Genomic DNA, 57,671 nt, shown 5'->3' with positions numbered 1-57,671 from the left:
AGGCGATGCTTACGTGATCAGCATCGGCACGACGTTCGAAAAGGACAGAGTGGCGGCCCCCCACCTGGAAGTGGCACTGGCCACGATGTTCGGCTTGGCGCCCGAGCAGATCACGATTGACATTGTCGTCGTCAGTCAGGCCGAGGTGGATGTGCATTTTGGCGTATATGAGCGGATGCTGGCAGAGAAGCTCGGCACCGTGCCGGCCATTCAGTGAAGCGCCAGGATCGGTTCCGCGCCAATAATGCTTGTGGCTTGAATCCGGACGCCGGCGTTGACACGTGAATGCCCTGAACGGCGGCCCGGACACGACCCGATCGGCCGGACACGCTCATGATCACAGTGATGGGACGAGGAGCAAGGCTATGAACATCCGTCCACTACACGATCGCGTCATCGTCAAACGCTTGGACGCAGAGCACAAGACGGCCAGCGGTATTGTCATCCCCGATGCCGCCGCCGAAAAGCCGGACCAGGGCGAAGTCCTGGCTGTCGGCCCCGGCAAGCGCCTGGGCGATGGCCATGTCAGCGCGCCGAGCGTGAAGATCGGCGAGCGCGTGCTATTTGGCAAGTATGCGGGCACCACCGTCAAGCTTGAAGGCGAGGAGGTGCTGGTGATGCGTGACGAGGACATTCTGTGCGTCGTTGAATAGAGGAAGGAACCGAAGACTAGCGTCTCGCGAGGAGTCTCATCATGGCAGCCAAGGAGATCCAATTTCAGGAGTCCGCGCGCCGCCGCATCGTGGCGGGAGTCAACCTGCTGGCCAACGCGGTCAAGGTCACGCTCGGCCCCAAGGGGCGCAATGTGGTCCTCGAGCGATCGTTCGGGCCCCCGCTGATCACCAAGGATGGGGTGTCGGTCGCCAAGGAAATCGAGCTGCGCGACAAGTTCGAGAACATGGGGGCCCAGTTGGTCAAGCAGGTTGCGGCCAAGACATCCGACGTGGCCGGCGACGGCACCACGACCGCCACCGTGCTGGCCCAGGCGATGGTTCAGGAGGGCATGAAGGACGTGGTGGCGGGCCTGAATCCGATTGATCTGAAGCGCGGCATGGACCTGGCCGTGAGCGCGGTCGTCGAGGCGCTGCGCAAGCTGAGCCGGCCCTGCACTACGAGCAAGGAGATCGGCCAGATCGGCGCGATCTCCGCCAACGCTGATGCGGCGATCGGCAAGATCATCGCTGACGCGATGGCCAAGGTCGGCAAGGACGGGGCCATCACGATTGAAGACGGCAAGTCGCTGGAGAGCGAGCTGGAGGTGGTCGAAGGCATGCAGTTCGATCGCGGTTATCTGGCCTCTTACTTCATCAACCAGCCCGAGAAGCAATCCGTCATGCTCGAAGAGCCGTATATCCTGCTGCATGACAAGAAGATCTCGGCCATTCACGATCTGCTGCCGGTGCTCGAGGCCGTGGCCAAGACCGGCAAGCCGTTGCTCGTCGTGGCCGAAGACGTGGAAGGCGAGGCACTTGCGACCCTGGTCGTCAACTCGCTGCGCGGCACCTTCAAGGCCGCCGCGGTGAAGGCACCGGGCTTCGGCGACCGGCGCAAGGCCATGCTGGAAGACATTGCCATCCTGACCGGTGGCACGCTGATCGAGCAACAGACAGGCAAGCAGCTCAAGAATGTCGTGCTGGAGGATCTGGGGCATGCCAAACGCGTCGAAATTGAGAAGGAGAACACGACCCTCGTCGGCGGCGCGGGCGAACCCTCAGCAATCGAGGCCCGCATCAAGGCCATACGGCGGCAGATCGACGAGGCCACCAGCGACTACGACAAGGAGAAGTTGCAGGAGCGGGTCGCCAAGCTGGCCGGTGGCGTAGCGGTGATCCGGGTTGGCGCCGCCACTGAGGTGGAAATGAAGGAAAAGAAGGCGCGCGTCGAAGACGCTCTGCACGCCACGCGGGCCGCGATCGAGGAAGGCATCGTTGCGGGCGGCGGCGTCGCGCTGCTGCGCGCCCGCGCCCAGCTTGCGCCGCTTCAGGGCGCCAACGCCGATCAGGAAGCCGGCATCCGAATCGTGCTGCGTGCCCTGGAGGAGCCGCTGCGGCAGATCGCAGCCAATGCCGGCGAGGAAGCGTCGGTGGTGCTTAGCCGGGTACTCGGACATGACGGCAACTTCGGCTGGAATGCGGCCAACGGTGAATACGGCGATCTGTTCGAGATGGGCGTGATTGACCCAACCAAGGTGACCCGTACCGCACTACAGAACGCGGCATCAGTCGCCGGACTGATTCTGACCACGGACGCGACCGTGGCAGAGATGCCGAAAGACCACGGCAAAGCCGCCGCGGTGTCATCGGAGCTGGAGTATTGACGAGACCCGCAAGGCGTGCGGCGAGTCCCATACGGCCGTGGATTGACAGGGAATTTCCTACCAGGAAGCGCCAGGCGCTTGGACATCATGAGCAAGATCATCGGGATTGACCTCGGCACCACGAATTCGTGTGTGGCGCTGATGGAAGGCAACCAGGTCAAAGTGATTGAGAACTCCGAAGGCTCGCGCACGACCCCGTCGATCGTCGCCTATGTGAACGGCGGCGAAATCCTCGTCGGCGCACCCGGCAAGCGGCAGGCCGTCACGAATCCAAAGAACACGCTGTTTGCCATAAAGCGGCTGATCGGCCGCCGCTATGAGGAAAAGGAAGTGCAGAAGGACATCGACCTGATGCCGTTCACAATCTTGAAGGCTGACAACGGCGACGCATGGGTCGAAGCGCAAGGCCAGAAGCTCGCCCCGCCGCAAGTCTCGGCTGAGGTGCTGCGCAAGATGAAGAAGACCGCCGAAGACTATCTTGGCGAGCCTGTCACCGAAGCCGTCATCACGGTGCCCGCCTACTTCAACGACAGCCAGCGCCAGGCGACCAAGGATGCCGGGCGCATCGCCGGGCTGGACGTCAAGCGCATCATCAACGAGCCGACCGCGGCGGCGCTCGCGTTCGGGCTGGACAAAAAGGAAAGCCGCGACCGCAAGATTGCCGTGTTCGACCTCGGCGGCGGCACCTTCGACATCTCCATCATCGAGATCGCTGACTTGCAAGGCGAGAAGCAATTCGAAGTGCTGTCGACCAACGGTGATACCTTCCTGGGCGGAGAAGACTTCGACCAGCGCATCATCGACTACCTCATCGGCGAATTCAAGAAGGATCAGGGGGTCGACTTGTCGCGGGACGTGCTGGCGCTGCAACGCCTGAAGGAAGCCGCGGAGAAGGCCAAGATCGAGCTCTCGTCAAGCCTGCAGACGGAAATCAGCCTGCCGTACATTACGGCCGACGCCAGCGGGCCGCGCCATTTGAACCTGAAGCTCACGCGTGCCAAGCTCGAAGCCCTGGTCGAAGACCTGGTCGAGCGCACGTTGGAGCCGTGCCGGACCGCGATCAAGGACGCCGGTGTCTCGGTGGAAAAGATCGACGACGTCATTCTGGTGGGTGGCATGACCCGTATGCCCAGAGTGCAGGAGAAGGTCAGAGCGTTCTTCGGCCGCGAGCCGCGCAAGGACGTCAACCCCGACGAAGCAGTGGCGGTGGGGGCGGCGATCCAAGGCGCGGTGCTCGCCGGTGATCGCAAGGACGTACTGTTGCTTGACGTCACCCCGCTTTCGCTGGGGATCGAGACCCTAGGTGGCGTGATGAGCAAGATGATCACCAAGAACACCACCATCCCGACCAAGTTTTCTCAGATCTTTTCTACGGCCGACGACAACCAGGCGGCGGTGACCATCAAGGTCTACCAAGGCGAACGCGAGATTGTTACGGGCAACAAGATGCTGGGCGAGTTCAACCTGGAGGGCATTGCACCGGCGCCGCGCGGCATGCCGCAGATCGAGGTGACGTTTGACATCGACGCTAATGGCATCCTGCACGTGTCGGCGCAGGACAAGGCTACTGGCAAGGAGAACCGGATCACCATCAAAGCCAACTCCGGCCTGTCTGAAGGCGAGATCCAGCACATGGTGAAGGACGCCGAGGCTCATGCTGACGAAGACCGTCGACAGCGGGAGTTGGTCGATGCGCGCAACCACGGCGACGCGCTGGCACACAGTTCGCGCAAGGCGCTGACCGAATACGGCGAGAAGCTGGACGCGGACGAGAAGGGGAAGATCGAATCCGCAATCAAGGAGCTTGAGGCGGCAGTGAAGACCTCCGACAAAGCCGAGATCGACGCCAAGGCGCAGGCCCTGGCCACGGCCTCGCTGAAACTCGGCGAAAAGGTCTATGCGGACGTTCAGGTTCAGCCGGACACTGGCTCCGGTCGCGCAGCAGACGCGAAAGAGGCGAGCGCCGAGAAGAGTGACAAGGACGTGGAGGATGTTGAGTTCAAAGAAGCGGGCGCCAAGCAGTAAGCCGGCCGACGCCGCGGTCAAATTTGGGGTGCCCGCAAGAAAACGCCCCCATACCGATCCTGCTGTGGCTGCCATCTGTGAGATGTCTTCATGGAGTTTTCCCCGGTTGCGCTATTGGTGTACCGTCAGGAAACCGCACATCAGTGGGATCCTATGGCCAACAGATCATCGACGATGCGGCTGACACCGACTGGAGTCCGGTTCTCCCGCCAGACCCTTAGTGGAGGATACGATGAACACCGATCCGAAGAAGTGGAATCTCTTCAAGTTCCTTCGTGAAGCGGCCCGCAAGTCCAATCCGGACAGCCTGGAAGGCCCGCCGGGGAGCGAGCAGTGGCGTGCCTCCTGGCCTGACATTCCGCGACTGTTCTCACGCGAACCGTGGCGCGCAGTGGAGGAGTTCTTTCATGACCCGTTTGCCGGCCGGAGTGCGCTCGAGCGATGGTTTGGCGACTTCAGTTCTTCGCGCTTCCAGCCGCGCATCGACGTGGTCGACGAAGGGCAGGTGCTGCGCGTGACCGCCGAATTGCCAGGGATGGAGCGCGAAGACCTGAACGTGAGCGTCGAGGACGGGGCGATCGTGCTGCGCGGCGAGAAAAAGCAGGACGTGCGCAGCGAGGAAGATGGCTGCTACCGGCTAGAGCGCGCCTATGGAAGCTTCGTGCGCACGATTCCCATGCCGGAGAACGCCGACCCCGATCACGCCCTGGCAAAGTTTGACAATGGTGTGCTCACGTTGACCGTGCCGAAATCGGAGCCAGCTCGCTCCGCGAGCCGCACGATCGACATTGGCTAGAGCAAGCAGGTAAGAAAAGTTTTGGTGGCGAGCGGATATCGTGCGAGCCGGGCCATTAGCTCATCTGGTAGAGCAGTGGACGTTCGATCCGTTGGTCGCTGGGTCGGGTCCAGTACAGCCTACCGGACAAGGGCGCTGGCGCCGCGGCCGGTCCCAAGACGCCGTTTGGCGTGGTCGAGATTCCTGAGCCACTGCTCACGATGTTCGAGACGATAGTGGCCGGCCGCGAAGATTATAACAATCGCCAGCGCAAACGAACGCACCACCATTGCCACCCATCAGTAGAACAGTAACGCACTCGCGCCCTTTTCATCAATCTCACCGACAGGTGATCACCGGCCGCATTCAGCCCCCGCCTGTTGCCTCCGGCTCCCTGAGCCTCACCGGAAAATGGATCTCGAAGCTTGTGCCGTGCCCTTTACGCGATTTGAAATGGATGACGCCCTCAAGCGTCCGGCAAAGCTCCTTCACGATTGCCAGTCCCAGTCCGGCGCCTGGGATGTCCTCGTCTGCCGCCCGCTCGAATTCGTTGAACACGCGGGCCTGGTCAGATGGCGCGATGCCCACGCCCGTATCCGACACCCGCAGATACCAGTGATCCGCGTCCACCCCGCCCACCGTCAGGTGAACCTCTCCCTCGGGCGTGTATTTCAGGACGTTCGACAGCATATTCGTCGCCACCTGCTTCAGCCGGAGCCGGTGCGAGCGAACGGAACTCAACCCGGGGTCACGCTCGGCTTCAAGCCGCAAGCCTTTGGCTTCAAACAGCGGACGTGAAGTCGCCACCAGTTCGTCAAATAGCTCGCCCAGGTCAACAGTCTCGGGGAGGACGTGTGAAACGTCTCCGAGGACGACTGAATACTCCACCATCTGGTCGACCAGCTGCTTCATGTCAGCAGCCTGCCGGCTCGCCAATGCAACGCCGGCTTCCGTTTTCGCCGGCGCACGGGAGATCAGTTGCAGCGCAATCGAAAACGCGTTCAGGAAATTGCGCAGGTCGTGGACGACGCTGCGCGTAATCTGCATGCGCGAATCATGCAGCTCGCTTAGCAGCCGCTGCCTGAGTTCGAGCTCATCATTGGCGCGCTCGAGGCGAGCGGTATATTGGTCGATCATGCGCTCGCGCTCGGACACGACCTCCCGGATCGATGTCAGCGTCACGAAACTGCGCGCCTCATCGATCAGGCGACGCGCGCGGGCTTCGTATTGCCGGCTGAAGCTCGGGACCGACTGCGCATATTCGTCGAGCGCGTCATCCAGCACCTGACCCAACAGGTCCAGCTCACGCACCAGTTCCACGATCTGGTAACCCTGGCGCCAGCGCACATTGCCGTGCTGACGCGCACCCCGTCCGATTGCCGGCTCGGCCTGGTCGAGATCTTCCGCCTCGAGCGCCACGCAGATGCTGTCGATAATCTGGGGCAGATGGTCTGCGAGCTGTTCGTACGTCAGCCGGTCAGCCTCCGTCAGGATTTCATCCGCAGATACAGCGCCCATCCACCTCTCAGTCAGCGCGGTTCGGCGCTGCTGGAGAAAGGCGGCAAGGCCGCGAAGCGGCTCCGGTTGCAGGTCGGGCATGATCAGGTTGGGTCGGCAAATGGGAAACGAGGGTTGGCCTGGACGGGTTGGCGGGTGCAGCGAGGAGGTGGCATGGCTTGATTATCCGTCAGACCGGCCCTCTCCCTCTGGAACGGGATTTGCGTGATGCACAGGTAATCTACACAGTATCAAGCTCAGACTCGCCTTGGAACCTACATGTGGGACGCCGATCAATCGCGCCCCTGCCACTATCTGACCCGGCGTGCCCATCCAATCCTGACATGTGCTCAGGTGTCAGCCAGTTGGCCCCCTGTCTCGGTACCGCCACTTGCTCGCCCGTGTCGTTTCTGGCCAGTCCCACTCACGGGTTGCAGCCCGTCCTCTTCGAGCTTGGCCTTGAGAAAGGCATCGGCGTGATCCAGCCAGCTACGTACCTCGCCTTCCGGTGTGTTCAGCAAGCGCGCAATGTTGCGCACTGGCACGTCGTCCACGCGTGCTAGCAGCACAGTTCGACGCCACTGGTTAGGCAGCTGCGACAGCAATTTGCCGACGATCTCGTGCAATTCGTTCTGGGCGGCTACCACGTCCGGGCTAATGGCAGCGTCAGGCACCACATCTTCCATGCGCAGCAACTCATCCGGTTGCCAGTACTCGAATACCGCGTCATCAATGTCATCATGAGAGCGTGCCGGCACAACCGTGGCCTTGGCCTCGAGCGAAACCCAGCGGCCTTCTTCGCTGCGCCGCCGCGCAACCTCAGCTTCCAGCACGGCCAGCGCGAGCCCTTGCAGTTCATCTTCGCTCAGTACCACCTGCGGGGCCTGGTTCAGTCGCTCGAGGGCGCGAGTCAGTACCTCGTCGACCACATCGTCCAGCGCCGGATCCGTTTCTGCCAAGTCGCCGCGCGCCCGCAGATAGGAAAGTTCGCGCTGCGCAAAGCGTTGCAGCGGCGACAGCAGTGCCCGAACCTGTTCGTCGAAACGTGCCGATTCCGCCGGGGTCGCCGCCGCGGTGGCGGCCTTCAGTCGTCGCAGCCCCTCACGGCGCTGTTTGCGCCGCCAAGTATCCTCCCTGCGCAGGCGTGCGAGGTGGCGCTCGATCTGGCGCTCAAGGTCGACGAACGACGCCCTCAGCGCGCTTCGGATCGACTTCCCGTCTTCTGTGCTGACTAACGTGCCCCGCGGCACCGCCAGGCGCAGCCTGACATGATAGGAGAGGTGGGCGGCGTCCATCGCGAGATCGGCGCGCAGCAGCACCCGTTCCGCCAAAAACCGTTTGAGATGACGCTTGAGATAGTGCGCGGCAGACTCGGTGAGCATTTGCTCGCACCGCGCGTGCGAGGCCTCGGCGATGTTTTGGTATCTTACCAGCAGTTTCACGACATCCCCGCAATGTGGGAGCCAAGTGGTCGTGTGTCGGGTGCCCTGGCCGGGCCGGTTCAAGCGCGCCCAACCAATCCGATCCCCAATGCATGGCCGTTACAGGGCGAAACGGAAATGCCCACTGTGCAGCACGATGTTGCGTGATCCAGTCAAGTCGAATAGGGTGCGTGCGACGCTTTCAATATCATCGCGGTGTCCCTGTAGGGCCTGTACCAGATCCTCTGGCCGATGCGAGCACGCCCCAAAGTGATCCTCAAGCGCCTCCGCGGTAATGGCATAGCATGCGGGCGTTCCGTCCACGCGAGCGGCGCATTCGAGGCTCAAGTCGGCGGCACGAAAGCGCGGTTCGGTGCGGGGAAAGTCAATCTGTTGCATTGCGATAACCAGGAGAGAAACCGAGGTTGCCAGCGAACACCGTCGCTGTGCCGATTTGTTGCCAGTGTAGGCAGATTTCGATGGACTACAAAGTCGCGAAGCACGCGATTCGCGGCGCGGCTATCCGGTTCATCCGCGTTGCCGGCTATGCGGCCGGCGTCAGGCGCCACACTCGGCCTATCGTTTGCGTTGATGGCCCCATGAGCTCGGACCGTGGAGCGAGCGTCGGGCGCGCCATGCCCGGACCGGCGGCTACCCTGGGCGGCCCGACGAATCGAAATCCGGCGACTCGTCGTCCAGAATTTCGAACACCTCTTCCGCCTTGCGTCCCGAGATGAACTCAGGGTTGCGCAATTGAGGCTCGTCGGCACGCAACCATTCGCAGGCCCGCCGCACATCCTCAACGGTCGGCTCGATGTCCAGGATCCGTGCGATCACTTCATCGTCAACGGGGCCCACAATCTCGCGGATCTCACTCGCGCTCGCCAATCGCGAATCGCTCTTGGTCGTGTGCATGGCGATGTCTCCTATGCAGTGGAGGCGGCGTCTTGCCGAATCCGACCCCCGTACGGAATGCAGGCGCTGCAGCCTGAAGCGACGTGCCTCTGATCCAATTTAAATGGTTCACGAGGGCGGCGCCAAAGGCTTGTCCTCTTCGCACCGGCCGGGATAGGTGGTGGTCGCCGCCTTCACCAGCCGTTCTTGCGTGTAGGCGCCGGCGAACTGACCATCCACCAGCAGGTAGAATTTCCATGGCTGGTCACTCTCGCGCGTGGCGTTCTGGTCGAGCAGGATCGCGGTGCGGCGCACCACCTCTTGCCAGTCTCGGCTGACGACAATGTCGTGTGCGCTCTGATTGGCGCCATCGGGACGGTAGGTGACCAGTGTGTAGGTCAGCGTGTTCATGCTCCCTCCTCTTTGGTGCCATTGTGGTCCTGCCTCCGCGAGCGTGCGGTGTGAACACAAAGCCTACCGATCCGAGGCCCCGCCGGGCTTCGCCCCTAATAGCTTAGCGCACTTGGATGGCGACGCCGGCGCACACCCTTATCGCGCCGCCACAGGTGCCCGCCCGGCATACGGTGGGGGATCAGCCCGCGCTCAGCCCGGCCCATCGCGGCTGGTAGCGTGGCGCGCGGCCACGCGCTTGCAGCGCGCCTGCGCTTTGCAATATTAATAAGATAGGCGGTGCGCGCGAAGGCAGCCCGCCTCGCTTGCGCTTGGAGCCGGCATGTTCCCCGTGCCGACGGGCGCCGGTAGCATTTCGGATAGCCAAGAAGTGTCGCGCGCAGGCGTGGCGGTCGCCCTGTGCGGGGGTGGCTATGTCGCCTACGGCCTTGTTGCAAACGAAGTGCGCAATTCGCAATGGCAGGCGCACTATCTTGGAGAAGAGCCAGGCAGGCCTGGCGCTGCGCGACTGCAACGGCCTGACGCTGGTGTTTGAGCGCTATCCGCAGCGGCAGTATGACAACTTCGCGGCAGTGCCGCCGGTACTGGTCGGCGCGCTGCTGTTCGTGGAAAACCAGGGGCTGCTGAATCCGGAGTACCCGGACCTGAACCCGGCGCTCGACTGGAAACGCCTGTCACGGGCGGTGATGGACCAGGTGATCCGCCTGGCCGACAAGTCGCACGAATCGCCTGGCGGCAGCACGCTGGCCACGCAGACCGAGAAGTATCGGCATTCGCCGGAAGGTCGCACGCAGTCGATCGCGGAGAAGTTCCGGCAGATGGCCTCGGCCTCGCTGCGCGCCTACCTGGACGGGCGGGACACGCGTCGCGCGCGCGAACGCATCGTGGTCAACTATCTCAACACGGTGCCGCTGTTGGCACGGGTGGGCTTTGGCGAGGTCAACGGCATTGGCGATGCGCTGTGGGTCTGGTATGGCGAGGATTTCGCCGAGGCCAACCGACTGATGACGCAGATGGACCCGAACGCGCCCACCGGCCACAAGGCGCAGGCGTTCAAGCGCGCGCTGTCGCTGATCATCGCGCAGCGCCGGCCTTCCTACCACCTGCGCCGCGACGACACCAACCTCGAGGCGCTGACTGGCAGCTACCTGCGCCTGCTGGCGACCAACCGCATCATCACGCCCGCGTTGCGCGACGCCGCGCTGCGGCAGCCGCTGGCCAAGGCGGCGCCGCCACCCAAGCCTGAGCCGGAGCCCTTCGTCACGCGCAAGGCTGTCAACCGCGTGCGCGCGGACATCGGCTGGGTGACAGGCGTTGATAGCCGCTATGACATGGACCGGCTGGACCTGACCGCGGACAGCACCATCAACCGCGAGGCCCAGCGCAATTGTCACCGATACCCTGCTGCGCTTGCGCGACAAGGACGAGGCCTGGACCTGTACGGCCACAACCTGCTGCGCGATCAGGATGACCCGTCCAAGCTGACGGCCAGCTTCACGCTGTTCGAGCGCGTGGGCAATGCCAGTGTGGTGCGGGTGCAGGCCGACAACGTGGACCAGCCGTTCGACGTCAACAGCGGGGCGCGCTTCAACCTGGGATCCACCGCCAAGCTGCGCACGCCCGCCGGCGGAGCGCGAACTGACGCCGATGCTGGAAGCGGCCCTGGAACGCAAGTATTCCGGCAACCCGGGCGAAGCCTTCTTTACCGGCGGGGGACGGCAGAGCTTCAGCAATTTCGAGCGCTGGGAAGGCGAGCGCATCATGACCGTGCGCGAAGGTTTCCAGCATTCGGTTAACCTGGTCTTCATCCGCCTGATGCGCGACATCGTGCGCCATGAGATGTTCCACGCCAGGCCCGACATGAGCGACATCTTCGAAGACCGGAACTCGTCCGAGCGCCGCGCGTACCTGGAGCGCTTTCCCGACCAGGAGGGCAGCGCTTACATGACCGGCTTCTACCAGCACTACCGCGGCAAGAATTCGGACCAACGCCTGGCAACCCTGCTTGGCCGCGTGCGCATGAGCACGCCGCACTATTCCGCGGTGCGCCTGTCGGTGACGCTGCTGAGCGCGCGGCCGGACCTGGATGAAGGGAGCTTTATCCGCATCATGCGCTCGCGGTTGACGGACAAGCAACTCGCTGGCGAAGACCTGCCGGCGCTCTACCGCAAGTATGGCCACGACAAGTTCAACCTCAATGACCGCGGCTACCTGTCACGCATCCATCCGTTGGAGCTGTGGATGGTGGAATACCTGGGCAACCATCCGGATGCGACGCTGGCGCAGATCCTGCGCGACAGCACCGTCGTGCGCCAGGAGGTGTACCGCTGGCTGTTCCGTTCGCGCAGCAAGTCAGGCCAGGACAACCGCATCCGCACCCTGCTGGAACAGGTCGCCTTCCAGCGCATTACGAAACGCTGGCAGCGCCTGGGCTACCCCTTCGATTCGCTGACCCCGTCGTATGCCACCGCCATCGGCGCCTCGGGCGACCGACCCGCCGCGCTGGCGAAGTTGGCCGGCATCCTCCTCAACGGCGGGGTGGCCACTCGGACGGCCACGGTGCGCAGCCTGGATTTTGCCGTCAACACTCCCTATGCCACGCGCTTTGTCCTGCAGCCGGCGCCGGGCAAGCGACTGCTGCCGACCCAAGTGGCATCCCTGGTGCGGCGCTCCATGCTGGAAGTGGTGGAGGGGGGCACGGCCAGGTCGATCCGGGGCGCATTCGTGATGCCCGGCAAGGGCGGCGCGCCGCTGCCGGTGGCCGGCAAGACCGGCACGGGAGACCAGCGCTTCCAAGCGTATGCCCCGGGCGGGCCGCTGATCGCGTCACACTCAGTGACCCGCTCGGCCACCTTTGTCTTCGTCGTGGGTGAACACTTCTTCGGCACCGTCACCATCAGCGCGAGGGAGCCGCATGCGGCGCGGTACAGCTACGCCAGTGCCCTGGTGGTGCGGCTGCTGCGCTACATGGCGCCGCAGGTGGCGGCCATGGTCGCGCCGGGCAGCGACCAGCCGCTGCTGCGTTGCCGCGACCGACTTCAAGAAGATCCGCTTGTCGGCGTCATGGTCCATTGACCGAAACGCGCGCGAAATGTCATCGCTGCCTAGCCTTTCGGCCGGCTTGACGCGCCCGGCAAACCAAGAACCACGCTCCGTCAACCCGAGCCACTACGTGGCGCGCCCCATAATTCAAGGTACTCGGGACGGTAGGGCTTGGGGCAGAAATGATCGAAGCCTGCCTCCATGACTGCGCTTGGCATTTTGTCGCCGCGCCCGCCACTGAATGCGACGATCACGGCTTGCTGTGCCCAGGGTTGTGCACGCAGGCGCCGGGCAACCTCCAAACCAGTGATTCGGGGCATGTCCAGATCGAGCACGAGCAACTGCGGCCGAAAGCCCGCGGCAAGCAGCATCATCGCCTCGCCGTCGTCGCACCACTGGGCGTCCCACCCGGATTGCCGCAACAGTTCACACAGTGCGGAAGCACCGTTGGGATCGTCATCGAGAATGAGCGCACGTCGCAACACGAGTTCCAATTTCCAATTGAGGCTTCTCATCTATTCATAGCGAACGGTTGCCGCGGATGCAACGGTGTCCTTGGGGCTTCCTGCGATGGACCCGATCTCGATCTAGAGATTTTCGATATGGCGTTCTGGCATGACTCGTAGTTGGTGACGTCGAGCAGGTAGGCCGGTAAGCGCCGTCTCTGCTGCAAAGCGCTCCAATCTATCCATGGCGCCAGCGTTGTTCGGCGCATGGGTACCACCACCGTAGCGACTGGCATAGTGCGTGGCCATTGATGCGATCGGAGCACTTATAGCGACTCAGCGCTCCGGCAGCCGTAACGGCCGGAACTTCCCTGCCTGTAGCTTGTTGCTTTGGCGCCACACGTAATCGCCGGTCAGGTTAATGTGTTCCCATCCCAGCGGGGACAGGTAAGAAAACAAGGCTGGATCGATTGGCATGCCACGGCCCATCAGTGCCTGCACAGCACGTTCGAGATAGACGGTGTTCCACAGCACGATTGCCGCCGTGACCAGGTTCAGCCCACTGGCGCGGTAGCGTTGCTGCTCGAAGCTGCGGTCGCGAATTTCGCCAAGACGGTAGAAGAAGACGGATCGCGCCAGCGCGTTGCGGGCCTCGCCCTTGTTGAGGCCCGCATGGGTGCGACGGCGCAATTGCAGGTCCTGTAACCAGTCCAGCGTGAACAATGTCCGCTCGATGCGGCCTAGCTCGCGAAGCGCCACTGCGAGGCCATTTTGTCGTGGGTAGCTGCCGAGCTTTCGCAACATCAATGAGGCGGTCACCGTGCCCTGTCGGATCGACGTGGCCAGGCGCAGGATTTCATCCCAGTGTGACCGGATCAGCTTCTCCTTGTAGGCGCTACCGATCATCGGAGCCAACGCCGGATAGTCGTCTGGGCTGCCGGGGATGTACAGCTTCGTGTCTGCGAGATCGCGGATCCGGGGCGCGAACCGGAACCCGAGCAGATGCATCAGGGCGAAGACGTGATCGGTGAAGCCGTTGGTATCCGTGTAGTGCTCCTGGATCCGCAGATCGGACTCATGGTACAGCAGGCCGTCGAGCACGTAGGTCGAATCACGGATGCCGACGTTGACCAGCTTGGAGTGATACGGCGCGTACTGATCCGAGATATGCGTGTAGATCATCCGGCCGGGTTCAGAGCCGTACTTCGGATTGACGTGCCCAGTGCTCTCGGCTCGGCCGCCGGCCTTGAAGCGCTGACCGTCTGACGACGACGTCGTGCCGTCCCCCCAATGCGCAGCGAACCCATGGGCCGATTGTGCATTGACGAGATCGGCCAGGCCCTGAGTATAGGTTTCGTCCCGAATATGCCACGCCTGCAGCCAGGACAGCTTGGCGTAGGTAGTGCCCGGGCAGGATTCCGCCATTTTGGTTAGACCGAGATTGATGGCGTCGGCAAGCACAGTCGTGAGCAACAGCGTCTTGTCGGTGGCCGGCTCGCCCGTCTTCAGGTGCGTGAAATGGCGGGTGAATCCGGTCCATCCGTCGACTTCCAGCAGCAGCTCCGTGATCTTGACGCGCGGTAGCATCAGCGCGGTCTGGTCGATCAAGGTCTGCGCCTCCATTGGAACGGCGGCGTCGAGCGGCGAGATCTTCAGGCCGGACTGGGTGATGATCGCGTCCGGCAGCTTGTTCGCGGTGGCTAGCCGATTGACGGTGGCCAGCTTCAGTTCCAGCAATCGGCGTCGCTCATCCAGGTAGCAGTCGCAATCAGTGGCGATCGGCAGCGGCAGCAGGCAACTCTGTCGGAGCGCGACGAACTTCTCGGCGGGCAACAGGTACGTCTCGAAATCCTTGAATTGCCGCGAGCCCTGCACCCAGATGTCGCCGGAACGCAAGCGGTTCCTGAGTTCCACCAGCGCGCACAACTCATAGTAGCGACGGTCGATGCCGTTCTTGGCGCGTACCAGCGGCTCCCAGCGCTTCTTGATGAAAGACGTGGGCGCATCGGCCGGGACTTTGCGCGCATCGTTGACATTCATCTTTCGGATGGTGTCAATGGCGGCCAGCACATCCTTGGCGGCCGGCGCGGCGCGCAGCTTCAGGATCTCAAGGAATTCGGGCACGTAACGTCGCAGCGTCGAGAAATGGTCGCCAACCAGATGCAGGAAGTCAAACGCCTCAGGTTGGGCGAGCTGCTCGGCTTCGGTGACGCTCTTGGTGAAGACCTGCCAGGGCATCACCGCTTCAATCGCCTCGAAGGGATCGCCGCCGCGCTCCTTCGCCTCCAGGATGGCCCGCCCGATTCTCGAGTACTGCCGGATCTTGTCATTGATCGACTTGCCGGACAGATGAAATTCCTCGCGGTGCTTCTTCTTCGCCAGATTGAACAGACGCCCCAAGATACGGTCGTGTAGATCGACGATTTCGTCGGTCACCGTGGCGCAGGCCTCGACCACGATCGCGGTCAGCGTCGCGTGCCGGCGCTGCGGCTCGAACTTGGCGAGATCATGGGGCGTCATCTGACCGCCCTCGCGGGCGATCTTGAGCAGCCGGTTCTGGTGAACCAGTCGGTCGATCCCCTCCGGCAAGCCGACGGCCCGCAACCTCTTCAGGCGATCGATATGCTGCAACATCTGGCGGGAGCTGGCCTTGCCCGGCGGCAGCCGCAGCCAGGCGAGCCAGGTCAGGCGCCCATCCGGTCGGCGCTGCAGGAGATGATCTAGCTGTAGCCGGTGGTGTTCCGTGAGCGGCTCGGTCAGTATCTGGTAGATGCGGCGGGTCGCGCGCGTGACGGCCTCCGCGCAAATGCGCTCGATCACGTTCATGCCCGGCAGCAGCAGCGACTGCTGGCGCAGGAAATCGATCAACGCCGTGGCGAGGATGATGCCCTTGTCGGTTTGCTGCGCCAGCTCCGACAGCGACTGGACGGCGGCGCGGTAGTCGGCCATGGTGAACGGGCGCATGCGAAGCACGGTCTGCAGCTCCGCCTGGTGCTCCCTTCGGGTCTGATCGCGCCGCCCGTAGTCCGTCCAATGCGTGGGCGCAAGGCGCAGTTGCTGCGCAACCCACTGCAACAATGCCTGCGGCGGTGCCTCGCCGGCGGCCAACAGGATGCCGGGATGGCGCATGTAACAGAGCTGGACGGCGAATCCCAGCCGATTCGCGGCGCCACGGCGTTGCCGGATCAGCGCATGATCCGACTCGTTGAACGTGTAATGACGGATGAGTTCGTCTTCGCTATCAGGAAACGCGAGCAGGCTCTCCCGCTCGGAGGTGGAAAGGACAGTGCGGCGTGGCATGCCAGTGGTTCACAATGCGTAGGAATCCGCGGTGCCGGGGCACGACACCGGTTTCCGAGGGCGGGTTTCGGCCAAAAAATCAGCAGTCTATACGATCTATTCAGATAATCCTTCTTATCGCAATGGATTGGTTTTCGACCTAAACTGGCAAGCATGAAAACACGCCAGACCCGGCCCCCACTCTCCAGCGTCTCCGAATCCCCCGACTTCCCCGATGAGGCTGCGCTTGCCGCGCTGCGCGCGTGGTACGCGGGCCTCTCATCTCGAGCGGCGGTGGAGCGCTATCTGCCCCATGCCAAGGCGCCCGGTCAATCGGCGCGCGGCATCCTCGGCCAAATCCGCCGGCAACTCATCGCATTCGCGCAGCACCGCCAGCGCGCTGACCTGGCCAACCTGTTCCAGCAGCCCATGAGCGAACGGCTACCGCAGGCGAGCGCCGTGGCCCACGCGATCGAGGTCCTGCGCTCCCTCCCTGCCGCCCAGCCGCACGTTACGGACGACATTGGGCTTTGGCTGGCACCCCGGGCCGTTCGCGCCCTGCGCGCCCACGGCATCCAGACGCTGTCGGACCTGACCGTGCGGGTGCCGCGCCGGCGCCGCTGGTGGAGCGCGATCGCAGGATTGGGGCAGGCCAGTGCGCGGCAAATCGAGGGCTTCTTTGGCGCGCACCCGAAACTGACCGAGCGGGCGCGCGCGCTGATCGTCACCGCGTCGCCGAGCGCGGTGGTTCCGTGGGAGCGGCTGCGACTGCCGCACGAGGTGGACGGCTCGCGGGGCAACTTCCGGGCGCCGCGGCAGGCCTGCACGCTCGACGCCTCCAACGACTACGAGGCGGTGCAGGCGTGGCTCGCCTTGCATGAGGCCCCCACCACGCAACGCGCCTACCGGAAGGAGGCCGAGCGCCTGATTCTGTGGGCGATCGTAGAACGCGGTCGAGCACTGTCATCCCTGACGACTGAGGACGCCATCGCCTATCGCGCTTTCCTGAGGCGGCCGGCGCCGCGCGAGCGGTGGGTCGGGCCACCGCGAGCACGTAGTGCCCCCGATTGGCGCCCGTTTGCACGAGCGCTTTCGGCCCGCTCCACGGCATACGCGCTGTCGGTGCTGGGCGCCTTGTTCCGCTGGCTGATCGAGCAACGCTACGTGTTGGCCAATCCGTTTGCCGGGATCAAGGTACGTGGCCGCACTCGCGTCGCCGCCCTCGATACCTCCCGAGGATTTACCGAGGGCGAATGGCTGCTGGTGCGTACCATTGCCGACGGCCTGGAGTGGTCCTATGGCTGGGATGCATCCGCGGCCCAGCGCCTGCGCTTTATCCTGGATTTCGCTTATGCCACCGGCTTGCGCGCCAGCGAGCTGGTTGGCGCAACGCTAGGCGACATCCATGTTGATGAACACCACGACCACTGGCTGCACTTGATCGGCAAGGGGAGTCGGCCTGGGAAAGTGGCGCTTCCACCACTGGCACGATCGGCGCTCGACCAGTACCTGGTGCAACGGGGGCTGCCGGTGACGCCGGCTCGCTGGGATCCCAAGACGCCCCTCCTCGCGAGCCTGGAACTGGATAGAGCGGCCAGCATTACCGGGACCCGCCTCTGGCACGTGATGCGGCGCTTCTTTGGCCAGGCCGCCGATGTGGTTGTGCCCGACAACCCAACAGTTGCCGACAAGCTGCGCCGGGCTAGCCCACACTGGATGCGGCATACCCATGCCACCCATGCCTTGGCGCGCGGCGCGGAATTGACCAGCGTGCGCGACAATCTTCGTCACGCTTCGGTTGCCACGACCTCGATCTATCTGCAAAGCGACGAGGTCAAGCGGGCGCGCCAGATGAATCAGGCCTTCGCGGCCCGATAACCGGCGCTCGGCCGGGGCTCCCATGGCTTAGCGTGCAATATTTTCCGTTTTCTGAAGCGACCCCTTTCCGAGGGGAAATTGGGCAGTTGCGGAATGCGCTTACTACTGGTCACGGCCAGAACCTTCACTCACCCACCCTTCACGGACGGATCGACGCCGGGCATCGGGGACACGCCTGCAGTTACATGGCTGCCCGTTACTTCAAAATGACCGCTCGGTACGCCTGAAGATGTTCCAGCAGACGAGGGAGCAACCGAGTTTGAGGAAAGCCTCATGAATGTCGGCCCGACGTTCGAAGCGAATGCGAAGACGACGGAAGTTGCGAAGCCACGCATGAGTACGTTCAACAACCCAGCGGAACTTACCCAGACCACTGCCGTGTTCAGTCCGGCGCTTGGCGATCACCGGCTTGATGCCGCGCTCGCGAAGCCGCTGACGATGTGGCTCGGAGTCGTAGCCACGGTCTGCGTAGATGACTTTGGGCTTCTGAAGCGGCCGGCCGGGTACGCCGCGAATTGGTGGGATGGCGTCAACCAGCGGCAGCAATTGGGTGACGTCGTTCCGGTTGGCGCCGGTCAGGATTGCACTGATGGGGACGCCATTCGCGTCGACGAGGATGTGATGCTTGGAACCTGGTCGCGAGCGATCCGTGGGGCTCGGGCCAGTTTTTCGCCCGCCCCAACGGCTCGCACCGACGATGAATCGACGGCTGCTCGTGAAAAATCGAGTTCGCCGGCCTCGCGTAACTTCGCCAGCAGTAACTCGTGCAAACGCTTCCACACGCCGGCCTTCTGCCAGTCGCGCAAGCGCCTCCAGCAAGTCGGGCCCGAACCGAATCCCAACTTGGTCGAGAGATGGCACCAGCGTATCCCGGTCTTGAACACGAACAGGATGCCGTTCAGTGCAGCCCGGTTCGAAACCGGGAGACGGCCAGGATATTTCTTGCGTCGCGGTTTCGGCGGCGGCAGCAAAGGTTCGATCAAAGCCCACAGCTCGTCTATATGAGCGCCTCCCTTTGCGCAAGGTTCGCACATTCAACTTCTACAGGATGGGTTGCATGTCTATATCCGGGCTTATTGCAGCTCATGGCTACGGCCCCCTATGAAATGCGCTGACTCGCGCCTCATTCGTCAAGCGAGCTCTTGGCTCTACGAACTGTCCAGGCTTAGCGAGTCCCGGTCCTACCTGTATTCGTCATCACACGCGATTGCCTGCGCAACCTGTTGGGAAGCCTTCGCCCCCTTACTCTAACTCTAGCTGTGCCGGTCCTTCATGCGGGTTTCACACTGGTGTAGTCTCGTCGATATGAACGGTCGTGAGCCAGCACCGCCCAAATCGTCCGCGCCATCTTATTGGCCAGTGCAATCACCACTACATTCTTTGGTCGCCTCTGGCTCATCTGTCGTATCCAATCCCCTGGATCCTTCGACAAGTACACAACAGCGCGCGCCCCGTGGATTAGTAGGGTCCGCAGGTACGAGTCACCTCGCCTGCTTATTCCGAGCAGCGTTACTTTTCCACCCGAGCCTGTTTGCTTTGGTACCAAGCCAATCCAAGCAGCGAACTCCCGGCCAGATTTGAATGCCTTCGCATTGCCCATTGCTGCCACAGCAGCGGTGGCCGTCAGCAGCCCGACACCTGGGATTTCAGCAATGGCTTTGGCCGCCTTGTCTTCCTTCATCCAGCCGCGCAGCCGATGTTCGATGCCAGCAATCTGCTCATCCAGCTTCGTCAGGCCATTCCACTGCTCACGAAGCGACTCGATAAGCATCATCGGCAAGCGCTCCGTGAGCTTCGCCAGTATGCCTGGCATCGCCTTATCCAGCGCTACTCGACTCCTAGCCATGACCTCTCCATACTCGGCTAGAAGACCGCGCAGGCAGTTCATTTGCTACTTTCTCATGACTTGCCTGCATCGCATAACGTGAAATGCAACGTGTGGGCACCCATCGCAGGGACAAACCGGCCGGCCGTTTTCGTCGCGGTTTCAGTCAGAGCAATTGGACTGGCCGGATGGCGCAGTAGGGTCGGGAAGCGCCAGCCGCGCCTCCCCTCAGTTGACCAAAGTCGGCCAGGCGTCGCCTTGGCAGATGCCGCTCACATGAAGAGCGGAAGCACACCTCCGTCGCCGGAACCGCCTCAGATCCGGCGCCCGGTGTGCTGCCAGTAGGCATCGCGTAGCTTGTGCTTGTGGATCTTTCCGCTTTCCTGGCGCGGCAGTTCGGCATGCAGCTCGATGAGCTTCGGCACCTTGTAGGCGGAGAGCCGGTCCCGCAGCCACGCGCGCATCGCTTCCGGATTCAGTTGCGCGCCGTCTCCGGGCTGCACGACCGCCACGACCATTTCCCCGAACTCCTCGTGGGGCACGCCGAATACCGCGCAATCGACCACACCAGGCATGCCGGACAGAACATTCTCGATTTCGGCCGGATAGATGTTCACGCCGCCGGAAATAACCATGTCGCTCTTACGGTCGCAGATAAACAGAAATCCGTCGGTATCGACATAGCCCATATCGCCCACGCATGCCAGGCCCTCGCAATCCATCGCGGTGCGTGCCTCGGGGCGATTGTGGTAGGTGAAGTCGGCATACGCGGGCTGGCGCACATGGATGTTGCCGACCTCCCCCGCGCCGAGACGGCTGCCCGCCTCGCTGTAGATGCGCACCTCGGCCTCGCTCACCGGCCGGCCGACCGAACCCGGCTTGCGGATGGCATCCGCCGACGAGATCACGGTGACCATGCCCATCTCGCTGCACGCGTACGACTCATTGATCACCGGCCCCCACCAATCGATCATGGCCTGTTTGACGGCAACCGCAAAGGGCGCGCCGGTGCACGCGACGAAGCGGACGGACGACAGATCGTAGCGCCTGCGCACCGGTTCCGGCAGCGCCAGCAGCCGCACGCACATGGTCGGCACCAGGTACAGGTGCGAGATGCGATGTCGCTCAATGGCGCGCAGCGTGCCTTCGGCATCGAACCGGGGATCCAGCACGAGAAGGTCGGTCGACAGAATGGCCTGTACACCGTAGAGGTTGGGAGCCCCGTGATACAGCGGCGCGGACAGGTACACGCGCGCATCGGCCGAGAAATCGAACACGGCCTCGACGGTTTCGCGCAGCAGGCGCGGCTGCTCCGGATGCAGGCCCTGCACGAGGCGCCGCACGCCCTTGGGGCGCCCGGTGGTGCCCGAGGTGTAGGCGAAACGTCCGCGTGGCCGGCGCGCCGGGCCGGCGTATGCTGCCTGGGCATCGCGCCAGCGCTCATAGCGGAGCACGTCTTCTGGTACGTCAACGTCATCGCACGACACCTCGTAGGCCTGCAAGGTCAGCAGTTCGGGCCCGACCGCCACCACGCGCACTCCATGCGGGACCGCGGCACGCAGTACCTCGACCAGGTCCGCCTCCATAAACAGCACGCAGGCGCCGCTGTCCTCCAGAATGTAGCCCAGCTCATCCACGGTGAACCGCCAGTCGACCGGGCAGTGGTACGCGCCGACCCGGTTACAGGCCAGCGTGATCTCGAACAGCGCGGGCGCGTTGCGCAGCACGATGGCCACGACATCATCCTCTCCCACGCCCAGTGCCATCAGGCCACCTGCGACCCGTCCGGCGCGGCGCTCGATCTCCGCGCCCTCGATCCTGGCTTCGCCATATTGCAGCGAGGCGACCATTGACTCTCTCCTTTGTCCTTTGCTGTGTGCGCTTTACTCGGGCTGCAGCCCGGCGGCCTTCACGAGGCGGCCATGCACCGCGAGCTGGTTCTTGATCAGCCGGCCGAAGGCTTCGGGTGAGGACGGTGTCAGCGGAAAGCCGAGCCGGTCCATCTGCTTGCGTACGTCCGCATTGTTCATAGCAGCCACGAAAGCCTGGTTCAGACGAGCGACCACCTCCTTCGGCATCCCTGCCGGCCCGACCAAACCGGCCCAGGGCATGATCTCCAGATCCTTCATGCCAGCCTCACGCAAGGTCGGCACATCGGGAAGCAGGCTGTTACGCTGGGCATTGATCGATACCAGCGCGCGCAGCTTGCCCTCGCGCAGGTATGGTGCGCCGATGGTCGTGCCGATCATCGCCTGCGTGCGCCCGGCGATCAGGTCTAGCATGGCCGGCGGCTCCCCCTTGTAGGGCACCTGGGTCATGTCGATGCCGGAGAGCGTCTTGAAGTGCGAAAACGCGACCACACCGGTGTTGTTGCCGGTGCCATAGCTCAGCTTTCCGGGGTTGGCCTTGGCATAGGCGAGAAACTCGTCCAGGTTGTTGGCCGGCACAGCGGGATTAACGTACAGGAAGAAGCCAAAGCGGCCGACATCGGCGATCGGCGTGAAGTCAGTCAGCACGTCGTAGGGCGGCTTCTTGCGCAGCACCGGTACCAGCGACAGGTTGCCCGAGGTGGCAAGCAGCAGGCGGTAGCCGTCCGGGGCCGTGCGAGCCACCTCCTGCGCGGCCACCTGGCCTTCCGCGCCAGGCTTGTTGTCGATCACGATGGGCTGGCCTAACTGGGATGAAGCGGCCTGCCCGATCACGCGGGCCACAGTGTCGGTCGTAGCTCCCGCGGGGAATGGCACGATCAGCGTGATCGGCTTGACGGGGTATTCGGCGTGCGCGTTCGTTGCGATGGCTGCACCACACAGCAGCAGCGCGGGTATGATCCGCTTCATATCTCCTCCGGCCTCTTTATCAGGAAAATGGGCTTGGGGAGAGTATTGCACCCTCCCTCCAGACAAGTAAGCTGGTGCCGGCGCACAGACACGTTGCGCCCGGCGCACCAATCCACCGTTCAGACATGGAACTCGACGCATATCTGTTCTTCGCCACCGTCGTGGAATCGGGCAGTTTCATGAACGCCGCGCTCAAGCTCGGCATCGACCGTTCCAACGTGAGCCGGCGCATCCGGAAGCTGGAGCGGGACGTGGAAGCGCTGCTGATCCGGCGCACCACCCGTCGCATGAGCCTGACAGAGGTCGGCGAGGCGTTCTATGCGCAGTGCACCATCATCCGCGCCGAGGTGGAGCGCGCGGATGAGCTGCTGCACACCTTCGGCACTTCAGTGCGCGGCCCCTTGCATGTGAGCTGCCCCCCGGCCGTCGGCCGCCTATACCTGACAGCCATGTTTGCCGAGTTCTGCGCCCGGTATCCCAAGGTATCGCTCTCCGTCACCTTCAGGGGCGGCGCGGTGGATATGATGGAAGGCAATATCGACCTGGCCTTGCGGGTAACCAACGAGCCCGGCGAACACTGCGTGGCGCGGGCGCTGGGGCCGGTCGAATGGATGCTATGCGCCAACCCCGAATACCTGGCGGATCACGGGCATCCGGCGACGCCGGAAGACTTAGCCTCCCATGTCTGCCTTGGCGTACGCACGCGCGTGGGGCTCGAGTATGTGCATCAAGGCAGCGGCGACGTGCACCGGGTTTCCATCGAGCCGCATCTGGAATGCGCGGACTATGGCTTCCTGGGTGAGATGGCTGCGGCCAAGCTGGGCATCGGCCTGCTGCCCTCCTATGTCGCGGCCGAACATCTCAACAGCGGCAGGCTGGAAACCGTGCTGAACGAATACCGGCTCACCCGCTCGCCGGGTGCTGCGTTGTACGCCATCACGCTGCCAAACCGGTACACGCCACCCCAGTTGCGCGCCTTCGTCGATTTCCTCAAGGGCAAGTTCGAGCACGGATTGCCTTGGGAAAGCGATCGATGGGGATCCGCCCTGGCACGGCCGGCGGATGCCGGGCGTGGCCCGCCCACCGCCAGGCGCGACGGTATCCCTCGACGCTCGGCGGACTGAGCATGGCACCGGCCGCCTGGCGTCCGGGCGAGTCCGGCCTCCATCGCCGCACGCTCGCCTCCCCGGCGGAGGCGAGCGTGCTGTACAGCAGCGGCGACGTGCCTACAGTGCGGCGATGCGGGCTCTCGCCTGTAGATACTCGGTCGCAAGGCGCGCAACGATCTCGCGCACCGGAGGCAGATCGCCGATCTGTCCCACGCCGTGCCCCGCGCCCCAGATGTCCTTCCAAGCCTTGGCCTTCGAGCGCCCGTCCGCGAAGCTCATCAGGCTCTTGTCGGCAACGTCGAGGCGGTCAGGATCGAGCCCGGCCAGCTCGATGCTCTCGCGGACATAGTTGCCGTGGACGCCGGAGAACAAATTGGTGTAGACAATATCGGCCGCACTGGCACGCAGCAGCGCCTGCTTGTAGGCATCGCTGGCATTGGCTTCCTCGCTGGCAATGAAGCGGGTTCCGATGTAGGCGAAATCGGCGCCCATCGCCTGTGCCGCCAGGATGGCGTCGCCCGTCGCAATCGCGCCAGACAGCGCGACCGGACCCTGGAAGATGCGCCGGACCTCGCCTACCAGCGCCATCGGCGATAGCTTGCCGCCATGGCCGCCCGCACCGGCAGCCACCACGATGAGGCCATCGACTCCCGCTTCCAGTGCCTTGCGCGCATGGCGCAGGTTGATGACATCGTGCAACACGATGCCGCCATACGCGTGCACGGCATCGATGATCTCGCGCACGGGCGCGCGCAGCGAGGTGATCAGGATCGGAACCTTATGCTTGATGCAGGTCTCGACGTCCTGTTCGAGCCGAACGTTGGAGGCATGAACGATTTGGTTGACAGCGATCGGACCGACGGTAGCACCGGGGTTGGATGCCTTGAAGGCGTCCAGTTCCCGCTTCATGTCGCCAAGCCAGGCATCGAGCAGCTCGGGCTGGCGAGCGTTGAGGGCCGGAAACGAACCGACGATGCCGGCCTTGCATTGCGCCAGCACCAGTTCCGGGTAGCTGACAGTGAACATCGGCGAGGCAATCACGGGCAACGCAAGCTCTCGCAGGACGGGTGGGATATGGGAAATCTGAGACATGGTGGTTTCGAAAAAGGTGTGGGTCTCGCGACGGTTGCATGGAAGCGGGCGATCGGGAGCGTCAAGGAAGCCTGTACTCAGCCGAGGCGCGCCCAGATCAACAAGGTAACGCTGTACACAGCCCCGACCCACAGCATGTGGACGACGGTGTAGCCCATGATGTCTTTCAAGTGCAAACGCGAAAGCGCCAGAGCCGGCAGCAGCCAGAACGGCTGAACCAGATCGTTCCAGGCATTGCCCAGCATCACAGCCATCGCCGTCTGGTTCAGCGGCGCGCCGAGCGAATGCGCTGCCGCGATCATGAAGGGACCCTGCACCACCCAATGGCCCCCCGCCGAGGGCGCGAAGAAGTTGATCAGAAACGAGCTGACGATGCCCCACAGCGTCAGCGTGTGCGGCGTGGAAATGTCGACGAAGGCGTGCGAGATGCTCTCAACCAGCCCACTGCCGGCCATGATCGCCATCAGGCCCGCATAGAATGGGTACTGGAGGATCACGCCGCCGACGGCCTTGATGCCCTCGTTCAGCATCTCGACATAGCGCGCGGGCGTGCCGAGCAGCACGATGCCTGCGAACAGGATGACGAAATTGATGATGTTGACGTCGAACGCCTTGCCGGCCGCGAAGTAGCGATAGAGATAGACCGCCGCCACGGCACCGATGGCCAGGCTGAGCAGACGGCTGTCGTTGAGGCGGCTGGCCAGCGTCTTACCGCCTGCGGAGGCCGCTGCCGGCGCACCAGTGGCGCCCTGCTCGGCCGGCGCCAGCGCAGGATCGATCGGCACCACCTGGTCAGCGCGGCGGGGCAGCATCATGACGTTCAGAATGGGCAGCGTGATCAGCAGCGCCAGGCCAGCCAAGAGCATGGGCGCGGAGAAGATGGTCTCGCGCAGCGGAATGACACCCATCGCGTCGGCCAGCGCGTGCCCCTTGCTGGAAATCACGATAGGAATCGTCGCCGACAGGCCGATGCCGTAGAGCGTGAAGCCGCTGTAGGCTGAGGCGATGATCAGCGGGTAGTGTACGTCTCGCAGCTTCAGGGCGAGCTTCTTGGCAACGATGCCGCCGACCACCAGCCCGAATCCCCAATTGATGTAGCTGGCCACGCCGCCGACCAGCGTGGCAACCACGACCGCGGTGGCCGGGCGCTGTACCTGGCTGACCAATGCCGACAGTAGCGCGTCGACCAGCGGCGCGCGCGCCAGCACATATCCCATGACAAGGATAACGGCCATCTGCGTGGTGAAGCCGAGCAGGTTCCAGAAGCCCGCGCCCCAGTTATCGATCGTCGTGGCCACGCTCTGCTGCTCAACCACGATGGCCAGCCCCATGGTGAGGATAGTCAACCCGATCGCGAAAACGAAGGGATCGGGCAGGTACCTGCGCATCAGTTCGGTGAAAAAGCTGGTCATGCTGTGCATGGATGTCTCCTGTTGTCGTTGTTCATGTCCACGCCAGCGTCAGGCCGCGCTGCGCTTGAGCACCAGTACGTCGCTGACGCCGTCCTGCACCAGCGCGCCATGCTGGTCAAGCAATTGCAGGCTGCGGTTGATGCGCCCGACGCGGCGGCTCGTGCCGGCCTCTTTCTCCAGGATGCCCAGGCGCAGATGCAATGTCTGGCCGACGAGCATGGGAGCGACGAACCGCCAGGTACCGAGCGACATCATGGCCACCACGGTGCGCTCGAAGATGCCGAGCTGGTGCATCATCCCGGTGGCCATCGCAATGCCGAGCGTGCCGTGCACCACGCGCTGGCCGTAACGGGACTGGGCGGCGAACTCGGCGTCGGCATGAATCGGGTTCCAGTCACCGGATAGCATGGAGAACATGGTCAGATCGGTTTCGGTGACGGTCCTGGCCGTGCTTTCGAAAACCTGGCCGACCTCGAAGTCTTCGAAGTAGTAGGAATGGGACATGGTGTTTCCTTGGAATCTGCGGTGGGTGCGCACGCGGCGCGCTCAACCCTGCGCCAGGCGCTCGATGGCCATGTCACGCAGCTTGTTGCGTTGCGTTTTGACGCCGTTTGAGCTCTGCGTAACCGGGTACTCGTCGACGAGCCAGATGCGCGCCGGCACCTTGAAGGACGCCGCCTGCGCGGCCACCTGCGCGATGAGATCGGCCTCCACCGGCATGCTCCCAGGACTCGGCACGACGAACGCCACCACGCGCGTGCGGCCTTCGATCTCTACCGCGACGACCTGCGCGTCGGCCACGCTGTCGAAGCGCTTGAGCACTGCCTCGATCTCGACCGGGTTGACCAGGAACCCGCCCAGACGTATCGCGTCTCCCATGCGAGTCTCGTAGACAAAGGTACCGTCGTCGCGCAGGTGGCCAAGGTCGCCCGTGCGGAAGAAGCCGTCCGGAAGCACTGCGGCCGCCGTGGCCTGTGGGTCATTGAAGTACCCCAGGAAATTGCTCGGGGCGCGAATCTCCAGCTCCCCCGAGCGCCCGGGCGGCAGTAGCTCACCGCTCTCCGTGTCCCGCACGCGCACTTTCGCCAGCGCTGCGGCCACCGGCCGGCCGCCACCCTCAAGGCGTGCATCGAGCGGCAGTTCCAGCGGCTGTCCGGCGAACAAGGCCAGCACCTCGCTGCTGCCGTAGAGTCCAACCAGCGGAATGCCTCGCGACCACGCGTGGCGCGCGTACTCGCCAAAGCTCGAAGTAAAGGCGCCAAAGCCGAAGAACCGCGCCGCGGGAAAAGGCCGCTCGCCCTTAGCTGCCTCAGCCATGCGCTGGTACATTTCGTCGCTGCCGAACGTGTGGGTAGCGCGATGGCGCTGCGCCAGGGCCGCAGCGGCCTCGCCGTCGAAGGCGTCCATCAGCACGGCCGGCGCGCCGGCGGCGAACGCCGCCAGCACTCCATTCAAGCCGAATACGCCGCAGAACGGCAGCATCGCCAGCATGACCGCGCCTGGCTGGTCCAGCCCGTAGGCACAAGCGCAGCGGCGGGCGTGGTCGACCAGCGTGCGCTGCGGGTGCATAACCAGCTTGGGTCCTTTGGTTGTGCCCGACGTCGTGAACAAGATGACCGCCTCTCCGGAGTCGGAGCTGTCCGCTGCAAACGCGGTCTCCGCGGAGGCGGCGCCATCATGTCTCGGAAAGCGGGCAATGGGACGCCCGAGAAGCGTGTCGGAGGTGTCGTCGCCGGCATCGACGACTACGATGCCCTCTAGCGCCGGCAGTGCATCGGGAGCAATGCCGCGCAGGATCTCGGCGAAGTTGATCTTGCGGAAGCCCGGCTGGCAGACCAAGAGTCGGGCCCCGCTCTTGCCGAGAATGTGGCTGACCTCCTCGCTGCGATAGCGCGTGTTGACCGAAACGAGCACGGCGCCCAGGCGCGCCAGCGCGAACAGCAGCACTAGCCATTCAGTGCGGTTCACCAGCCAGACCGCGACCCGGTCGCCGCGGCGCACGCCCTGCGCCTGCAGCCATGCCAAGGCATGCCCGCACTGCGCGTGGAATTGCGAAACGGTGATGGCGCGCTCGCCCTCGATGACGGCGGTGGCGTCGGGCGAGGCCTCGAGTCGTTGCTCGATGAGGCTCCAGAGCTTGTCGTTCTGTTCCAAGGGGATATGCTCCTTCGATTCCATGGGGGGCGTGCCATTCCGGAGAATCCGTCGACTGCGTGCGCAGGGACGAGCATCTCCACGCCCTGCGCGAGGCGAAGGCGAAATAGCAACGATGTGGTGCGGGTGCGGCCCATCGATCCGGGCAAGGGGCGTGGGCGGATTGCTACCGGGCGAGGAAAGTCATCCCGGCCTTGGCGGCGAGAGGGTCATGGTCTTGTCTCCTATCGTGGCGCCCGCATCGCGGCGGACACCTGGCATGCCGCAAATTATGGCCAGCACCCGAGTCAGTGTCAACGACGTTGTCGAAAACACGGGACTACATAATACATTGATTTATAATATTTTTTTGTTTGTTAATATAGAGTTTGTCAAAAACAAAGGACAATCATGGAGCTAGAACTCGCGATGCATCAGCTTGGAATCCGGGGCAAGCTGTACAACGCCTACATGGCATCGCTGGAGCTCGGCGAAGCCCCCGTCAACCAGGTTGCCACCCGGGCCGGCCTCGGCCGCACCACGGCGTACAGCGTGATCGAGCGGCTCCAGGAAGAAGGATTGGTGCGGCTGGTGGACCGGGAGGACAAGCGCTTCGTCGTGCCGGAGGATCCCAATGTACTGATGCGACGGCTGGAAGCGCGGCAGCGCACGCTGGCCGAATTGATGCCGCAACTGCGCTCGCTGTACAACAGTTCCCGCACCAAACCAGAGATCCGCTTCTACGAAGGACAGGATGCTGTGCGCACCGTACTGTGGGACACCCTGACGGCCCAGTCGAAGCATTTGCGCGGTGTGTTATCCGCTGCTCAGTTGCTGGAGTCAGTCGGCAGCGTGGTCATGGATGAATACATCGCCAAGCGCGTGCAGGCAGGCATCCGACTGCACGTGCTTCGCTCGTCGTCGCAAGACATCGATGCTCTGTGGCCGCACGCCGATCAGCAATTGCGCGAGCTGCGATACGCCCCCGAGCACATCACGCTTGCGATGACGACCTATGTCTACGACGACAAAGTTGTCATGCTGTCCTCCAAGCGAGAAGACTATGGCCTCATCATCCAGAGCCACGATTTCGCCACCCTATATGCGGCAATGTTCGATGGCCTGTGGGCGATTTCGCAGCCGATGCGCTGAACTGTAGCTAGCTTGGCTGGCTGCGTGGCATGAGCATTTGCAACCCGGCTAGATTGCGCTTGCAGCCCCGCTCCCACACTCAGTCCGGGAGCACCATTGGGCCGCTCCCGGCCAGTGGACTAAACCGCTCGCGCGGTAACCCTCCGGCCAAGCGCGAAGTGACTCAACCGCCAGCGCTGTTTCCTATGTTGAGGACCGAGGCAATTCGCCTCGAGCCTCGACAGGAGCACAGCCATGTCAGTCGCGACGCCTACCATCAGCCCGCTACGCCAGCGCATGATCGAAGACATGCGGATGCGCAAGCTTGGGGATAAGACCCAGACCCAATACATCCGCGCCGTGCGCCGGTTCGCGGTCTTTCTCGGCCGCTCTCCCGACACGGCTAGCACTGAGGACCTACGACGCTATCAACTCCATCTGGTCGATCACGGCATCTCCCCGGTTTCGCTCAATGCCGCGATCACCGGATTGAAGTTCTTCTTTGAAGTGACGCTCGGCGATGCGCAACGCATGGCCAAGATGCGACCGGTACGAATTCCACGCACCCTGCCCGTGGTACTCAGTCCCGACGAAGTCGGCCGACTGCTGGCGGCCGCTGGGAACCTAAAGCACCAGACCGCGCTCGCGGTCGCCTATGGCGCCGGCTTGCGCGCCAGCGAAGTGGTGGCGTTGAAGGTGACCGATATCGACAGTGAACGCATGACCCTGCGCATCGAACAGGGCAAGGGGCGCAAGGACCGCTACGCGATGCTCTCGCCCGTGCTGCTCGAACGCCTGCGCGTCTGGTGGCGCGTCGCCCATGCCCAGGGCAAGATGCTCGACGGTGGCTGGTTGTTCCCGGGCCTTAACCCCATCGAGCCGCTCACCCCCCGGCAACTCAATCGTGCCATCCATGCCGCTGCCCAGGATGCACAGATTGAGAAGCACGTATCCATGCATACGCTGCGACACAGCTTCGCCACCCACCTGCTCGAACAGAAGGTCGATATCCGCGTCATTCAAGTCCTGCTTGGGCATAAGAAGCTGGAGACGACAGCGCTCTATGCCCAGGTCGCGACTGATCTGCTGCGCGAGGTCGTCAGCCCGCTCGAGAACCTGCGCTCCGACTAGAGATCCTGCCGCCGAGCTCATTGTGCTCGAGGTCGCGGATATCTTCCGCCTCCACGGGCCGGCCTGGCGACAGACTGCCCGCTTGAGCCTTGGGCAGTTGCAGGTCATGTCCGCCATCGAACAGTGCCGCACCGGGGCACTGGGAGGGCATGTGCTGCGCTGTTCCGGCTGCGCCAGGCTCGAGGTGTCCTATAACTCCTGCCGCAACCGGCATTGCCCCAAGTGTCAAGCCAGCGCTGCGCATCGCTGGCTCGAAGCGCGCAGTGAGGATCTGCTCCCCGTCGAGTACTACCACGTTGTGTTCACGCTGCCCGCGTCCATCAGCGCCATCGCCTGGTACAACAAGGCGGTGGTCTATGGTCTGTTGTTCGATGTCGCCGCCGATACCCTGCGGACCATCGCCGCCGACCCGAAACACCTCGGCGCGCAGATTGGCGCCACCCTGGTGCTGCACACCTGGGGATCTGCACTCACCCATCATCCCCACGTGCACGGCATCGTCCCCGGCGGCGGCCTGTCACTGGACGGCGAACGGTGGGTGGCTTGCCGCCGCGGCTTCTTCTTGCCGGTGCGCGTGCTCTCCCGCCTGTTCCGACGCCGCTTCCTCGAGGCACTCCAGGCTGCGCATGATCAGGGTCAGTTGCAGTTCTTCGGCGACTACGCTGCGCTCGCCGATCCGGCTGCCTTTGCGCAGTGGCTTGCGCCGCTCCGCACCTCCGAATGGGTCGTGTATGCCAAGCGCCCGTTCGCAGGACCCGAGGCGGTACTGGCTTACCTATCGCGCTACACCCACCGCGTAGCGATCTCCAACCAGCGCCTGCTTGCCCTGGACGAGCGTGGCGTGACCTTCCGCTGGAAGGATTACCGTGCCAAGGGCCGCACCCGCTACAAGACCATGACCCTGGATGCCGGTGAGTTCATGCGGCGCTTCCTGTTGCACGTGCTGCCGCACGGCTTCCACCGCATTCGGCACTATGGACTGCTTGCCAACCCGGTGCGTCGCGCCAACCTGGCCAAGGCGCGTGAGCTCTTGGATGCCGCGCCCGCAGTCACCGCTCCACCTGACGACACCGAGCTCGCGATGCCCACGCCCTTCATCTGCCGGCATTGTGGCGCACCGATGCTCATCATTGAGGTCATTCCGCGCAGTGCCTGTATCCGCGGACCACCACCGAGCCGAGTCATCGCATGAGCCAACACGTCCTACGCATCAAACTCGATCGTCGGCTCTTCGGAGACCGGAGCCGAAAGCGGACAGTCGTGCTCGCTGTCTCGCGCCGCCTCATTAAATGCTCGCAGCGTCCCAAGGGTTCCGTCCAGCCACCACCTCGCGTCATGCCTTCGTCCGCTTCACGCCTCGCTTCCTGCGACATCCCTTGGCATTGCTGACCGAGCAAACGCTTCAATCGCCATAGCCCGGCGTACCACATCGCTGCATCCCGCGGTTTCCTCCCCCGAGGATTGTTCGACGCCTGCCCACAGGCGCCACCGCCGCTCACTGTCCTGCAGTCGAGGGCAGGCATCAAACAATCCTTAACAATTGCGGTCCTCGGCCCCCAACCTTGCCAAGTCATTCGAACGTCGGCTGAACTCTCTACTCCGGACATGCAGGCTCGATACTCATGCCACTTGAGAGGTGCCATTCACTTTCGACCTACGGCAATAATGCCGCCAGGATTGCAGCCATCGCCGCACTTGCCGCAAGGCAGTAAATGGCCAGCGTGAAATCACTCGACTGGCTGCGCGCAACGCCCACGAGCCACGGGGCGAAGAATCCAGCAAATCCGCTAATCGCGTTCATGAGCGCGATGCCACTTGCCGCTCCAGCTCCGGAAAGAAGGGACGGGGTCTTGATTGGATCCCGAGTTCCAGCGATTGAATGACGCCATGCGACGTGAGTCTCACGGGTAGCCGCCGCCGGAAACTCGCCGGATTTCCTCGGCCACGATGGTGATCAACGCTTCCGTGGCCGTACTCAGCGGCCGCTGCGGATGGCTGACGCAGACCAGGTGTCGCACGATGCGCGGAGCAACAATGGCATGCATGCGTAGCCGGCCGTCTTCCACGGCCCGCTGCACCACGATGCGCGGCAGCACGGTAGCAAAGCGCGTGGCTTGCACGAATTGCACGATGGTGCCGAGGATGTCGATCTCGAACTTCGGCGCAAGGGTGACATCGTGCGCCTGCGTGGCCGTATCCAGCACCACGCGCAGGCCATGGCGCTTGGTCGGTAGCACCAACTCCAACCCCGGCAGCTTCGCCATCTCTACCGATTCCGGTAGTTCTGGACCATGCGCGGCACTGGTCACCAACACCATCTCCTCGTCATGCAATGGCTGCACCTGTAGCGCTGGCCGGCCGCGCTGCCGGTGGACCACCGCCGCGTCGAGCTGGCCGGCGGACACAAGATCGATCAGCGCGGCGCTGAAACCGTCCGCCACGGATACCTCCACATTCGGATAGCGCACGTTGAAGCGCGCTAGCGATCCCACCAACACGCTCTCTGTCTCAGAGGCGACCATGCCCAGCGCGATGCGGCCGGCCATCTGCTCCTCGCGCTGCATCATCTGCTGCCGCGCGCTCGCGAGGTCGCGCACGATGGGCAGGAAGAGGCGGTACATCATCCGGCCAGCAGCCGTAGGCGCCATTCCATGTGGGATACGCTCGAATAACTTCTGCCCAAATTCCTCTTCCAGCCGGGCGATCTGCATGCTGAGCGCCGGCTGCACGATGTTGAGCCGCTTCGCCGCCCGTGTGACGGAACCGTCCTCGAACAGCGCAATGAAGTACTGAATTTGTCTGAGGTCCATCTTCGGATAGGTATCAATAAAGATGCATCACGTCATCATTTACTGTGATGCGATTCATCATGTGAGTGCGGAAAAAAACTTAAATTATGGATTATTAGAGACAAAGTCGCGGCCAAAGTGACGGCCACTTCTATCAGAAATAATGATTTTGTTTATCAAAAAACAATATTAGTACTTATATCTCGATCTCACTAATCTCTGTTTGACGTTGCACGGTCCTGGCCGCTTTCCGGCCCGGTTCCGTCGCGTGAAACGGAGTCGCAAATGAAAAGATTCGATGCCGGCGAAACGACCGGCACGGTACAGGAGACTCGGCCGGCACCCCACGTCGGTCGCCCAATGGCGCGCGTCGAGGACGCCGCCATCCTGACCGGCCGCGGCCGCTATGCCGACGACCTCGGCGTCCGGCCCGGTACCCTGCACGCCGCCATCCTCCGCTCGCCGCACGCGCACGCCGAACTCGGCGCCATCGACTTCGCGGCGGCACTTAAGGCACCGGGCGTGCGCGCGGTGCTGACGGCCGCTGACCTGCCCGCCTGCTCCCGGCCCTTCGTGGTGGGCGTGAAGGCGCCGATGGAGCAGTGGGCGCTGGCAATGGATCGCGTGCGCTACGTAGGCGAACCGGTGGCCGTAGTCGTGGCCGAAAGCCGCGCGCTGGCCGAGGATGCGCTCGACCTCGTGCGCGTGGATTACCGCGCGCTGCCACCGGTGGTTTCGATCGAGGCTGCCGTGGCAGGCGACGCCCCCGTGCTGCACCCCCGCCTCGGCAGCAACGTCGCCAGCGATCGCCATTTCTGCTACGGCGACCCCAAGGCCGCGTTCGCCGCCGCGCCGCACCGCGTGACGCTGACCGCCCACTACCCGCGCAACACCTGCACACCGATCGAGTGTGGCGTGGTAATTGCCGAACACTTGCCGGGCGACGAGGGCTATCAGGTCACCTCCAACTTCATGGGGCCATTCTCGCTGCATGCCGTCATGGCGATGGCTCTGCAGGTGCCCGCCAACCGCCTGCGCCACGTCGCTCCGCGAGACTCTGGCGGCAGCTTCGGCGTCAAGCAGGCGGTGTTTCCCTACGTGGTGCTGATGTGCCTCGCCTCGCGCAAGGCCGGCGCGCCGGTGAAGTGGGTGGAGGACCGGCTCGAGCATCTGAGCGCCGCCACCTCGGCCACCGCGCGGCTCTCCACCGTGGAAGCTGCCGTGGAGGCCGATGGCCGCATCGTTGCACTATCGTACGATCAGCTCGAGGACTGCGGCGGCTACCTGCGCGCGCCGGAGCCCGCTACCTTCTATCGCATGCATGGCCTGCTGACCGGCGCCTACGCGATCCCCAACCTGCTGGTGCGCAATCGCGTGGTGTTGACCAACAAGACACCGACTGGCCTTGTGCGAGGCTTCGGCGGGCCCCAGGTGTACTTCGCGCTGGAGCGGCTGGTACAGCGAATCTCTGTGGAACTCGGCCTCGATCCGCTCGACGTCTACCGCCGTAACTTCGTGCCCGCCGACGGCTTTCCGTATCGCGCGGCGGCCGGCGCGTTGCTCGATTCCGGCAACTACCAATTGGCGATGTCACGCGCCCTGGAAGCCGGGGCTTACGATGAACTGAAGCGCCGCCGCGATGCCGCGCGCGCCGAGGGCCGGCTGTACGGCATCGGCTTTGCTGCCATCGTCGAGCCGTCGGTATCGAACATGGGCTACATCACCACCGCCACACCGGCCGAGGCACGCCGCAAGGCTGGGCCAAAGAACGGCGCTATCGCCAGCGCAACAGTCAGCGTCGACCTGCTCGGCGGCGTGGTAGTGACCGTCGCCTCCACGCCAGCGGGACAGGGCCACATGACCGTATGTGCACAGGTCGTGGCCGATGTACTCGGCATCGATCCCGCTGACGTGGCGGTCAACGTCGAATTCGATACCCACAAGGACGCGTGGTCCGTCGCCGCAGGCAACTACTCCAGTCGGTTCGCCGGCGCCGTGGCCGGAACCGTGCACCTGGCCGCTACGCGCGTGCGCGACAAGCTGGCGCGCATCGTGGCTTCCCACCTCCGTTGCGACCCGGCCGAACTGGTCTTCACCAACGGCCGCATTGCCCGCAAGAGCGCTTCGCCAGACACCGCACTCCCCTTCGCCCGCGCCGCCAGCAACGCGCCGCACTGGTCGCCGCAACTCCTGCCTGCCGGTGAGGAACCCGGCCTGCGTGAGACCGTGTTCTGGTCGCCGCCCAACCTCGACGCGCCGGACGAACAGGATCGCGTCAACACGTCCGCCTGCTACGGCTTCGCCTTTGACCTGTGCGGCGTGGAGATCGACCGTGCCACCGGCCGCGTGCGCATCGACCGCTACGTCACCGCGCACGATGCCGGCAAGCTGCTCAATCCGGCACTGGCCGACGGCCAGATCCGCGGCGCCTTCGCGCAGGGACTCGGCGCGGCGCTGATGGAGGAGTTCCGCTATGGCCCCGATGGCAGCTTCCAGTCCGGCACGCTGGCCGACTACCTGCTGCCCACCACGTGCGAAGTGCCCGACCCGGTCATCGTTCATCTGGAAACGCCGAGCCCGTTCACGCCGCTCGGGGCCAAGGGGCTCGGCGAGGGCAACAATATGAGCACACCGCCCTGCGTCGCTAACGCCGTGGCGGACGCACTCGGCGTGCGCGACATCCGCCTGCCACTTACGCCCGCCAAGGTGATGGCGATGATCGGCTTTGACGATCCGCCGCCGTCGCGCCCCGAACTGGCCGAAGCGGCGAAAGACGCAGCACCTGCAAACGGCAAAGGCGGCAAGGCCGCGAAGGCCCTGAGCGCACGCGGGACGGTGGATCTCGATGCCACACCTGAAGCCGTCTTCGCCGTCCTGCTCGACCCGAAAGCGCTGGCCCAGGTCGTGCCCGGCTGCCACGCGCTCGAACGCATCGGCGATAACCGTTACCGCGCCGACGTAACCGTGGGCGTGGGCATGATCAAGGCGCGCTACGAAGCCGAGATCGCGCTGCTCGACCTGGAGCCGCCGCACCGGCTAAGGCTGGCAGGCGCCGGCCTGTCCTCGCTCGGCAGCGCACGCGGCTCCGGAATGGTAGAGCTGACCCCGCACGGCGACGGCACCCGTCTCGCGTACGACTACGAGGCCGAGGTGTCCGGCAAGGTCGCGGCCGTCGGCGGCCGCATGCTCGAAGGCGCGGCCAAAGTGGTGCTGCGCCAGTTGTTCGAATCGCTCGGCCGGCAGGCAGGCGGCAAGCCGGTGCGCAGTCCCGGCTGGATCGCTCGCATGCTGGCGCTCCTGGGAGTTCGTCGATGAAACCCGCCGCGTTCGACTACCTGCGCGCCGAATCCACACAGCACGCGCTGGAGACACTGGCCCGTGCCGGCGAGGACGCCCGCATTCTGGCCGGTGGCCAGTCGCTGATGGCCGTCCTCAATATGCGGCTCGCGCAGCCGCAACTGCTGGTCGACATCTCTCGCACCGCCGACCTCAATACCGTGCGCGTAGAAGACGGCCATCTTGTGGTGGGCGCCGCAGTGACGCAGGGCAGCGTCGAATGGCGCGCATCGCTCTCCGACGAGGTACCGGTGCTCGCGCTCGCCTTCCCGCACATCTCCCATTTCCAGATCCGCAACCGGGGCACGGTGTGCGGCTCCGTCGCGCACGCCGACCCCAGCGCAGAACTGCCGCTGGTGCTCACGGCACTCGGTGGCGAGGTCGTGCTGCGCTCCTTGCGCCGCCGCCGCGTGCTGCCGGCCGCCGGGTTCTTCCAGGGAATGCTGATGACCGCGCGCGAGCCAGACGAACTGGTGGAAGCCGTGCGCTTCCCGCTGAGGCGGCCTGGCGCGCGCTACGGCTTCATGGAGTTCTCGGCCCGGCATGGCGACTTCGCGCTGGTCGCGTGCGCTGCGATCGTCACGGACGACGCCATCTCACTGGCCGTGGGCGGCGTGGCCGACCGGCCAGTACTGGAGAGCTGGCCACACCTGAAAGGCAAGGCGCTGGCCGAGGCCATCAACGATTTCAGTTGGAAGCTGGGCGCGCAGGACGACGCCCATGTTAGCGCGCAGTACCGCCGCCACCTGGTGCGGCAATTGGGCATGCGCGTAATCGAGGAGGCAAGATGAGCAAGACCCTACGTGGCGCGCCAGCCGGCACGCTCTCAGTGATGCGGCGCGACGAGCGCCGTCGCGTCACCCTGACCCTGAACGGCAGCGAGCGCAGCGGCCTGTGCGCTCCGCGCGAGCTGCTGTCGGACTTCCTGCGTCATGAACTCGGCGCCACCGGCACGCACGTCGGCTGCGAGCACGGCGTCTGCGGCGCCTGCACGGTGCGCGTCGACGGCGTAGCCGCGCGCTCCTGCCTGATGCTGGCCGTACAGGCCGACGGCCGCGCCATCGACACCGTCGAGGGCCTCGCGCCGCGCGAAGGCCTGAGCGACCTGCAGGAAGCCTTCCGACGCCACCACGCCCTGCAATGCGGCTTCTGCACGGCAGGCATCCTGATGTCGTGCGTGGACTACCTGGAACGGGTGCCCGAGCCGACTGAGGCGCAGGTGCGCGACATGCTGTCCGGCCACCTGTGCCGCTGTACGGGCTACACGCCGGTCGTCGCCGCCGTCCTTGATGTCGCGGCCAGCCGGGCGCGGGCACGCCACGTGGAAGCGGCGACAGTCGGGGAGACCCGCGATGCTTGATCTCGGCCGCACTTTCCTGCAAAGCGTGGAGCGCAGCCCCAGCGCCCCCGCCATCGTCGACGGCGACCTGCTGCTGACCTACGAGCAATGGTTCGCGCGCATCCGCTGCGTGGCCGCCGGCCTGCACGACCTCGGCCTGCGCCCCGGTGATCGCCTCCTGGCCATCCTGCAGAACCGCTGGGAGGCGGCTACGCTGCACTGGGCCTGCCAGTTCGCCGGTGTGGTCATCGTCCCGCTGAACTGGCGCGCCAAGCCGGACGAGCTGGACTATTGCGTGCGCGATGCCGGCGCCCGGGCGCTGGTGTTCGAGCCCGTCAGCGCCGACGCCGTGCTGGAGAGCTCCGCCGCGCAGGAGATACCCTGCATCGCACTGGACCATGCGCCAGGCGGCTCGCTGTCATTCGACACCCTGCTCGACGTCACACCCCGGCTCGACAGCACATTGGCAACAGCCGACGACATCTCGCTGATGCTGTACACCTCCGGCACCACCGGCAGCCCGAAGGGCGTGCCGCGCCGCCACCGGCAGGAGCGCGCCGCCGCCCTGGCTCACGTCGCGCAGAACCTGTATCGGCGCGGCGAGCGCACGCTCGGCGTGATGCCGCTGTACCACACGATGGGCGTGCGCTCGCTGCTTGCCATGGCGCTGGTGGACGGCCTGTTCGTCTGCGTGCGGCGCTGGAGCCCATCGCAGGCGCTGCAGGCCATCACCGACCATCGCGTGAGCTGCCTTTATCTTGTACCTACGCTGTACCACGACCTGCTGGCCGACCCGGGCTTCGACAGCATGGGTGTCCGCACGGTCGCCAAGCTTGGCTTCGCCGGCGCGGCGATGAGCGACGGTTTGCTGTCACGGCTCGAACAAGCATTCCGCCCGGAGTTGTTCGTCAATCACTACGGTTCATCCGAGGTGTACACATTCAGCATCGAGCAGCGCGCGGGGCGCAAGCCGGGCAGCGCCGGTCGCGCCGGCCTCAATACACGGCTGCGCGTGGTACGGCTGGACGCCACTTCGCCTGAGGCGGTGACCGCTCCCGGCGAAGAGGGTCAGATCATCGCCGACCTGCGCGGCGATGAAGCGTTCGAAGGCTACTGGAACCGCGACGACGCCAATGCAAAGTCGCTGCACGAAGGTTGGTACTTCACCGGCGACATCGGCTACTTCGACGCCGACGGCGATCTCTTCGTGACCGGCAGAGTGGACGACATGATCATCAGCGGCGGCGAGAACATCGCTCCCGCCGACATCGAGTCGGTTCTCTCCCTGCATCCGGCCGTGGACGAGGTGGCCGTGGCCGGGCTGCCGGATCCCCGCTGGGGCCAGAAGGTAGTGGCCTTCGTCAAGCCGCGCGGTTGCGTGGACGCCCTGGCACTCGACACCTACTGCCGCGGCTCCGAACTCGTCAATTTCAAGCGCCCGCGTGACTACGTGTTCGTGGCCGAACTCCCGAAGTCACCGGTCGGCAAGATCCTGCGCCGCAAGCTGTCGGCCGGCGAATACACCTCGCTTTCCTGCCCTTCTTCCAACGTCCCGACCAAGGAGTAACGACGTGACACAAGCCTTCGCATTGACCCATCCCGACCAGCAGCGGCTCCAGGACCTCGACGGCTTTTCCGTCGAGATCGACCCTGCGCGCGAGCGGGCCGACATCATCCTGCACCGCCCGCCCTACAACGTGATCTCGATGGCTGCCCGCGACCAGATACGCGCCGTGTTCGAGACGCTAGACGCCGACGACCGCGTGCGCGTCATCGTCCTGCGCGCGCAAGGTGAACATTTCTCGAGCGGGGGCGACATCAAGGGATTCCTGGAGGCATCGCCCGAGCACGTATCGAAGCTGGCGTGGAACATTGCGGCGCCGGCGCGTTGCAGCAAGCCGGTAATCGCCGCCAATCGGGGCTACTGCTTCGGCGTTGGCTTCGAACTCTCGCTGGCGTGCGACTTCCGCATCGCCACCCACACCACCGAGTACGCGCTGCCGGAACAGAAGCTCGGCCAGATTCCGGGCTCGGGCGGCTCCGCGCGGCTGCAGAAGATGGTGGGCGTCGGCCGCACCAAGGACATCGTCATGCGCTCGCGCCGCATTGCCGGCCGGCAGGCGTACGACTGGGGCCTCGTTGTGGACTGCGTGGCCGATGCCGAATTGGAAGCCGCCACCGACGCGCTGGCCGACGAACTGCGTGCATTCTCGCCGCTGGCCCAGCGCACCGCCAAGAAGCTGCTGAATGACACCGAAGACGCGCCGCTGTCGATCGCCATCGAGCTCGAAGGGCACTGCTACAGCCGCCTGCGTAGCTCGGACGACTTTCGCGAGGGCGTGGAAGCGTTCCACGAGAAGCGCAAGCCTGCATTTCGCGGTAGCTGACCGTATGCGCGGGCGGGGCTGAACTGCCCGCCCCCCAAGGTAAGAAGGACTCGCGGCGATGCCCTTTGGCGGGCATCGCGGGGAGCCGCTTGTTCAAAGAAACAAGGAGACAACGATGGAAATGCTGGCAAACGACAAGCCGAAACCGGGCGGCTCGGGGACCGTGGTGTCACCGGCTGCGAGCAACCGGCAGGTGCTGGGAGCGGTGACGGCCTCATGCATGGGATGGGCGCTCGATCTGTTCGACCTGTTCATCCTGCTGTTCGTGGCACCGGTGATCGGCAAGCTGTTCTTTCCGTCCCAGCATGCGATGCTGTCGCTGGCAGCGGTGTATGCATCATTCGCGGTCACGCTGCTCATGCGGCCGCTGGGCTCGGCCATCTTCGGCTCCTACGCGGACCGACATGGCCGCAAGGGGGCGATGGTGGTTGCCGTGACCGGCGTGGGCCTGTCGACAGCGGCATTCGGGCTACTGCCGACGGTCGGCCAGATCGGCCTCTTTGCGCCGGCGCTGTTCATCCTGCTGCGCCTGGTGCAGGGGGTGTTCGTCGGTGGGGTGGTAGCGTCGACGCATACCATCGGCACGGAATCGGTATCGCGGTCATGGCGCGGGGCGGTGTCGGGGCTGGTGGGCGGTGGCGGCGCGGGCATTGGGGCGCTGCTGGCGTCGATCACGTATATGGCGATGACGGCCCTCTTTCCCGGCGACGCCTTCGAGACTTGGGGATGGCGCTGCATGTTCTTCGCCGGCATCGTCAGCTCGGTGCTCGGGCTGGTCATCTTCAATTCGCTGGAGGAGTCGCCGCTGTGGAAGCAGTTACAAGCGGCAAAAGCGGCAACAGCGGCAAGCGGCCAAGCAAAGCCGCAGACGCATCCGCTGCGCACGCTGTTCTCGCGCGAATATCGCGGCGTACTGCTGGTCAACATCCTGCTCACCGTGGGCGGCGGCAGCGCCTACTACCTGACTTCCGGCTACCTGCCGACCTTCCCTAAGGTCGTGGTGAAGGCGTCCCCCGGGGAGGCTGCGGCGACCCTGATGCTGAGCAGCGTCGGCGTGATTGTGGCGTCGGTAGCAGCGGGCCACCTCAGCACGATGATCGGGCGCAAGCGCGCCTTCCTGCTGATCGGCGCGGTCAGCGTGGTGCTGATGCCGCTGCTCTACCAGTGGATGCCGGCCGCACCGACCGCCGTTCTCCGCGGCGTCTACGCGGCGGCCCTCAGCATGCTCGGGTGCGCCGGCTTTGCGCCGATCCTGATCTTCCTGAACGAACGATTCCCTACCAGCATCCGCGCCTCGGGCACGGGACTCTCGTGGAACATCGGCTTCGCCATCGGCGGAATGATGCCGACCCTGGCCTCACTCGCTGCGCGCACACCAGCCGACCTTCCGGTAGTCCTTGGCATCTTCGTCGCGGTGGTCACGCTGATCTACCTGGCGGGGGCAGCAATCGTACCGGAGACGCTGGGCCGTCTCGCGGAAAAATAGACACGCCATTCGTGGAGCACATCATGGACAGCATCGACCTGCAGGTGCTGAAGGACGCACAGCGCTGGCTCGATGCTGGATTCGGCGTGACGCTGGTTACGGTGACTCGTACCTGGGGCTCGAGTCCGCGCCCGATCGGCGATCAAGCGGGGTAACCTCAGATTCCCTCACATAACGCGCGCAGCGTTTCAGCAGCGGAGAGTACGCGATCGGTCCCACAGCCAAGGTGCGATTGTGAGCACGCCCAGCGGTTCGCGCGCCGGCGTTACCGCGTAAGTCGGGTGCAGATACCAATCGCTTCTGTCGCCTTGTGGCGCTTCGACACGCCTTCGTGTCCTGACGTCCGCGACAATTCGCAAGTAGCGCCCGACTGGCTGGCGCGTCCGTCATATACACAAAAAGTGTCAATGAATAACCAATAATATATTGGACGTGATCTAGCTGCGGCCATATTCTCCAGCAGACCCAACAACGGGCGCGGAAATGACCATGGCAAGCAATCTCATTCTTGAAACCGTCGGACTGAGGAAAGAATTCAAGGGATTTGTCGCCGTAAACGACGTCAGTCTCAAGGTCAGGCGTGGGCACATCCACGCGCTGATTGGTCCGAACGGTGCAGGCAAGACCACCTGCTTCAACCTCCTTACCAAGTTCCTGGATCCCACGCGCGGCACCATACGGTTCAACGGTGCCGAGATCACGGGCGAGAAGCCGGCGCAGGTCGCACGCAGGGGCGTGGTGCGCTCCTTCCAGATCTCGGCGGTGTTTCCGCACCTGACCGTGCTCGAGAACGTACGTATCCCGCTGCAGCGCAGGCTCGGGATGTCGTTCCAGTTCTGGCGCTCGCCGAAAGTCCTCGCATCGCTCGATGACAGAGCCATGGCATTGCTCGCCGACGTCGGACTGGATGACTTCGCCGACATGACGACCGCCGAGATGCCGTACGGCCGCAAGCGCGCGCTGGAAATCGCCACCACGCTGGCCCTCGACCCCGAGCTGATGCTGCTCGACGAGCCCACGCAGGGCATGGGCCACGAAGACGTTGACCGCGTCATGCAGCTCATCAAGAAGGTCTCGGCCAATCGCAGCATCCTGATGGTGGAGCACAACATGAAAGTGGTGTCCGGCATCTGCGACGCCATCACGGTGCTGGCGCGCGGCAGCGTGCTGGCCGAGGGCACATACGCGGAAGTCTCCGCCAACCCGCAGGTCATCGAGGCCTATATGGGCAGCGCCGATGCCGCGCTCGCTGCGCCGGGAGGGCATTGATCATGGCGACGGAATACCTGCGGGTCACCGACCTCCACGCCTTCTACGGCGAATCGCACATCCTGCACGGCATCGACTTGCTGGTGAACGAGGGAGAGTGCGTGACCCTGCTCGGCCGCAACGGGGCAGGCCGTACCACCACCCTGCGCGCGATCATGGGCCTGACGGGGCGGCGCGCCGGCTCGGTCATGATCGACGGCCGCGAGGCAATCGGCATGCCGGCCCATCGAATCGCGCGTCTCGGCGTCGGCTTTTGCCCGGAAGAGCGGGCGATTTATTCCAGCCTCTCGTGCGAGGAGAACCTCCTGCTGCCGCCGCAGGTGGGTGGCGGCGGGATGAGCCTCGACGAGATCTACGCGATGTTTCCCAACCTCCACGAGCGGCGGCATAGCCAGGGCACGCGGCTCTCGGGCGGCGAGCAACAAATGCTGGCGATGGCGCGCATCCTGCGCACTGGGGCGCGGTTGCTGCTGCTGGACGAAATCTCCGAGGGACTGGCGCCGGTGATCGTGCAGAAGCTCGCCCAGGTCATCCGCGACCTCAAGGCGAAGGGCTACACGATCGTGCTGGTGGAGCAGAACTTCCGGTTCGCCGCGCCGCTGGCCGACCGCATGTACGTGGTGGAGCACGGCCAAATCGCCGCGGAGATCCACCAGCACGAGATTCACGAGAAGCAGCACCTGCTCCAGGAACTCCTGGGTGTCTGAGACCGCTGCGGAGGAGACAACATGACAACGATTCTGGGAGTCCCGCTACAGGGGCTGTTGGGGCAACTCGTGCTCGGGCTGGTGAACGGCTCGTTCTACGCGATTCTCAGCCTCGGGCTTGCCGTGATCTTCGGCATGCTCAACATCATCAACTTTGCCCACGGCGCGCTGTTTATGGTGGGCGCATTCGTCGCCTGGGCGGGCCTGGAGTATCTCGGCATCAGCTACTGGTGGTCGCTGCTGGCGGCGCCGGCGCTGGTCGGGCTAGCGGGTATCGCCATCGAACGCGGCCTGCTGCGGTGGCTGTACAAGCTCGACCACCTGTACGGCCTGCTGCTCACCTTCGGGCTGGCGCTCATTATCGAAGGCCTGTTCCGCTTCCAGTTCGGCGTCTCGGGGCAGCCCTATTCGATTCCCGACGAGGTGGCTGGCGCCTTCAACCTCGGCTTCATGAGCCTGCCGAAATACCGCGCGTGGGTCATCGGCGCCTCGCTCACAGTGTGCCTGCTGACCTGGTTCACGATCGAGAAGACCCGCCTCGGCGCCTACCTGCGCGCCGCCACCGAGAACCCAAGCATTACCCAAGCCTTCGGCATCAACGTGCCGGTGATGGTGATGCTGACCTATGCCTTCGGCGTAGGCCTGGCCGGGCTGGCCGGCGTGCTGGCAGCACCGACGGGGCAACTAAGTCCGCTGATGGGGTCGAACCTGATCATCGTCGTGTTCGCGGTGGTGGTGATCGGCGGCATGGGTTCCATCCTTGGCGCGATCGTCGCCGGGCTGGGGCTGGGCGTGGTCGAAGGACTGACCAAGGTGTTTTATCCGGAGGCGTCGGCCACGGTGGTCTTCGTGATCATGGTCATCGTGCTGATGGTTCGGCCGGCAGGCCTGTTTGGCAAGGAAAAGTGAGGTCGAGTATGAAAATGAGAAATCTTGGCTACGGTGTCCTGCTGCTGGGCGCGCTGGCGGCCCCGGCCGTGCTCTATCCGGTGATGCTGATGAAGGTGCTGTGCTTCGCCTTGTTCGCCTGCGCCTTCAACCTGCTGCTCGGCTATACCGGCCTGCTCTCGTTCGGCCATGCGGCGTTCCTCGGCACGGCGGCCTACATATCGGGCTACGGCATGAAGACCTGGGGGCTGACCCCGGAACTCGGCCTCCTGCTCGGCACGGCCGTCTCGGCTGCCGCGGGCTTTGTCGTCGGGGCGCTCGCTATTCGCCGGCAGGGCATCTACTTCGCGATGATCACGCTTGCGTTGGCACAGATGTTCTACTTCCTGTTCCTGCAGGCGCCGTTCACCGGCGGCGAGGACGGCATGCAGGCCATTTCGCGAGGCAGGCTGTTCGGCCTGATCGACCTGGCGTCGGACCTGCGCATGTACTACTTCGTGCTGGCGATCTTCCTGTTCGCCTTCTGGCTGATCCACCGCATCATCCATTCGCCTTTCGGCCAGATCCTGAAGGCGATCCGCGAGAACGAGGCGCGCACCACCTCGCTGGGCTACGACGTCGCGCGCTACAAGCTGCTGGCCTTCGTCCTCTCGGCGGGCCTGGCCGGCCTTGCCGGGGCCACCAAGACCCTGGTCTTCCAGTTTGCCACGCTGACCGACGCGCACTGGCACACCTCCGGCGAAGTCGTGCTGATGACGCTGTTGGGCGGCCTTGGCACGGCCTTCGGCCCGGTGGTGGGCGCGGGCATCGTGGTCGCCATCCAGAACGCCTTGGCCGACAAGGTTGGTTCCATGATCACCGTGATCATGGGGAGCATCTTCGTCGTGTGCGTGCTGGCGTTCCGCCGCGGCATCGTCGGCGAGTTGAACGCGTTGTGCCAGAACATTGTAGGCAACCGCCGCGGCCGGCCCGCACCGTGCCACGCTGCCGGGCCGGCACCAAGTCATGACGAAACACCCGCCGGAGCAGGCGTGCCTGGCCGGCGCGTGGAAGGAAAGGCATGAAATCTGGCGCTGAACGGAACACCCCATATCTATCCCCACAGAAGAGGAGACACATGATGAACAATCGCATCAAGCTGCTTTCGCTCGCCGCGCTGCTGACGGCCTCGACGGCGCAGGCCGAGATCACGGACGGCGTGGTCCGGATCGGCGTGCTCAACGATCAGACCGGCGTTTATGCCGGGCTGGCTGGTCCCGGTTCGGTCTGGGCCGCGAAGAAGGCAGTCCAGGACTTTGCGCCCGAGAAGCATGGTCTGAAGGTGGAGATCGTGGCCGCCGACCACCAGAATAAGCCGGACGTCGGAGCGAGCATCGCCCGCCGCTGGTTCGACGTGGACAAGGTGGACGCTATCGTCGACGTGCCGACCTCGTCGGTCGTCCTGGCGGTCAACCAGGTGGCCAAGGAGAAGAACAAGGTGATGATTGTCACCGGCGGCGGCACCTCCGACCTCACCGGCAAAGCCTGCACGCCCAATGCGATCCACTGGGCCTACGACACGTGGGCACTGGCGAATGGGACTGGTAAGGCGGTTGTCAAGTCGGGTGGCAAGAGTTGGTTCTTCGTGACTGCTGACTACGCCTTCGGCCACTCGCTCGAACGCGACACCGAGGCCGTTGTCGTCAAGAACGGTGGCAAGGTCCTCGGCAAGGTCCGGCATCCTTTCCCGGGCAACGATTTCTCCTCCTACCTGCTTCAGGCTCAGGCCTCCAAGGCGCAGGTAGTGGGCCTGGCCAACGCCGGGGGGGACACCATCGGCGCGGTCAAGCAGGCCGCCGAGTTCGGCGTGACCGCCGGCGGTCAGAAGCTGGCAGGCCTGCTCGTCTTCAGCAGCGATGTCCAGGCGCTCGGCCTCAAAGCCGCCCAAGGCCTTTTGCTGAGCGAGACCTGGTACTGGGACATGACCGACGAGAACCGCAAGTTCGGCAAGGAATTCGCCGCCGCCAACAACGGCAAGTTTCCAACCATGGCGCAGGCGGGCACGTACTCGGCGGTGACCCACTACCTGAAGGCAGTGGCGGCGATGAAGGCGGACGGCGACGGCGCTGCCGTGGTCGCGAAGATGAAGGCGATGCCCACCGACGACAAGCTGTTCGGCAAGGGCAGCATCCGCGAAGACGGCCGGAAGATCCACCCGCTCTATCTTTTCGAGGTGAAGAAGCCGTCGGAATCGAAGTACGCGGGCGACTTCTACAAGCTCATCGCCACCATTCCCGCCAACGAGGCGTTCCGGCCGATGGAAGAAGGTGGCTGCCCGCTCATTGGGAAGAAGGCGTCATGAGGATCACCGGACATATGCTGATCGGGCAGAGCAGCGTCAGCGGCACCGCCGGCGCGTTCAAGGCGTTTTCTCCGGCGCTTGCCGCCGACATCGAGCCCGCATTCGTCGGCGCCGGCCCCGCCGACGTCGACCAGGCCTGCCGCCTCGCTGCGAGCAGCTTTGCGAGGTATCGCGAGACGACGCCCGAGACCCGCGCCAGCTTCCTGGAAGCAATCGCCACCGGCATCGAAGGCCTCGGCGACGCCCTCATCGAGCGCGCCATGGCCGAGACGGCTCTGCCGCGAGCGCGTCTGCAGGGCGAGCAGGCGCGCACGGCGGGCCAGTTGCGGCTGTTCGCAGGGGTTGTACGGGCCGGGCACTGGCATGGGGCGACGTTGGATACGCCCTTGCCCCATCGCACGCCGCTGCCGCGCCCGGACCTGCGCCGACGCAACGTCCCGCTGGGCCCGGTGGCCGTCTTCGGCGCCAGCAACTTCCCACTGGCGTTCTCGGTGGCCGGCGGCGACACGGCGTCGGCCCTCGCGGCGGGCTGCCCGGTGGTCGTCAAAGCCCACCCAGCGCATCCCGGCACTTCCGAACTGGTCGGCCGGGTCATCCAGGCGGCGGTGGCCGAATACGGGCTGCCGGAGGGGACGTTCTCCCTGCTCTTTGGCGTTGGCAATGACGTAGGACAGGCGCTCGTCGGGCATCCCGCCATCCGGGCGGTCGGCTTCACCGGCTCCCGGGCCGGTGGCCTCGCGCTCTTGCGGCAGGCAATGGCCAGGCCGGTGCCGATTCCGGTCTACGCCGAAATGAGCAGCGTCAACCCGGTGCTTCTGCTGCCACATGCGCTGGCAGATCGAGCCGAGGGCATCGCGCGGGAATTCGTCGATTCGCTCGTGATGGGCGTCGGCCAGTTTTGCACCAACCCCGGTTTGGTGATCGCGCTGGAAGGGGACGACTGTGATCGCTTCGAGGCCGAAGCCGGGCGGGTCGTACAAGGTAAGCCGGCGGGTACGATGCTGACGCCCGGCATCGGCCGCGCCTACGCCGCCGGGGTGGCGCGCCTGCGGGCGCATGAGGCAGTCAGAAGCGTGGCCACCGGCGAGAGCAGCAGCGGCGCCTGCGCGGCGACGGCCCATCTGTTCGCCACCGACGCGGCCAGCTTTCTGGCTTTTCCCGAACTGGGTGAGGAGATATTCGGTCCCTGCTCGCTCATCGTCAGATGCCGCTCGGCGGCGGATGTGGCGGCGGTGCTCGATGGGCTGGAAGGGCAACTGACCGCCACGCTGCAGATGGCGCCGGCGGACGAAGCTCTCGCGGCCGAACTGCTGCCGCGGCTGGAAGACCGGGCGGGCCGAATCCTGGTAAACGGCTTCCCGACCGGCGTGGAAGTGAGCCACGCCATGGTCCACGGCGGACCGTTCCCGGCCACGTCCGATGGGCGCAGCACGTCGGTCGGCAGTGCCGCCATCGAGCGGTTCCTGCGCCCCGTGTGCTATCAGAACTTCCCATCCAGCCTGTTGCCGGCCGCGCTGGCCGACTTCAACCCACTGGCGCTCGACCGCCACGTCGACGGTAGCCTGTCGCCGACCTCCCGGCGCGACTGAACACCCGCGCCATCCTCCGCCTTGCCCATATTGCACCGGGCGAGGTCGGAGGAACCCTCACAGCATGCTTTTGGCCGTCTCGATGAACGCCGTCATGAGCGGCGTTGGGGTGCGCTGGCTATAGCCGAGCATGATCTCGATGGTCGGCTGCCGGCCTTCGATCGGCTTGTAAACCACGTGGTCGAACTTCACCTTCCGGACTGACGCTGGCACGAAGCCGATGCCCGCACCGGAGCTGACCAGGCCGAGCAGCGTATAGACCTGCCCCACTTCCGAGATGACCTTCGGTACAAATCCCGCCGACGCGCACATGCGCATGTTCATGGCGTGGAAGTCCGGCGCCATCTCCGGTATGTACATCACGAAGGGCTCCTGCGCGCATTTCTTCAGAGAAATCGACTCAGCGTTCGCCAACGGGTGTCTTGCCGGCACGGCCAGCACGAACGGCTCTTCCAGGATGGTCTCCCATGTCACTTCCTCAAGGTCCGGCACCGGCCGCATGAAGGAAATATCCGCGTCACCCCGGCGCAGAGCTTCCGCCTGTTTGACGACCGGAAACCAGCGCAGCAGGACTTCGACGGAAGGAAAACGTTCTCGGTAGGCGCGCAGGATGGGCGGCAGCAGCGTGTAGGACGTGTGTTCGAAGAAGCCGACCGTCAGCCGGCCCGTCTCGCCGCGATGCGCGCGTTGCGCCTGCACGACTGCCCTCTCGGTAGCTCGCAGGATCTGCCGCGCTTGCTCAAGGAAAATGCGACCCGCTTCCGTCAACTCCACGTGCCGACGCGAGCGATTCAGCAGTGTGACATCCATCTCCTCCTCGAGTTGGCGGATCTGCATGCTCAGCGGAGGCTGGGCGATGTGCAGTCGTTCGGCCGCTCTCGTGAAATTAAGTTCCTCAGCGATGGCGATGAAGTACCGCAGGTGGCGAAGGTCCATCACTATATCCATTGAGTATAAAAGATCGATTAATTATATATTGGACACTAGTTTGCGCAATCCCTAGGATTCCATGCATACCCCGCTCCGCACGCCCCCCAGTCGGTCCGCAAGGCCGGCACCGGAGACCGGACAAGCCAATGTACGCATGGAGACAAACAGATGGATTCCAGACTGATCGATGATGCGCTCGATCGCATCCTGCAACGCATCGATGCGACGATCGCGCAGGACGAGGCGGGTTTTCCGCACTATGGCAATCCGGCCGACGGCACCTGGACACGCACCCCGGCCGGCGACTGGACCGGCGGGTTCTGGGTCGGGATGCTGTGGCTGGCTGCCTTGCGCACTGGCGAGCAGAAGTACCGCGACAGCGCTCGCATGTGGTCCGCACGGCTGGCGCCGCGGGTGGTGTCGAAGTCGGTGTTCAAAGGGTTCCTCTTCTGGTACGGCGCGCAACTCGGTGGCTCCCTGCTGGCCGATCCGCAGGCCGCGGGGCTCGCGCTCGACGGCTCGCGTGGCCTGGCGGAGATGTACAGCGAAGCGGCCCGCCTGATCCCGCTCGGCACCGAGGCTGAGGAGGCTTCCAGCGTGGGGGCGTGCGAGGCCAACATCGATGCGATTCCGGGCACCGTGGCGCTGCTGCTGCGGCACGACGCCGCGCTCGGCACGGGCGAGATCGGCCGCCAGCACCTGCGCCAGCACATTGCCTTATGCGTGCGGGAGGATGGCTCGGTTTGCCAGTCCGCCACATTCAATGCTGCCGATGGTTCGCTCGTGAAGCGCTACACGCACAAGGGCATTCATGACAGCAGCACCTGGGCCCGCGCCCAGGCGTGGGGCATGCTCGGCCTCGCACAGGCACTGTCGTGCGGCGAGCAGGCGTTCAAATCCGACGCGATCCGCGTGGCCGATTGGTGGGTCGCGCACCTGCCCGCCGACTGCGTGGCCTTCTGGGATTTCGACGATCCCGCCATCCCGCACACTAACCGCGACACCTCGGCCACTGCCATCGCCGCCGCCAGCCTGTTCAAACTGGCTGCGCTCATCCCGGAGCGGGCGGAAGTCTACCGCCAGGCCGCCGTCGGGAGCATCGAGCAACTCGTGATCCGCTTCCTGACCCCGGTCAGCCCAGGCGATGTACGGCAGGCGGGCATCCTCACCGGCGGCTGCTTCAACAAGCGCAATGGCGTCGCCATGGATAACGAACTGGTCTGGGGCGACTACTTTCTCTTCGAATCCCTGCTCATCCTCGCGGGCAGCATTGACGCCACCCAGGTCTGAACCCAACCCACTCCCGGAGAAACCAAGTGTCCGACATCAAGATCCCGCACGAAGGCAACGTATCCACCCTTATTGGCACGCACACCAGCTACACGCGCACCCTCGGCGAGTACGACATCTATGCCTTCGCCGGCATCAGCGGTGACAACCACCCCAATCACATGGACGAAGAATACTGCAAGCGCATGGGCTTCGGCGGCCGCATCGCGCAGGGCGCCATGATGGTCGGTTTCATCGCCGGCGCCGTGACCAAGTATCTCGACATGATCAAGCGCCCGGCGGTCTCCTACGGTTACGACAACGTGCGCTTCACCAAGCCTGTTCGCATCGGAGACACCCTCACCGTGAACTACCGCATTGCCCGCGCCGACGACGAGAAGAAGCGCCTGTGGGCTGAGGCCACGCTACTCAACCAGCGGGGCGAGACGGTCTGCGTCGGTACCCACATCATCCATTTCCAGGCCTGAGCCCGGGCGGCGAGCGGCGAGAAAGGTGAGAGAACGCATGAGCAAGATCTGTACTGCGGCGCAGGCCGTTTCGGATATCCGGCCCGGCCAGAGCGTGGGCAGCGTCGGCGTGATCGGCTGGCTGACGCCGGACGCGTTGTTCCAGGCGCTGGCGCAACGCTTCCATGAGACTGGGTCGCCTCGTGACCTGACCTTCTTCTTCCCGGTCAGTGTCGGCGACGGCATGGGCATCCGCGGCATGGATCACGTGGCAGTCGAAGGGCTGATGAAGCGGATCGTGTCGGGCAACTTTACCAATGCGGTGAATCCGGCCACCGGCGAGCGCCCCGAGTTCATGCGCCTGATCCGCGAGAATCGGGTGGAAGCCTACTGCTGGCCGATCGGCGCCACCATGCACTGGCTGCGCGAAGTCGCCCGGCGCAGCCCAGGCTACCTGACCCGCATCGGCCTCGGCTCCTACATCGATCCGCGCCAGCAGGGTGGCAAGTACACGGCGCGCGCCACCGACGACCTGGTGCGGATGCAGGAGCTGGACGGCAAGGAATACCTCTTCTATCCGAGCTGGCCGCTCGACGTGGCGTTCCTGCGTGCCACCAGCGCCGACGAGCACGGCAACCTGAGCTTCGAGAACGAGCCGATCACGTCGTGCGCGCTGGCCATGGCGCTGGCGGTGAAGGCGTCAGGCGGCACCGTGATCGCACAGGTGCGCAAGCTGGTGCCGCGCCACGCCCGGCCGGCGCATGCGGTGCGGATTCCCGGCGTGCTGGTGGATCGCGTCGTGGTGGAACCCGACGCCATGATGACCACCGACATCCGGTACGACGATGCCTATCTCGGCGGCCAGCTTTTCGACGGTCGCGCCTCGGACCGCCTGACGCCCGGCGCCGACAAGGTGATCGCTCGGCGGGCGGCCCGGGAAATCAGGCCCGGCGAGGTCAGCATCTTCGGCTTCGGCGCTTCGTCCGACGTGCCCACGGTGATGATGGAAGACGGCCTGTTCGCCGACGGCGGCCTGCATCGCTACAGCTTTACCACCGAGCACGGCCCCTTCGGCGGCGTCGTGATGAGCGGTTGGCAATTCTCCGCCAACAAGTATCCGGAGGCCTTGATCGACGGCCCCTCGCAGTTCGACTTCATTGACGGCGGCAACTGCCCGATGGCGGCGCTGGCCTTTGCCCAGTTCGACCGGGCCGGGAACATCAACGTCAGCCGCTTCGGCGCGGCCAATCCGGGGCCGGGCGGCTTCATCGACATCGCCTACAACGCGCGCAAGCTGCTGTTCACCGGCACCTTCACCACCGGCGGCCTCGCCGCCGACACCACCGACGGTTTCCTGTCGGTCGGGCGTGAGGGAAGCGTGCGCAAGTTCGTCGAGCGCGTGGACGAAATCACCTATCCGCTCGGGCGCAACGTGGCCGAGCGCGGCCAGGAGGCCAAGGTCATCACCGAGCGCGCAGTCTTCTCGGTGGCGCCAGACGGACTGGTGCTGGAGGAGGTTGCGCCCGGTATTGACATCAGGTCGCAGGTGCTAGACCTGATGGCCTTCCAGCCGGTGCGCGTGGCGGAGCCGCTTGCGCGCATGGACCCAACGCTATTCCGCGCCTGACGCATCGACATATCTACGAGGAAAACATGGCTGTCATCAACTACCTGACTACCGTTCACATCGACTTCGGCGCCATCCGGATGCTGGGAGCCGAGCTGCAGCGCCTGGGCATCCAGCGACCGCTGATCGTCACCGACCGCGGCATCCGCGCCGCCGGTATCGCCGACAAGGTGCTCGACGCCCTGGGCCCGGATTGCACGCCCACCGTCTTCGAGGACACCCCATCCAACCCGACGGAAGCCGCCGTGTCCGCCGCGACCGGCCTTTACCTCGGCAATGGCTGCGACGGCATCGTGGCCGTGGGCGGCGGGTCGCCCATCGACCTGGGCAAGGCCACCGCGCTGCTGGCGACCCACCCGGCACCGCTGCAGACCTACGCGGCGGTAGAGGGCGGCGCGAGCCGGATCACCAGCCGGGTCGCCCCGCTGGTGGCCATCCCGACGACTGCGGGTACCGGCAGCGAAGTGGGCCGGGGCGCTGTCATCGTCATGGAGTCCGGCCGCAAGCTCGGCCTGCTTAGTCCGTTCCTGCTGCCGAAGCTCGCTATCTGCGACCCCGAACTGACGCTGGGCTTGCCTCCGGCCCTGACCGCGGCGACCGGCATGGACGCCATCGCCCACTGCATCGAGACCTTCCTGGCGCCGGCGATCAACCCGCCGGCCGAGGCGATCGCTTTGGACGGCCTGCGCCGCGGCGTGGCCAATATCGGCAAGGCCACCGTCGACGGCTGCGACCGCGACGCGCGCTGGAACATGATGATGGCCGCCATGGAAGGCGCGCTGGCCTTCCAGAAGGGGCTGGGCGCGGTGCATGCCCTGTCGCACCCGCTGGGCGCGGTGCCCGGCGTCTCGTTGCACCACGGCACGCTGAACGCCGTGCTGCTGCCGGCCGTGCTGCGCTTCAACAAGCCGGCGACCCAAGCCAAGCAGGCCGCACTGGTACAGGCCATGGGCCTGCCCGCCGGCGGGGACCCGGTTCAGGCCATCAGCGACCTCAACGCCCGTCTCGGCTTGCCGGCCGGTCTCGGCGCCATGGGCGTGCCGCGTGACGTGTTGGAAGACATCGCGGTCGCCGCCACGAAGGACCACTGCCACGCCACCAATCCCCGCATTGCCACGGTCGACGATTACTTGGCGATGCTGCAGGAATCGTATTGAGGAGGAAGACGATGTCATACGTCGCAGAACACCACGAGATGATCCGCGAGGCGGTGCGCCGCTTCGCCGAGGAAGAGATCGCACCGGTCGCCCACCGGTTGTGGGAAGAGGAGAGTTTTCCCTACGAGATCTGGCGCCGGGCCGGCGAACTGGGCTATATCGGGCTGCCGTACCCCGAAGCCTGGGGAGGTAGCGGCGGCGACTGGCTTGGCTTCGCCATTGCGCTGGAAGAGATCGCCCGCGTCGATTGCGCCGTGGCGGTGGCCATCATGGCCAACTCGACGGCGGCCAGCCTGCTCAACAACTACGGCACCGACGGCCAGAAGGCGCGCTTCCTGCGGCCGATCCTGACGGGCACGCAGGTCGGCTGCATCGGCCTGACAGAGCCGAACGCCGGCTCCGACGCCGCCAATATCCAGACCCGCGCCGTGCTGAAGGATGGCTGCTGGGTCATCAATGGCGCCAAGACCTTCATCAGCAACTCGGGATCCGAGATCACCGGCCCGATCGTCATTGCGGCGGTGACGGGAACCCGGCCCGACGGCCGCAAGGAGATTTCGAACTTCATCGTGCCGAACGGCACGCCCGGCTTCAGCCATGGCAAGAAGCTTCACAAGATCGGCTGGCGCGGATCGACCACATTCGAGCTGTTCTTCGAGGACTGCACCATTCCTGCCGAGCACCTGCTCGGCGAGCTCGGGGCCGGCCTCAGACAGACCCTGTCACAGGTGAGCACCGGCCGCATCCTGATCGGAACGCTGGGCCTGGGCATCCTGCAGGGCTCGCTGGAACGCTCCGTCCGCTACATGAGCGAGCGCACAGCGTTTGGCAAGACGCTCAACCAGTTCCAGTCGCTGCAGTTCAAGCTGGCCGACATGGCGACCCACGCACACGCTGCCCGTCTGATGCTCTACGACGCCGCGGTGGCCAAGGACGAGGGCCGGCCCTACGATCGGCAGGCCTCGATGGCAAAGCTCTTCGCAACCGAGAAGGCCATGGAGGCGGCCCACCAAGCCGTGCAGATCCACGGCGGCAACGGGATCATGACGGAATACGCGGTATCGCGCGCGTTCGGGGATGCCAAGGTGCTCGAGATCGTTGAGGGGACCTCCGAGATCCAGCGGATGATCATCTCCCGCGACGTAATGCGCTGACGCACGGCTGCAGCCAGTGAGGCAATCCATGGAATACGTCGAACACAGCGCGGATGGGCTGGAGCGCAGCCCGGTCAACTTCGTGCCCCTGACGCCGATCTCCTTCCTGCGCAGGACGGCCGAGGTCTACCCTGAGCGTACAGCCATCGTCTACGGCGAGCGCCGCACGAGCTGGCGGGCAATGCTGGACCGCAGCCGCCGCCTCGCGTCGGCGCTGGTGGCCACCGGCGTCAGGACTGGCGATACGGTGGCCGTGATGGCCGCCAACACGCCGGAGATGCTGGAGATGCATTTCGGCGTGCCCATGAGCGGCGCTATGCTGAACACGCTGAACGTGCGTCTGGACGCGGCCGCCATTGCCTTCATGCTCAGGCACGCGGATGCGAAGGTGCTGGTCACCGACACGGAGTACGCTGACGTAGTCGAAGCCGCACTGGCACTCCTCGACGACAAGCCGCTGGTGATTGACATCATCGATCCCGCCGTCGAAGGAGGCCGCAGGCTGGCGGAGATCGAATACGAGGGCTTCCTGGCCGGGGGCGATCCGTACTGGGAGGGCGGCGAGCCCGTCGACGAATGGCAGGCCATCGCCCTCAACTATACGTCCGGCACCACGGGCAACCCAAAGGGCGTGGTCTACCACCATCGCGGCGCCTATCTGGCTGCGCTGTCGAACATGCTCGACTGGGGCATGCCCCGGCACGCCGTCTTCCTGTGGACGCTGCCGCTGTTCCACTGCAATGGCTGGTGCTTCGCCTGGACGCTGGCGGCCAACGCCGGTACCAGCGTCTGCCTGCGGCGGGTGGATGCTGCCGCCGTGCTCGATGCGATTCGCGAGCACCAGGTCACGCATTACTGCGGAGCGCCGATCGTGCATGCGATGCTTGCCCACGCACCTGAAGCGTGGAAGGCGGGCATCGACCATCCGGTCCACGGACTCATCGGCGGCGCGCCTCCGCCGATGCCGGTGATCGAGGGCCTGTTGCGCATGGGGATCAGGATCACCCAGATCTACGGGCTGACCGAGGTCTACGGCCCCGCGGCGGTTTGCGTGGAGCAGCCCGAATGGAACGACCTCGGCATCGATGCGCTGGCGGAACGGAAAGGACGGCAGGGCGTCCGCTACACTGCGCAGGAAGGCATGGCCGTGCTGCATCCCGAAACCCTTGTGCCGGTGCCGTGGGACGGGAAGACCATCGGCGAAGTCATGTTCCGCGGCAACATGACGATGAAGGGCTACCTGAAGAACCCCGAGGCCACGGCGGAAGCTTTTGCCGGCGGCTGGTTCCACTCGGGTGACCTCGCAGTCGTCTGCCCGGATGGCTATGTACAGATCCGGGACCGTTCCAAGGACGTCATCATTTCCGGCGGAGAGAATATCAACTCGCTGGAGGTGGAGGAGGTGCTCTACCGGCACCCCGCGGTGCGCGTGGCAGCCGTCGTCGCCCAGCCGGACGAGCGTTGGGGGGAGACGCCATGCGCCTTTGTCGAAGTCGTCGATGGCGCCAGGGTCGGCGAGCGCGAACTGATCGAACATTGCCGCGCCCACTTGGCGCACTTCAAGGCGCCGAAGAAGGTGGTCATCGGCCACCTTCCCAGGACGTCGACCGGCAAGATCCAGAAGTTCCTCCTCAGGCAACGAGCAAGCTCCGGCGCTCCCTGGCCCGGCCACGTACCGGCGTGAGTTCCCCCGTGAATGTCTTTCGGTGGCCCGCCGAGCCTGCTCTCCACATTCGGGATATCCGTGAGCGCCCGTTCGTGGCGGAGCAGAAGACTCGTGTCCGGTATCGCATCGGCAGCGAAGACCGGTTGATCGACCGCCTTGGCGACATCTTGCGCGAGATGCGTGACTGGCGCGGTGCTACCGCACGGCAGGCACGGCATCTGTCCAGGCGTCACGGTATCGGCTACCAGGCCGCCCTGCTCTTCCTCTATCGCGCGGAGATGCGTTCAGCGTGCCCGAGGCGCATGGTGATCTGTCTAGCTGCGGCGGTGGAAATTGGCATTGACTTGAGCGGCTTCCCACCTGGATGCAGGATCGAAGAGGCAGAGTTGTCTTCGGAACTTCGGGTCATGTATTGGGCGGCCTTACGGAGGGGCGCAGGGCGGAAATGGGGCCAGTGGCCGGGAGATGGCGCCGGACAAGTATGAGAACAGGGTAATTTCGGATGGTGGTCGTAGAACAAAGGAAGAGTGGGTCTCCCGCACTTTGTGTGACGGCCCAGTCAAGGCCTTGATTTCCGGCCGAATTGGTCTAGGTTGATCGTTACCATGAGGCAAG

The 57,671-nt window shown here is 64.6% G+C and carries 45 protein-coding genes and 3 pseudogenes (1 of these 48 running past the window's edge); 30 read left to right on the top strand and 18 right to left on the bottom strand.

Annotated elements, in window-relative coordinates; translation table 11 throughout:
• The 5 genes from K206_RS0104985 to K206_RS0104965 form a co-directional block, all read left to right on the top strand.
• Nucleotides 1–217, top strand: the 3' portion of a protein-coding gene (locus K206_RS0104985) for a hypothetical protein (protein ID WP_020201309.1). It extends 164 nt beyond the left edge of the window; the window shows 217 of its 381 coding nt (coding positions 165–381); its start codon lies off the left edge, out of view; it ends in the stop codon at nt 215–217.
• A 148-nt stretch (nt 218–365) separates the two neighbouring features.
• The gene (locus K206_RS0104980; protein WP_020201308.1) at nt 366–653 is read left to right on the top strand and encodes a co-chaperone GroES; all 288 of its coding nucleotides are present in this window, start codon (nt 366–368) and stop codon (nt 651–653) included.
• Nucleotides 654–694: 41 nt separating this feature from the next.
• Complete coding sequence (groL, locus tag K206_RS0104975) at nt 695–2,317, top strand: chaperonin GroEL (protein WP_020201307.1); 1,623 nt, start codon at nt 695–697, stop codon at nt 2,315–2,317.
• Between the two features lie 87 nt (nt 2,318–2,404).
• Nucleotides 2,405–4,342, top strand: coding sequence for a molecular chaperone DnaK (gene dnaK, locus K206_RS0104970; RefSeq protein ID WP_029043251.1), 1,938 nt, complete (start codon nt 2,405–2,407; stop codon nt 4,340–4,342).
• 232 nt (nt 4,343–4,574) lie between these two features.
• A complete protein-coding gene (locus K206_RS0104965; RefSeq protein ID WP_020423673.1) occupies nt 4,575–5,138 on the top strand; it encodes an Hsp20/alpha crystallin family protein in 564 nt (187 codons plus the stop codon).
• A 345-nt stretch (nt 5,139–5,483) separates the two neighbouring features.
• On the opposite strand, the gene K206_RS0104960 is transcribed toward K206_RS0104965, so the two are convergent.
• The 5 genes from K206_RS0104960 to K206_RS0104945 all read right to left on the bottom strand — a co-directional run bounded on the left by K206_RS0104960 (nt 5,484) and on the right by K206_RS0104945 (nt 9,340).
• A complete protein-coding gene (locus tag K206_RS0104960) occupies nt 5,484–6,716 on the bottom strand; it encodes a sensor histidine kinase (protein WP_020201304.1) in 1,233 nt (410 codons plus the stop codon).
• A gap of 248 nt (nt 6,717–6,964) precedes the next feature.
• Nucleotides 6,965–8,056: a sigma factor-like helix-turn-helix DNA-binding protein gene (locus tag K206_RS37510; RefSeq protein WP_020201303.1), complete on the bottom strand. Its 1,092-nt coding sequence runs from the start codon at nt 8,054–8,056 to the stop codon at nt 6,965–6,967.
• A gap of 99 nt (nt 8,057–8,155) precedes the next feature.
• On the bottom strand, nt 8,156–8,434 hold the full coding sequence (locus K206_RS41370; RefSeq protein WP_081651318.1) for a DUF1488 domain-containing protein: 279 nt from the start codon (nt 8,432–8,434) through the stop codon (nt 8,156–8,158).
• A gap of 252 nt (nt 8,435–8,686) precedes the next feature.
• Nucleotides 8,687–8,950 carry a hypothetical protein gene (locus K206_RS0104950; RefSeq protein ID WP_020201302.1) on the bottom strand — a complete coding sequence of 88 codons (264 nt, stop codon included), beginning with the start codon at nt 8,948–8,950 and terminating at the stop codon, nt 8,687–8,689.
• 108 nt (nt 8,951–9,058) lie between these two features.
• Nucleotides 9,059–9,340 (bottom strand): hypothetical protein, encoded by a 282-nt coding sequence (locus K206_RS0104945; RefSeq protein WP_020201301.1) that lies wholly within the window; start codon nt 9,338–9,340, stop codon nt 9,059–9,061.
• A gap of 322 nt (nt 9,341–9,662) precedes the next feature.
• On the opposite strand from K206_RS0104945, the pseudogene K206_RS44745 reads away from it, so the two are divergent.
• Nucleotides 9,663–12,415: pseudogene (locus tag K206_RS44745) on the top strand (transglycosylase domain-containing protein).
• Between the two features lie 80 nt (nt 12,416–12,495).
• Here the strand turns inward: K206_RS44745 and K206_RS41365 are convergent.
• Together K206_RS41365 and K206_RS0104935 are read right to left on the bottom strand one after the other, a co-directional pair.
• Nucleotides 12,496–12,897: a response regulator gene (locus K206_RS41365; protein ID WP_081651317.1), complete on the bottom strand. Its 402-nt coding sequence runs from the start codon at nt 12,895–12,897 to the stop codon at nt 12,496–12,498.
• A gap of 267 nt (nt 12,898–13,164) precedes the next feature.
• The gene (locus tag K206_RS0104935) at nt 13,165–16,128 is read right to left on the bottom strand and encodes a Tn3 family transposase (protein WP_020201300.1); all 2,964 of its coding nucleotides are present in this window, start codon (nt 16,126–16,128) and stop codon (nt 13,165–13,167) included.
• Nucleotides 16,129–16,281: 153 nt separating this feature from the next.
• On the opposite strand from K206_RS0104935, the gene K206_RS0104930 reads away from it, so the two are divergent.
• Nucleotides 16,282–17,985 carry a phage integrase family protein gene (locus K206_RS0104930; RefSeq protein ID WP_020201299.1) on the top strand — a complete coding sequence of 568 codons (1,704 nt, stop codon included), beginning with the start codon at nt 16,282–16,284 and terminating at the stop codon, nt 17,983–17,985.
• A gap of 201 nt (nt 17,986–18,186) precedes the next feature.
• On the opposite strand, the gene K206_RS41360 is transcribed toward K206_RS0104930, so the two are convergent.
• The 4 genes and pseudogenes from K206_RS41360 to K206_RS0104920 all read right to left on the bottom strand — a co-directional run bounded on the left by K206_RS41360 (nt 18,187) and on the right by K206_RS0104920 (nt 22,647).
• A protein-coding gene (locus K206_RS41360) for an IS5 family transposase (protein ID WP_231401553.1) occupies nt 18,187–19,019 on the bottom strand; the annotation gives its coding sequence in 2 pieces (ribosomal slippage) (nt 18,187–18,656 and nt 18,656–19,019; 834 coding nt in all).
• A gap of 236 nt (nt 19,020–19,255) precedes the next feature.
• Nucleotides 19,256–19,876 (bottom strand): annotated as a pseudogene (locus K206_RS41355) (IS110 family transposase); the annotation flags it as partial.
• A gap of 248 nt (nt 19,877–20,124) precedes the next feature.
• Complete coding sequence (locus tag K206_RS0104925) at nt 20,125–21,660, bottom strand: AMP-binding protein (protein WP_020201298.1); 1,536 nt, start codon at nt 21,658–21,660, stop codon at nt 20,125–20,127.
• A gap of 33 nt (nt 21,661–21,693) precedes the next feature.
• Nucleotides 21,694–22,647, bottom strand: coding sequence for a tripartite tricarboxylate transporter substrate binding protein (locus K206_RS0104920; protein WP_020201297.1), 954 nt, complete (start codon nt 22,645–22,647; stop codon nt 21,694–21,696).
• A gap of 125 nt (nt 22,648–22,772) precedes the next feature.
• Here K206_RS0104920 and K206_RS0104915 point away from each other — a divergent pair, with 125 nt between their 5' ends.
• The gene (locus K206_RS0104915; protein WP_020201296.1) at nt 22,773–23,771 is read left to right on the top strand and encodes a LysR family transcriptional regulator; all 999 of its coding nucleotides are present in this window, start codon (nt 22,773–22,775) and stop codon (nt 23,769–23,771) included.
• 102 nt (nt 23,772–23,873) lie between these two features.
• Here K206_RS0104915 and K206_RS0104910 read toward each other — a convergent pair whose 3' ends face one another.
• The 4 genes from K206_RS0104910 to K206_RS0104895 all read right to left on the bottom strand — a co-directional run bounded on the left by K206_RS0104910 (nt 23,874) and on the right by K206_RS0104895 (nt 28,414).
• Entirely contained in the window at nt 23,874–24,848 is a 975-nt protein-coding gene (locus K206_RS0104910) for a nitronate monooxygenase family protein (RefSeq protein WP_029043250.1), read from the bottom strand.
• A gap of 77 nt (nt 24,849–24,925) precedes the next feature.
• A complete protein-coding gene (locus tag K206_RS0104905; RefSeq protein ID WP_020201294.1) occupies nt 24,926–26,269 on the bottom strand; it encodes a short-chain fatty acid transporter in 1,344 nt (447 codons plus the stop codon).
• A 39-nt stretch (nt 26,270–26,308) separates the two neighbouring features.
• Nucleotides 26,309–26,764 carry a MaoC/PaaZ C-terminal domain-containing protein gene (locus tag K206_RS0104900; protein ID WP_020201293.1) on the bottom strand — a complete coding sequence of 152 codons (456 nt, stop codon included), beginning with the start codon at nt 26,762–26,764 and terminating at the stop codon, nt 26,309–26,311.
• 42 nt (nt 26,765–26,806) lie between these two features.
• Nucleotides 26,807–28,414, bottom strand: a complete 1,608-nt coding sequence (locus K206_RS0104895; RefSeq protein WP_043365495.1) for an AMP-binding protein — start codon at nt 28,412–28,414, stop codon at nt 26,807–26,809.
• Between the two features lie 390 nt (nt 28,415–28,804).
• On the opposite strand from K206_RS0104895, the gene K206_RS0104890 reads away from it, so the two are divergent.
• The 3 genes from K206_RS0104890 (at nt 28,805) to K206_RS0104880 (ending at nt 31,847) form a co-directional block, all read left to right on the top strand.
• Nucleotides 28,805–29,545: a TrmB family transcriptional regulator gene (locus K206_RS0104890; RefSeq protein ID WP_020201291.1), complete on the top strand. Its 741-nt coding sequence runs from the start codon at nt 28,805–28,807 to the stop codon at nt 29,543–29,545.
• 234 nt (nt 29,546–29,779) lie between these two features.
• On the top strand, nt 29,780–30,655 hold the full coding sequence (locus K206_RS0104885; RefSeq protein WP_020201290.1) for a site-specific integrase: 876 nt from the start codon (nt 29,780–29,782) through the stop codon (nt 30,653–30,655).
• 22 nt (nt 30,656–30,677) lie between these two features.
• Nucleotides 30,678–31,847, top strand: coding sequence for an IS91 family transposase (locus K206_RS0104880; protein WP_020201289.1), 1,170 nt, complete (start codon nt 30,678–30,680; stop codon nt 31,845–31,847).
• A 462-nt stretch (nt 31,848–32,309) separates the two neighbouring features.
• On the opposite strand, the gene K206_RS42620 is transcribed toward K206_RS0104880, so the two are convergent.
• On the bottom strand, nt 32,310–32,456 hold the full coding sequence (locus K206_RS42620) for a hypothetical protein (protein ID WP_155887946.1): 147 nt from the start codon (nt 32,454–32,456) through the stop codon (nt 32,310–32,312).
• A 100-nt stretch (nt 32,457–32,556) separates the two neighbouring features.
• The gene (locus K206_RS0104875) at nt 32,557–33,465 is read right to left on the bottom strand and encodes a LysR family transcriptional regulator (protein WP_020201288.1); all 909 of its coding nucleotides are present in this window, start codon (nt 33,463–33,465) and stop codon (nt 32,557–32,559) included.
• 264 nt (nt 33,466–33,729) lie between these two features.
• Here K206_RS0104875 and K206_RS0104870 point away from each other — a divergent pair, with 264 nt between their 5' ends.
• From K206_RS0104870 to K206_RS0104810, 13 genes and pseudogenes are all read left to right on the top strand, one after another.
• Nucleotides 33,730–36,759 carry a molybdopterin cofactor-binding domain-containing protein gene (locus tag K206_RS0104870; RefSeq protein WP_029043248.1) on the top strand — a complete coding sequence of 1,010 codons (3,030 nt, stop codon included), beginning with the start codon at nt 33,730–33,732 and terminating at the stop codon, nt 36,757–36,759.
• Nucleotides 36,756–37,571 carry a xanthine dehydrogenase family protein subunit M gene (locus tag K206_RS0104865; protein WP_020201286.1) on the top strand — a complete coding sequence of 272 codons (816 nt, stop codon included), beginning with the start codon at nt 36,756–36,758 and terminating at the stop codon, nt 37,569–37,571. The genes K206_RS0104870 and K206_RS0104865 overlap by 4 nt, the downstream gene beginning before the upstream one ends.
• The gene (locus K206_RS0104860) at nt 37,568–38,140 is read left to right on the top strand and encodes a (2Fe-2S)-binding protein (protein ID WP_029043247.1); all 573 of its coding nucleotides are present in this window, start codon (nt 37,568–37,570) and stop codon (nt 38,138–38,140) included. Before K206_RS0104865 ends, K206_RS0104860 begins: the two co-directional genes overlap by 4 nt.
• The gene (locus tag K206_RS0104855) at nt 38,133–39,686 is read left to right on the top strand and encodes an AMP-binding protein (RefSeq protein ID WP_020201284.1); all 1,554 of its coding nucleotides are present in this window, start codon (nt 38,133–38,135) and stop codon (nt 39,684–39,686) included. The genes K206_RS0104860 and K206_RS0104855 overlap by 8 nt, the downstream gene beginning before the upstream one ends.
• A 4-nt stretch (nt 39,687–39,690) precedes the next feature.
• Entirely contained in the window at nt 39,691–40,506 is an 816-nt protein-coding gene (locus K206_RS0104850) for an enoyl-CoA hydratase/isomerase family protein (protein WP_052165787.1), read from the top strand.
• A 115-nt stretch (nt 40,507–40,621) separates the two neighbouring features.
• Complete coding sequence (locus tag K206_RS0104845) at nt 40,622–41,992, top strand: MFS transporter (protein WP_020201282.1); 1,371 nt, start codon at nt 40,622–40,624, stop codon at nt 41,990–41,992.
• Nucleotides 41,993–42,015: 23 nt separating this feature from the next.
• Nucleotides 42,016–42,132 (top strand): annotated as a pseudogene (locus K206_RS43595) (XdhC family protein); the annotation flags it as partial.
• A gap of 349 nt (nt 42,133–42,481) precedes the next feature.
• Nucleotides 42,482–43,261: an ABC transporter ATP-binding protein gene (locus tag K206_RS0104835; protein ID WP_020423670.1), complete on the top strand. Its 780-nt coding sequence runs from the start codon at nt 42,482–42,484 to the stop codon at nt 43,259–43,261.
• A gap of 2 nt (nt 43,262–43,263) precedes the next feature.
• The gene (locus tag K206_RS0104830) at nt 43,264–43,968 is read left to right on the top strand and encodes an ABC transporter ATP-binding protein (RefSeq protein WP_029043246.1); all 705 of its coding nucleotides are present in this window, start codon (nt 43,264–43,266) and stop codon (nt 43,966–43,968) included.
• A 21-nt stretch (nt 43,969–43,989) separates the two neighbouring features.
• Entirely contained in the window at nt 43,990–44,877 is an 888-nt protein-coding gene (locus tag K206_RS0104825) for a branched-chain amino acid ABC transporter permease (RefSeq protein ID WP_029043245.1), read from the top strand.
• A gap of 14 nt (nt 44,878–44,891) precedes the next feature.
• Entirely contained in the window at nt 44,892–45,920 is a 1,029-nt protein-coding gene (locus K206_RS0104820; protein WP_020201277.1) for a branched-chain amino acid ABC transporter permease, read from the top strand.
• A 56-nt stretch (nt 45,921–45,976) separates the two neighbouring features.
• A complete protein-coding gene (locus K206_RS0104815; RefSeq protein WP_020423669.1) occupies nt 45,977–47,197 on the top strand; it encodes an ABC transporter substrate-binding protein in 1,221 nt (406 codons plus the stop codon).
• Nucleotides 47,194–48,786, top strand: a complete 1,593-nt coding sequence (locus K206_RS0104810; RefSeq protein ID WP_020201275.1) for an aldehyde dehydrogenase (NADP(+)) — start codon at nt 47,194–47,196, stop codon at nt 48,784–48,786. The genes K206_RS0104815 and K206_RS0104810 overlap by 4 nt, the downstream gene beginning before the upstream one ends.
• Nucleotides 48,787–48,843: 57 nt before the next feature.
• Here K206_RS0104810 and K206_RS0104805 read toward each other — a convergent pair whose 3' ends face one another.
• Nucleotides 48,844–49,722, bottom strand: a complete 879-nt coding sequence (locus K206_RS0104805) for a LysR substrate-binding domain-containing protein (protein WP_020201274.1) — start codon at nt 49,720–49,722, stop codon at nt 48,844–48,846.
• 162 nt (nt 49,723–49,884) lie between these two features.
• Between K206_RS0104805 and K206_RS0104800 the strand changes: the two genes are divergently transcribed.
• From K206_RS0104800 to K206_RS0104775, 6 genes are read left to right on the top strand one after another with little or no spacing between them, the layout of a single operon-like run.
• Nucleotides 49,885–51,006 carry a glycoside hydrolase family 88 protein gene (locus K206_RS0104800; RefSeq protein ID WP_020201273.1) on the top strand — a complete coding sequence of 374 codons (1,122 nt, stop codon included), beginning with the start codon at nt 49,885–49,887 and terminating at the stop codon, nt 51,004–51,006.
• A gap of 26 nt (nt 51,007–51,032) precedes the next feature.
• Entirely contained in the window at nt 51,033–51,473 is a 441-nt protein-coding gene (locus K206_RS0104795; protein ID WP_011296169.1) for a MaoC/PaaZ C-terminal domain-containing protein, read from the top strand.
• A gap of 37 nt (nt 51,474–51,510) precedes the next feature.
• Nucleotides 51,511–53,079, top strand: coding sequence for an acyl CoA:acetate/3-ketoacid CoA transferase (locus K206_RS0104790; protein WP_020201272.1), 1,569 nt, complete (start codon nt 51,511–51,513; stop codon nt 53,077–53,079).
• A 26-nt stretch (nt 53,080–53,105) separates the two neighbouring features.
• A complete protein-coding gene (locus K206_RS0104785) occupies nt 53,106–54,236 on the top strand; it encodes an iron-containing alcohol dehydrogenase (protein WP_020201271.1) in 1,131 nt (376 codons plus the stop codon).
• A gap of 11 nt (nt 54,237–54,247) precedes the next feature.
• A complete protein-coding gene (locus K206_RS0104780; protein WP_029043243.1) occupies nt 54,248–55,390 on the top strand; it encodes an acyl-CoA dehydrogenase family protein in 1,143 nt (380 codons plus the stop codon).
• Nucleotides 55,391–55,418: 28 nt separating this feature from the next.
• Entirely contained in the window at nt 55,419–57,074 is a 1,656-nt protein-coding gene (locus K206_RS0104775) for an acyl-CoA synthetase (RefSeq protein ID WP_020201269.1), read from the top strand.
• Nucleotides 57,075–57,671: the final 597 nt, after the last annotated feature.

It is taken from the genome of Cupriavidus sp. WS (genome assembly GCF_000395345.1).
GTDB lineage: Bacteria > Pseudomonadota > Gammaproteobacteria > Burkholderiales > Burkholderiaceae > Cupriavidus > Cupriavidus basilensis_B.
The sequence above is the reverse complement of the archived record's forward strand: the minus strand, read 5'-3'. Positions and strand labels throughout refer to the sequence as shown.

What these genes read in the sequence shown, in the direction of transcription:
- K206_RS0104980 (WP_020201308.1), top strand. Translation starts at nt 366, where the DNA reads ATGAACATCCGTCCACTACACGATCGCGTCATCGTCAAACGCTTGGAC.
- groL (WP_020201307.1), top strand. Translation starts at nt 695, where the DNA reads ATGGCAGCCAAGGAGATCCAATTTCAGGAGTCCGCGCGCCGCCGCATC.
- dnaK (WP_029043251.1), top strand. Translation starts at nt 2,405, where the DNA reads ATGAGCAAGATCATCGGGATTGACCTCGGCACCACGAATTCGTGTGTG.
- K206_RS0104965 (WP_020423673.1), top strand. Translation starts at nt 4,575, where the DNA reads ATGAACACCGATCCGAAGAAGTGGAATCTCTTCAAGTTCCTTCGTGAA.
- K206_RS0104960 (WP_020201304.1), bottom strand. Translation starts at nt 6,716, where the DNA reads ATGCCCGACCTGCAACCGGAGCCGCTTCGCGGCCTTGCCGCCTTTCTC.
- K206_RS41370 (WP_081651318.1), bottom strand. Translation starts at nt 8,434, where the DNA reads ATGCAACAGATTGACTTTCCCCGCACCGAACCGCGCTTTCGTGCCGCC.
- K206_RS0104950 (WP_020201302.1), bottom strand. Translation starts at nt 8,950, where the DNA reads ATGCACACGACCAAGAGCGATTCGCGATTGGCGAGCGCGAGTGAGATC.
- K206_RS0104945 (WP_020201301.1), bottom strand. Translation starts at nt 9,340, where the DNA reads ATGAACACGCTGACCTACACACTGGTCACCTACCGTCCCGATGGCGCC.
- K206_RS41365 (WP_081651317.1), bottom strand. Translation starts at nt 12,897, where the DNA reads ATGAGAAGCCTCAATTGGAAATTGGAACTCGTGTTGCGACGTGCGCTC.
- K206_RS0104935 (WP_020201300.1), bottom strand. Translation starts at nt 16,128, where the DNA reads ATGCCACGCCGCACTGTCCTTTCCACCTCCGAGCGGGAGAGCCTGCTC.
- K206_RS0104930 (WP_020201299.1), top strand. Translation starts at nt 16,282, where the DNA reads ATGAAAACACGCCAGACCCGGCCCCCACTCTCCAGCGTCTCCGAATCC.
- K206_RS0104925 (WP_020201298.1), bottom strand. Translation starts at nt 21,660, where the DNA reads ATGGTCGCCTCGCTGCAATATGGCGAAGCCAGGATCGAGGGCGCGGAG.
- K206_RS0104920 (WP_020201297.1), bottom strand. Translation starts at nt 22,647, where the DNA reads ATGAAGCGGATCATACCCGCGCTGCTGCTGTGTGGTGCAGCCATCGCA.
- K206_RS0104915 (WP_020201296.1), top strand. Translation starts at nt 22,773, where the DNA reads ATGGAACTCGACGCATATCTGTTCTTCGCCACCGTCGTGGAATCGGGC.
- K206_RS0104910 (WP_029043250.1), bottom strand. Translation starts at nt 24,848, where the DNA reads ATGTCTCAGATTTCCCATATCCCACCCGTCCTGCGAGAGCTTGCGTTG.
- K206_RS0104905 (WP_020201294.1), bottom strand. Translation starts at nt 26,269, where the DNA reads ATGCACAGCATGACCAGCTTTTTCACCGAACTGATGCGCAGGTACCTG.
- K206_RS0104900 (WP_020201293.1), bottom strand. Translation starts at nt 26,764, where the DNA reads ATGTCCCATTCCTACTACTTCGAAGACTTCGAGGTCGGCCAGGTTTTC.
- K206_RS0104890 (WP_020201291.1), top strand. Translation starts at nt 28,805, where the DNA reads ATGGAGCTAGAACTCGCGATGCATCAGCTTGGAATCCGGGGCAAGCTG.
- K206_RS0104885 (WP_020201290.1), top strand. Translation starts at nt 29,780, where the DNA reads ATGTCAGTCGCGACGCCTACCATCAGCCCGCTACGCCAGCGCATGATC.
- K206_RS42620 (WP_155887946.1), bottom strand. Translation starts at nt 32,456, where the DNA reads ATGAACGCGATTAGCGGATTTGCTGGATTCTTCGCCCCGTGGCTCGTG.
- K206_RS0104875 (WP_020201288.1), bottom strand. Translation starts at nt 33,465, where the DNA reads ATGGACCTCAGACAAATTCAGTACTTCATTGCGCTGTTCGAGGACGGT.
- K206_RS0104870 (WP_029043248.1), top strand. Translation starts at nt 33,730, where the DNA reads ATGAAAAGATTCGATGCCGGCGAAACGACCGGCACGGTACAGGAGACT.
- K206_RS0104865 (WP_020201286.1), top strand. Translation starts at nt 36,756, where the DNA reads ATGAAACCCGCCGCGTTCGACTACCTGCGCGCCGAATCCACACAGCAC.
- K206_RS0104860 (WP_029043247.1), top strand. Translation starts at nt 37,568, where the DNA reads ATGAGCAAGACCCTACGTGGCGCGCCAGCCGGCACGCTCTCAGTGATG.
- K206_RS0104855 (WP_020201284.1), top strand. Translation starts at nt 38,133, where the DNA reads ATGCTTGATCTCGGCCGCACTTTCCTGCAAAGCGTGGAGCGCAGCCCC.
- K206_RS0104845 (WP_020201282.1), top strand. Translation starts at nt 40,622, where the DNA reads ATGGAAATGCTGGCAAACGACAAGCCGAAACCGGGCGGCTCGGGGACC.
- K206_RS0104835 (WP_020423670.1), top strand. Translation starts at nt 42,482, where the DNA reads ATGGCAAGCAATCTCATTCTTGAAACCGTCGGACTGAGGAAAGAATTC.
- K206_RS0104830 (WP_029043246.1), top strand. Translation starts at nt 43,264, where the DNA reads ATGGCGACGGAATACCTGCGGGTCACCGACCTCCACGCCTTCTACGGC.
- K206_RS0104825 (WP_029043245.1), top strand. Translation starts at nt 43,990, where the DNA reads ATGACAACGATTCTGGGAGTCCCGCTACAGGGGCTGTTGGGGCAACTC.
- K206_RS0104820 (WP_020201277.1), top strand. Translation starts at nt 44,892, where the DNA reads ATGAGAAATCTTGGCTACGGTGTCCTGCTGCTGGGCGCGCTGGCGGCC.
- K206_RS0104815 (WP_020423669.1), top strand. Translation starts at nt 45,977, where the DNA reads ATGAACAATCGCATCAAGCTGCTTTCGCTCGCCGCGCTGCTGACGGCC.
- K206_RS0104810 (WP_020201275.1), top strand. Translation starts at nt 47,194, where the DNA reads ATGAGGATCACCGGACATATGCTGATCGGGCAGAGCAGCGTCAGCGGC.
- K206_RS0104805 (WP_020201274.1), bottom strand. Translation starts at nt 49,722, where the DNA reads ATGGACCTTCGCCACCTGCGGTACTTCATCGCCATCGCTGAGGAACTT.
- K206_RS0104800 (WP_020201273.1), top strand. Translation starts at nt 49,885, where the DNA reads ATGGATTCCAGACTGATCGATGATGCGCTCGATCGCATCCTGCAACGC.
- K206_RS0104790 (WP_020201272.1), top strand. Translation starts at nt 51,511, where the DNA reads ATGAGCAAGATCTGTACTGCGGCGCAGGCCGTTTCGGATATCCGGCCC.
- K206_RS0104785 (WP_020201271.1), top strand. Translation starts at nt 53,106, where the DNA reads ATGGCTGTCATCAACTACCTGACTACCGTTCACATCGACTTCGGCGCC.
- K206_RS0104780 (WP_029043243.1), top strand. Translation starts at nt 54,248, where the DNA reads ATGTCATACGTCGCAGAACACCACGAGATGATCCGCGAGGCGGTGCGC.
- K206_RS0104775 (WP_020201269.1), top strand. Translation starts at nt 55,419, where the DNA reads ATGGAATACGTCGAACACAGCGCGGATGGGCTGGAGCGCAGCCCGGTC.